The sequence below is a fragment of the Proteiniclasticum sp. genome, assembly GCF_032054185.1.
Lineage (GTDB): Bacteria > Bacillota > Clostridia > Clostridiales > Clostridiaceae > Proteiniclasticum.
In genome coordinates this window covers 1-57,671 of sequence record NZ_DAMBTF010000013.1, presented here as the reverse complement: position 1 = coordinate 57,671, position 57,671 = coordinate 1, and the positions used below count along the sequence as shown (strand labels likewise).

General features: G+C 43.7%; 49 protein-coding genes and 1 tRNA gene (1 of these 50 running past the window's edge). 15 read left to right on the top strand and 35 right to left on the bottom strand.

The genetic code is table 11. The features are described 5' to 3' along the window. The 4 genes in view from oraS to ord are tightly spaced (at most 29 nt apart) and all read right to left on the bottom strand, a layout consistent with a single transcriptional unit that may run on beyond the window. On the bottom strand, positions 1 to 273 hold the 5' portion of the coding sequence (gene oraS / locus RTX25_RS08890) for a D-ornithine 4,5-aminomutase subunit OraS (RefSeq protein ID WP_312652847.1). 99 nt of this gene lie to the left of the window's left edge; the window shows 273 of its 372 coding nt (coding positions 1-273); its start codon is at positions 271 to 273; its stop codon lies off the left edge, out of view. Between the two features lie 29 nt (positions 274 to 302). Further along, positions 303 to 1,727 carry a 2-amino-4-oxopentanoate thiolase subunit OrtB gene (ortB, locus tag RTX25_RS08885; RefSeq protein ID WP_312652845.1) on the bottom strand — a complete coding sequence of 475 codons (1,425 nt, stop codon included), beginning with the start codon at positions 1,725 to 1,727 and terminating at the stop codon, positions 303 to 305. Then, positions 1,720 to 2,028: a 2-amino-4-oxopentanoate thiolase subunit OrtA gene (ortA, locus tag RTX25_RS08880; RefSeq protein ID WP_312652843.1), complete on the bottom strand. Its 309-nt coding sequence runs from the start codon at positions 2,026 to 2,028 to the stop codon at positions 1,720 to 1,722. The genes ortB and ortA overlap by 8 nt, the downstream gene beginning before the upstream one ends. A gap of 12 nt (positions 2,029 to 2,040) precedes the next feature. Continuing rightward, positions 2,041 to 3,072 (bottom strand): 2,4-diaminopentanoate dehydrogenase, encoded by a 1,032-nt coding sequence (gene ord, locus RTX25_RS08875; RefSeq protein ID WP_312652841.1) that lies wholly within the window; start codon positions 3,070 to 3,072, stop codon positions 2,041 to 2,043. Positions 3,073 to 3,450: 378 nt separating this feature from the next. Here ord and RTX25_RS08870 point away from each other — a divergent pair, with 378 nt between their 5' ends. Together RTX25_RS08870 and RTX25_RS08865 are read left to right on the top strand one after the other, a co-directional pair. Then, a complete protein-coding gene (locus RTX25_RS08870) occupies positions 3,451 to 4,113 on the top strand; it encodes a VTT domain-containing protein (RefSeq protein ID WP_312652839.1) in 663 nt (220 codons plus the stop codon). Positions 4,114 to 4,207: 94 nt separating this feature from the next. Next, positions 4,208 to 4,510 (top strand): hypothetical protein, encoded by a 303-nt coding sequence (locus RTX25_RS08865; protein ID WP_312652838.1) that lies wholly within the window; start codon positions 4,208 to 4,210, stop codon positions 4,508 to 4,510. 122 nt (positions 4,511 to 4,632) lie between these two features. On the opposite strand, the gene RTX25_RS08860 is transcribed toward RTX25_RS08865, so the two are convergent. Continuing rightward, positions 4,633 to 5,298, bottom strand: a complete 666-nt coding sequence (locus RTX25_RS08860) for a hypothetical protein (RefSeq protein ID WP_312652836.1) — start codon at positions 5,296 to 5,298, stop codon at positions 4,633 to 4,635. A gap of 184 nt (positions 5,299 to 5,482) precedes the next feature. Between RTX25_RS08860 and lgt the strand changes: the two genes are divergently transcribed. The 3 genes from lgt (at position 5,483) to RTX25_RS08845 (ending at position 10,321) form a co-directional block, all read left to right on the top strand. Then, complete coding sequence (lgt, locus tag RTX25_RS08855; RefSeq protein WP_312652835.1) at positions 5,483 to 6,265, top strand: prolipoprotein diacylglyceryl transferase; 783 nt, start codon at positions 5,483 to 5,485, stop codon at positions 6,263 to 6,265. Between the two features lie 695 nt (positions 6,266 to 6,960). Beyond that, the gene (locus RTX25_RS08850) at positions 6,961 to 8,391 is read left to right on the top strand and encodes a bifunctional metallophosphatase/5'-nucleotidase (protein ID WP_312652833.1); all 1,431 of its coding nucleotides are present in this window, start codon (positions 6,961 to 6,963) and stop codon (positions 8,389 to 8,391) included. A 199-nt stretch (positions 8,392 to 8,590) separates the two neighbouring features. Next, positions 8,591 to 10,321, top strand: coding sequence for a DUF5050 domain-containing protein (locus RTX25_RS08845; protein WP_312652831.1), 1,731 nt, complete (start codon positions 8,591 to 8,593; stop codon positions 10,319 to 10,321). A 73-nt stretch (positions 10,322 to 10,394) separates the two neighbouring features. Here RTX25_RS08845 and RTX25_RS08840 read toward each other — a convergent pair whose 3' ends face one another. From RTX25_RS08840 to RTX25_RS08810, 7 genes are all read right to left on the bottom strand, one after another. Further along, the gene (locus RTX25_RS08840) at positions 10,395 to 11,015 is read right to left on the bottom strand and encodes a YesL family protein (RefSeq protein ID WP_312652829.1); all 621 of its coding nucleotides are present in this window, start codon (positions 11,013 to 11,015) and stop codon (positions 10,395 to 10,397) included. 42 nt (positions 11,016 to 11,057) lie between these two features. After that, the gene (locus RTX25_RS08835; RefSeq protein ID WP_312652827.1) at positions 11,058 to 14,159 is read right to left on the bottom strand and encodes a hypothetical protein; all 3,102 of its coding nucleotides are present in this window, start codon (positions 14,157 to 14,159) and stop codon (positions 11,058 to 11,060) included. 12 nt (positions 14,160 to 14,171) lie between these two features. Then, complete coding sequence (locus RTX25_RS08830; RefSeq protein WP_312652825.1) at positions 14,172 to 15,032, bottom strand: carbohydrate ABC transporter permease; 861 nt, start codon at positions 15,030 to 15,032, stop codon at positions 14,172 to 14,174. Next, positions 15,016 to 15,909: a sugar ABC transporter permease gene (locus RTX25_RS08825; RefSeq protein ID WP_312652823.1), complete on the bottom strand. Its 894-nt coding sequence runs from the start codon at positions 15,907 to 15,909 to the stop codon at positions 15,016 to 15,018. Before RTX25_RS08825 ends, RTX25_RS08830 begins: the two co-directional genes overlap by 17 nt. Before the next feature lie 87 nt (positions 15,910 to 15,996). Next, entirely contained in the window at positions 15,997 to 17,316 is a 1,320-nt protein-coding gene (locus RTX25_RS08820; RefSeq protein ID WP_312652821.1) for an extracellular solute-binding protein, read from the bottom strand. A gap of 175 nt (positions 17,317 to 17,491) precedes the next feature. Further along, positions 17,492 to 19,072, bottom strand: coding sequence for a response regulator (locus tag RTX25_RS08815; RefSeq protein WP_312652819.1), 1,581 nt, complete (start codon positions 19,070 to 19,072; stop codon positions 17,492 to 17,494). Continuing rightward, entirely contained in the window at positions 19,072 to 20,841 is a 1,770-nt protein-coding gene (locus tag RTX25_RS08810; RefSeq protein WP_312652817.1) for a histidine kinase, read from the bottom strand. Before RTX25_RS08810 ends, RTX25_RS08815 begins: the two co-directional genes overlap by 1 nt. Before the next feature lie 238 nt (positions 20,842 to 21,079). Here RTX25_RS08810 and RTX25_RS08805 point away from each other — a divergent pair, with 238 nt between their 5' ends. The 3 genes from RTX25_RS08805 to RTX25_RS08795 all read left to right on the top strand — a co-directional run bounded on the left by RTX25_RS08805 (position 21,080) and on the right by RTX25_RS08795 (position 24,382). After that, complete coding sequence (locus RTX25_RS08805) at positions 21,080 to 23,755, top strand: GH36-type glycosyl hydrolase domain-containing protein (RefSeq protein WP_312652815.1); 2,676 nt, start codon at positions 21,080 to 21,082, stop codon at positions 23,753 to 23,755. Positions 23,756 to 23,773: 18 nt separating this feature from the next. Beyond that, on the top strand, positions 23,774 to 24,187 hold the full coding sequence (locus tag RTX25_RS08800) for a hypothetical protein (RefSeq protein ID WP_312652813.1): 414 nt from the start codon (positions 23,774 to 23,776) through the stop codon (positions 24,185 to 24,187). A gap of 120 nt (positions 24,188 to 24,307) precedes the next feature. Continuing rightward, positions 24,308 to 24,382 (top strand) — tRNA-Arg (locus RTX25_RS08795). Positions 24,383 to 24,734: 352 nt separating this feature from the next. Here the strand turns inward: RTX25_RS08795 and RTX25_RS08790 are convergent. Then, a complete protein-coding gene (locus RTX25_RS08790; RefSeq protein ID WP_312652811.1) occupies positions 24,735 to 24,926 on the bottom strand; it encodes a DUF1450 domain-containing protein in 192 nt (63 codons plus the stop codon). Between the two features lie 497 nt (positions 24,927 to 25,423). Here RTX25_RS08790 and RTX25_RS08785 point away from each other — a divergent pair, with 497 nt between their 5' ends. Further along, on the top strand, positions 25,424 to 26,677 hold the full coding sequence (locus tag RTX25_RS08785; protein WP_312652809.1) for an MFS transporter: 1,254 nt from the start codon (positions 25,424 to 25,426) through the stop codon (positions 26,675 to 26,677). Between the two features lie 109 nt (positions 26,678 to 26,786). Here RTX25_RS08785 and RTX25_RS08780 read toward each other — a convergent pair whose 3' ends face one another. Beyond that, positions 26,787 to 27,863 carry an NAD(P)H-dependent flavin oxidoreductase gene (locus RTX25_RS08780; RefSeq protein WP_397428538.1) on the bottom strand — a complete coding sequence of 359 codons (1,077 nt, stop codon included), beginning with the start codon at positions 27,861 to 27,863 and terminating at the stop codon, positions 26,787 to 26,789. A 189-nt stretch (positions 27,864 to 28,052) separates the two neighbouring features. Further along, positions 28,053 to 28,601 carry a DUF6512 family protein gene (locus RTX25_RS08775; RefSeq protein WP_312652805.1) on the bottom strand — a complete coding sequence of 183 codons (549 nt, stop codon included), beginning with the start codon at positions 28,599 to 28,601 and terminating at the stop codon, positions 28,053 to 28,055. 286 nt (positions 28,602 to 28,887) lie between these two features. Here RTX25_RS08775 and RTX25_RS08770 point away from each other — a divergent pair, with 286 nt between their 5' ends. Both RTX25_RS08770 and RTX25_RS08765 read left to right on the top strand, forming a co-directional pair. Further along, a complete protein-coding gene (locus RTX25_RS08770) occupies positions 28,888 to 30,117 on the top strand; it encodes an AI-2E family transporter (RefSeq protein WP_312652803.1) in 1,230 nt (409 codons plus the stop codon). Positions 30,118 to 30,261: 144 nt separating this feature from the next. Beyond that, positions 30,262 to 31,515, top strand: a complete 1,254-nt coding sequence (locus RTX25_RS08765) for a serpin family protein (RefSeq protein WP_312652801.1) — start codon at positions 30,262 to 30,264, stop codon at positions 31,513 to 31,515. 302 nt (positions 31,516 to 31,817) lie between these two features. Here RTX25_RS08765 and RTX25_RS08760 read toward each other — a convergent pair whose 3' ends face one another. From RTX25_RS08760 to RTX25_RS08710, 11 genes are all read right to left on the bottom strand, one after another. After that, entirely contained in the window at positions 31,818 to 32,432 is a 615-nt protein-coding gene (locus RTX25_RS08760) for a general stress protein (protein WP_312652799.1), read from the bottom strand. Positions 32,433 to 32,688: 256 nt separating this feature from the next. Beyond that, complete coding sequence (locus RTX25_RS08755) at positions 32,689 to 33,519, bottom strand: Cof-type HAD-IIB family hydrolase (RefSeq protein ID WP_312652796.1); 831 nt, start codon at positions 33,517 to 33,519, stop codon at positions 32,689 to 32,691. 21 nt (positions 33,520 to 33,540) lie between these two features. Then, positions 33,541 to 34,287, bottom strand: coding sequence for an AraC family transcriptional regulator (locus RTX25_RS08750; RefSeq protein WP_312652793.1), 747 nt, complete (start codon positions 34,285 to 34,287; stop codon positions 33,541 to 33,543). Then, positions 34,284 to 36,005: a histidine kinase gene (locus tag RTX25_RS08745; RefSeq protein ID WP_312652791.1), complete on the bottom strand. Its 1,722-nt coding sequence runs from the start codon at positions 36,003 to 36,005 to the stop codon at positions 34,284 to 34,286. Before RTX25_RS08745 ends, RTX25_RS08750 begins: the two co-directional genes overlap by 4 nt. Before the next feature lie 100 nt (positions 36,006 to 36,105). Continuing rightward, positions 36,106 to 37,758, bottom strand: coding sequence for an iron ABC transporter permease (locus RTX25_RS08740; protein ID WP_312652790.1), 1,653 nt, complete (start codon positions 37,756 to 37,758; stop codon positions 36,106 to 36,108). Continuing rightward, positions 37,751 to 38,866, bottom strand: a complete 1,116-nt coding sequence (locus RTX25_RS08735; protein WP_312652789.1) for an ABC transporter ATP-binding protein — start codon at positions 38,864 to 38,866, stop codon at positions 37,751 to 37,753. Before RTX25_RS08735 ends, RTX25_RS08740 begins: the two co-directional genes overlap by 8 nt. 138 nt (positions 38,867 to 39,004) lie before the next feature. Continuing rightward, complete coding sequence (locus tag RTX25_RS08730; protein ID WP_312652787.1) at positions 39,005 to 40,066, bottom strand: ABC transporter substrate-binding protein; 1,062 nt, start codon at positions 40,064 to 40,066, stop codon at positions 39,005 to 39,007. Positions 40,067 to 40,287: 221 nt separating this feature from the next. After that, entirely contained in the window at positions 40,288 to 42,276 is a 1,989-nt protein-coding gene (locus tag RTX25_RS08725; protein ID WP_312652785.1) for a glucose PTS transporter subunit IIA, read from the bottom strand. A 138-nt stretch (positions 42,277 to 42,414) separates the two neighbouring features. Next, positions 42,415 to 43,254: a PRD domain-containing protein gene (locus tag RTX25_RS08720; RefSeq protein WP_312652783.1), complete on the bottom strand. Its 840-nt coding sequence runs from the start codon at positions 43,252 to 43,254 to the stop codon at positions 42,415 to 42,417. A gap of 245 nt (positions 43,255 to 43,499) precedes the next feature. Then, positions 43,500 to 44,702: an AI-2E family transporter gene (locus tag RTX25_RS08715; protein WP_312652781.1), complete on the bottom strand. Its 1,203-nt coding sequence runs from the start codon at positions 44,700 to 44,702 to the stop codon at positions 43,500 to 43,502. A 176-nt stretch (positions 44,703 to 44,878) separates the two neighbouring features. Next, positions 44,879 to 45,019 (bottom strand): hypothetical protein, encoded by a 141-nt coding sequence (locus RTX25_RS08710; protein WP_312652779.1) that lies wholly within the window; start codon positions 45,017 to 45,019, stop codon positions 44,879 to 44,881. Positions 45,020 to 45,323: 304 nt separating this feature from the next. Between RTX25_RS08710 and RTX25_RS08705 the strand changes: the two genes are divergently transcribed. After that, on the top strand, positions 45,324 to 46,223 hold the full coding sequence (locus tag RTX25_RS08705; protein ID WP_312652777.1) for a M15 family metallopeptidase: 900 nt from the start codon (positions 45,324 to 45,326) through the stop codon (positions 46,221 to 46,223). A 377-nt stretch (positions 46,224 to 46,600) separates the two neighbouring features. Here RTX25_RS08705 and RTX25_RS08700 read toward each other — a convergent pair whose 3' ends face one another. The 5 genes from RTX25_RS08700 to RTX25_RS08680 all read right to left on the bottom strand — a co-directional run bounded on the left by RTX25_RS08700 (position 46,601) and on the right by RTX25_RS08680 (position 52,407). Next, a complete protein-coding gene (locus tag RTX25_RS08700) occupies positions 46,601 to 47,956 on the bottom strand; it encodes an SH3 domain-containing protein (RefSeq protein ID WP_312652775.1) in 1,356 nt (451 codons plus the stop codon). A 257-nt stretch (positions 47,957 to 48,213) separates the two neighbouring features. Next, the gene (locus RTX25_RS08695; protein WP_312652773.1) at positions 48,214 to 49,176 is read right to left on the bottom strand and encodes a DUF697 domain-containing protein; all 963 of its coding nucleotides are present in this window, start codon (positions 49,174 to 49,176) and stop codon (positions 48,214 to 48,216) included. Positions 49,177 to 49,292: 116 nt separating this feature from the next. Further along, positions 49,293 to 50,414 (bottom strand): DHHW family protein, encoded by a 1,122-nt coding sequence (locus RTX25_RS08690; RefSeq protein WP_312652771.1) that lies wholly within the window; start codon positions 50,412 to 50,414, stop codon positions 49,293 to 49,295. A 13-nt stretch (positions 50,415 to 50,427) separates the two neighbouring features. After that, on the bottom strand, positions 50,428 to 51,828 hold the full coding sequence (locus RTX25_RS08685; RefSeq protein ID WP_312652770.1) for an MBOAT family O-acyltransferase: 1,401 nt from the start codon (positions 51,826 to 51,828) through the stop codon (positions 50,428 to 50,430). Positions 51,829 to 51,918: 90 nt separating this feature from the next. Then, positions 51,919 to 52,407, bottom strand: a complete 489-nt coding sequence (locus tag RTX25_RS08680) for a DUF4358 domain-containing protein (protein ID WP_312652768.1) — start codon at positions 52,405 to 52,407, stop codon at positions 51,919 to 51,921. Positions 52,408 to 52,604: 197 nt separating this feature from the next. Between RTX25_RS08680 and RTX25_RS08675 the strand changes: the two genes are divergently transcribed. Beyond that, positions 52,605 to 53,474, top strand: coding sequence for a 2-hydroxy-3-oxopropionate reductase (locus RTX25_RS08675; protein ID WP_312652767.1), 870 nt, complete (start codon positions 52,605 to 52,607; stop codon positions 53,472 to 53,474). 41 nt (positions 53,475 to 53,515) lie between these two features. Then, entirely contained in the window at positions 53,516 to 53,953 is a 438-nt protein-coding gene (locus RTX25_RS08670; RefSeq protein ID WP_312652765.1) for a DUF188 domain-containing protein, read from the top strand. 55 nt (positions 53,954 to 54,008) lie between these two features. Here the strand turns inward: RTX25_RS08670 and RTX25_RS08665 are convergent, their stop codons facing one another. Further along, the gene (locus tag RTX25_RS08665; RefSeq protein WP_312652764.1) at positions 54,009 to 54,377 is read right to left on the bottom strand and encodes a hypothetical protein; all 369 of its coding nucleotides are present in this window, start codon (positions 54,375 to 54,377) and stop codon (positions 54,009 to 54,011) included. A 174-nt stretch (positions 54,378 to 54,551) separates the two neighbouring features. Between RTX25_RS08665 and RTX25_RS08660 the strand changes: the two genes are divergently transcribed. Then, positions 54,552 to 55,550, top strand: coding sequence for a Gfo/Idh/MocA family oxidoreductase (locus tag RTX25_RS08660; RefSeq protein WP_312652762.1), 999 nt, complete (start codon positions 54,552 to 54,554; stop codon positions 55,548 to 55,550). Between the two features lie 200 nt (positions 55,551 to 55,750). On the opposite strand, the gene RTX25_RS08655 is transcribed toward RTX25_RS08660, so the two are convergent. The 3 genes from RTX25_RS08655 to RTX25_RS08645 all read right to left on the bottom strand — a co-directional run bounded on the left by RTX25_RS08655 (position 55,751) and on the right by RTX25_RS08645 (position 57,526). Beyond that, positions 55,751 to 56,491 (bottom strand): NlpC/P60 family protein, encoded by a 741-nt coding sequence (locus tag RTX25_RS08655; protein ID WP_312652760.1) that lies wholly within the window; start codon positions 56,489 to 56,491, stop codon positions 55,751 to 55,753. A 129-nt stretch (positions 56,492 to 56,620) separates the two neighbouring features. Further along, positions 56,621 to 56,845 carry a hypothetical protein gene (locus RTX25_RS08650; protein ID WP_312652758.1) on the bottom strand — a complete coding sequence of 75 codons (225 nt, stop codon included), beginning with the start codon at positions 56,843 to 56,845 and terminating at the stop codon, positions 56,621 to 56,623. 150 nt (positions 56,846 to 56,995) lie between these two features. Next, positions 56,996 to 57,526 carry an AAA family ATPase gene (locus RTX25_RS08645; RefSeq protein ID WP_312652757.1) on the bottom strand — a complete coding sequence of 177 codons (531 nt, stop codon included), beginning with the start codon at positions 57,524 to 57,526 and terminating at the stop codon, positions 56,996 to 56,998. Between the last annotated feature and the right edge of the window lie 145 nt (positions 57,527 to 57,671).

Here is a 57,671-nt window from a genome sequence, read left to right as displayed (position 1 = left end):
GGAAGTTTTCAGCACAATATTCCCTGCACCTTTGCCCATAAGACCGAGATCCAGAACGTGATTCACGATATCTCCTGCCTCAAGACTTGAAAAACCCATGCGAAGAAGCACCGATCTTTCCACTGAAGGTGTTGTGCTTTTTTTGGAGAGTGTGATGAGCGGCTGAACGATCTCATCTGCAAGAGAAAAGAATCTCTTTTTCAGCTCTTCTTCGCTGAGCTCCGCCAGGTGCCTTCGTCTTATCTCGTAGTCGTCATTTCTTTTATCTGCCATATCGTCTACCCCTACCTTAATTAAAGATTTTACAGTACGATTTTTGCGCCAAGGAGCTGAAGCTCAAGCTTCACAAATTCATAGGATTCTCTTGTCTCTTCCATCAGGAAGATGATATCAAGCTCTGTCACTCTTGTGATGTTCTTTGCAGCGACAACGTTCCTGATCATTGAACGCTTGAGATTTTCCATATCCACAGGCCTTAAGGCGATGTCCTCAGGGCTTTCCGGAAGGATGATGCTTTTCCCCGGAACTTCCTCTTCAGGGTTTCCGAACCGGATCTCGATTCCTCTTTCTCTTGCAAAGGAAAGCTGTGACTGAGGATGCTTGCCTGCTCCTGTGTACTCCGTTTCCTGAACAACGATGATCTCATTTTCATCCATCTGCCGGGCCATGGCAAAAGCGGCGGTAAGAGAAGTATTTCCCGCAGGACCTCTTTCCAGGCCTTCCAGCTGAGCGAGCGCTTCTGTCATATAGAAGACTTCACCCTGCTTGACGAGGTAATATTCATCCATATACCTTAAAGGTCTTGCCGCACTTCTTGGAACATCGGATCTATCCGGGAATGTGGCAAACGGAATGCCGAATCCTGTATGCCCCGTGGTGAAGGATTTCTTGTTGAAGTCTCTGTCTGACGCCATATGAAGCCCCTTAAGATCCACGCTGACCCCAATGACCTTCGTCTCCTTTGCACCGGCAAGTCTAAGGCCTCTGGCTGTTCCTGTGATGTTCCCTCCGCCGGCATGGGTCACCATGACCACTTCAGGAAACTTGCCGTATTTCTCCTTCACTTCTTCTGCGATCTCATATCCGAGGGTTTCCACGCCTCTTATGCCGAAGGAGGAGTATAGGGAAGCGTTGAAATATCTCGTTTCCTCCAGGATGCTGAGAAAGCTGTAGAAAAGCTCAGGTCCAACTGTAAGAGAGATGACTTCAGCACCCAGCGCCTCGCATTTTCTTCTCTTTTCAAGGATCTCCGGCTGACCGATACCTTCGCTGTCATAGCATTCCTGCACAACGATGCACTTAAGGCCAAGCTTTGCCGCCTGGGAAGCGACAGCTGCGCCGTAATTTCCGGATGTTGCCGTAACGACTCCTTTATAACCAAGAAGCTTCGCCTGATAGACAGAAAGAGAGGCTCTTCTGTCTTTGAAGCTTCCTGACGGATTTCCCGCTTCATCCTTGATGAATATTCTGGCACCTTTTCCCTTTCCGGAAAATTTTCTGGCAAGGGCGGTAAGATTTGTGAGCTCCACAAGAGGAGTATCTCCGACGGAAACCTCTCTTTGAATCTTACGGATCTCCGAAAGAGAATAGCCCGCGTCTTCCATCATGGTGTCATAGTCGAAGGCGATTTCTGAGAGCTCATATTCGTCATAGTCCACGCCCAGGGCTCTTTTCATGATCTCATTTTTCCTGCCCATGACCGCCTGATAGCTCATATCCTTACTCATGGTCCACCTCCAGAATCTTTCTCAGCTCCACTCCGATTTTGAGAAGCTCTGGAATGAACGTCTCTCCATAGCTGTGATCGTAGGTCGGATTCTCCTTGATGAGCTTTCCTGAAACGAGTCTTCCGGATACGGTCTTCACGGTCACTCTATCCATAAGCTCTGCATACTCGTCCTCCAGAAAGCCCTTCAGTCTCATTTCAAAGGGGACTCTTCTTGTCTCTTCAGGAATATTTCCTGTACGCTCTTCAGGTCTTAGTATGGTGTCATGGATTTCCACCCATGTTCCTTTTGTTATCATCATTTTTCCTTCTTTCTATTTCAGATGATTTCTGAAATCATCCATGATCGCATGGGTTACCGGGATGTCCGTCATGGTGATGAGGCCAGCCTCTGCGCTGAGCACATGGGGAATGACATTCACAGCAGCTGCAATGGTGCCGATCCCGCCTGGAACTTCAGGCTTGATCACCATGGAAAGATCCGGGTCACCATGGATTTCGATATAATCACCGGTCTCGATGTTTTCAAGGTCCGGTCTCACCTGCTGAGGGTGTTCCAGAGTAATGACGGGTCGTCCGCCCTTCATGGCAACAGCGGTATGGTTGCATCCGCATACCTTTCCGGCTTCCACCACGATATCGTCTGTCACGCGCTGAACATTTGTCATGATGGGCGCTCTTGTCTGAATGATCTCGTCATACTGAAGTCCAAGGCTCTTTGCGATCATCGGGATGGACTGCAGAAAGCCTACATGGCCATAGATTGTGCCTTCTTCCACGCCTTTTTCGAAGTCTTCCTTTGAAAGGCCCACACCCTGCTCCTCCATGACGGTAAGCCCGAAGGGGGAAAGATCGTTCACTCTTCTTGCATAGATATGGTCCACTCTTCTTACACCAAGGGAAAGCTGAATGATGAGCGTATCCAGAACAAACCCGGGATTAACGCCGGTACCCAGCACGGTGACGCCGTTTTTCAGCGCCATCTCATGGATTTCCTTTGAAAGCTCCGGTTCTGTCACATAGGGATAGGCCATCTCTTCCGCTATGGTGATGACATTTATTTTTCTGTCGGTCAGAAGCCTTAATTCTTCAACAACACCTTTGACAAAGGAGTTGATGGCAAGAATGCAGATATCCGGTCTCACTTCATCAATGAGTTTCACCGGATCGTTATATACAGGAATACCCATGGATTCTTTTCCAAGGAAGACGCCAAGGTCCGTGGCTTCAGTCACTCTTTTCTCTACTGCACCTGCCACTTCAATTCCTTCCTTTGAGAGAAGCATTTCTACCATACCTCTTCCCATATTCCCGAGACCCCATTGAATCACTCTGATTTTTTCCACTTGATTATTCCTCCCTCATGCAGATTCATCACTACATATCTGTCAAGAATGGGGAGCCATAACGAACCCCACTTCATCATCATTTATATTTATAGATAATCATGTATGAATATCTAGTGTTATTAACTGATATATCGTTTATGCAATGTAAACCTTTTTATTCACTCAATTATAGAATATCAAATAAACCCCCTTTTTGTAACCCCCTAGCCCTTCTCCCCTGAACCTTTATTCAATCTGAAAGAGAATCCACGCACCGGATATCCGGCAAACCGGATAAAAGTTTAATGAAAAGGACAGACAATTTTAATTAAAACGACATCACAGCCATACCATTTTTACGTACAATATAAATAAGAACATTTTTAGGAGATATTTATGGAGATTAGACAGATTATAGACTTTCTGATGAATCTGGATATACATATCGTGGATCTCATCGAATCATTCGGAATCGGTGCCTATCTGATCCTGTTTCTGATTATTTTTATGGAGACAGGCGCAGTCATTCTGGCCATTTTACCAGGCGACTCGCTTCTTGTAGGTGCTGGGGCATTTGCCGCCACGGGTGATCTGAATATCGTCGCCCTTCTTCTCGGATTCTTCTTATCGACTGTCCTTGGAGATATGCTGAATTACAAGATCGGCAAGATTCTCGGAAAGAAATATCACCGGAGCCGATACGAAAGCAGGTCGCTGTTCAAATTCATCAACAAGGAAAATTTCGACAAGGTGCATAACTTCTTTACCCACAAAGGTCGAAGGGCGTTTCTTGTATCAAGGTTCATTCCCATCGCAAGAACCCTAACCCCATTTACCGCAGGCTTCACCGATGTCAGCTTTGTGGACATCTCCTTCTTCATGTTTCTGGGTAACGCCTTCTGGACCTCCGTATATGTCATGATCGGCTATTTCATGGGCAATATGGACTTTATGAGAGGCAGATTCATCTACATCATGCTGATCATCTTCATCATTTCCATGCTTCCTGCGCTTTTCTTCTTCTTCCGCAACAGAATGGGAAACAGCGTAAAAAAATGAACTTTCCTGCTGCGGGTGTTTTTCCGCTCTCTCTGTATGAAGATCCTCTGAAATTCCATCGGAAAGAAAGGAGTCTACTGTTATTGAAAAGAAAATGATTCCTGTCAGGCTTATTCTGACTTTTTCAGCCTTTTCCCTTCTGGTTTTCGGAATCTTTGCATGGTTCACTGATTTTGAAATAAACGGGTCTTCTCTCCTACCGCTACTCCTTTCAACAGGCATCAGCAATCTGCTTTATCTCATCTACAGATCATCATACCGGAATGCAGATCCTGAATCTCAGAGCAGGCTCATCACCATCATGGGAAAAATAGGATTTGAAGGAAACATGGTGCTGTTTATCTGCCTTCTGCTCTACATGATCGGATATGGCCTGATTCTCTTCACTTCGAGTTAGAATGATCAGGAAGAGAAGTGAAGCCTGATGAGACAATATTTTTTATATAAGAAAAGATCACCTTCAGCTGTTTAAACTGAAGGTGATCTTTTTATGTCTTTAATCTGTATTCTGTTCTGCGGTTATCTCAGGATGACATCCTTAAGATTGGGGACGTGATCCAGTTCAATGCTCTCACCGTCTATTGTGAAAAGAACACCTTCAACCCATCTTCCGCCATATTCTCTCTGAAGGAATGTTTCTGTCAGCGCAGTCTCTGTAACCAGCCCGCCTGTTGATCCCTGGAAATAGTCATATATCCAGCTCTTTTCTCCTGCAGCTCCTGATCCTTCCTTAAGATCGACAACCAGGATTTCTTTCCCGTCGATGGTTCTGATTTCTTTCGCTTCCATTTCCAGTCCCTGGAAGAACTTTTCGCTGAGCTCATCAGCCATCATTTTCATCTTGTTGAGGAGCGGTTCGTCTGTCTTGACGACCACTGTAGATACCTGAACCATGTTTCCGTCTTCTTCTGAACCGAAGACAGGAAGTTCTTCCTCATCTTCTTCCACAGGTTCAGCCGGCACTTCCGGATTTCCGCTCTTCAGCGTTTCGATTTCCGCCTTAAGTGCTGTGTTTTCCTCGACAAGTTCTGCATTGTCTGCTTCAAGAGTTGCGATCTTTTCTTCAAGCTTTGCGATGTTCTCCTGTAGTGCACCCGAATCACTGGTATTTTTATTCCCGCATGCGACCAGTAAAGATAAGCTCATCATTACGGCAGCAATTTTCAGCATGTTCTTTTTCATCATAATTTCCCTCCTAAGTGATGCTTTATGTCTTTGTTCTTATATTATATCAAATTTCTAGCACCAGATATTACTTTCAGGCGATTTCACAACTTTAATTCTTCTTTGTACCCCATGGCTGCTGAGATTAAGGATTTTATAATTAATCCTATGTTATAATGAGAGAAAAAATTAGCGAGGTATTTATATGGATCCAGTTGCTTTTCGATTATTCGGCATTCCAATCATGTGGTATGGTGTCATCATCACCATAGGTGTACTGGTGGGATTTGTCGTTCTCTATTACAACAGTAAAAGAAGCAGAGGTGAAGTCAGTTTTGATGAAGTCACCGATGTGTTCCTATATGCTTTTCCCCTGGCTCTCATAGGTGCCCGAGCTTATTATGTCCTTTATGAACTCGATCAGTATGAATCCTTCGGAGAAATGCTTAATTTCAGAAGCGGAGGACTTGCCATTCACGGGGGTATCCTCGGTGCAGCCCTAGGAATATTCATCTACAAGAAAGTGAAGAAGAAATCGCTTAAGGATATTCTGGCTATGGTCGATGCAGCAGCACCCGCCATGATCCTTGCTCAGGCCATAGGCAGATGGGGAAATTTCATGAACCAGGAAGCACACGGCGGACCGGTATCAGAAGCGTTCATCACCAGGTTTCCCCAGTTCATCCAGACCGGAATGAACATCAACGGCACCTACTACCATCCCACATTTCTCTATGAATCCATCTGGAACGTCCTGTGCTTCATCGCACTGATGATCCTCTTCGGAAAGAAAAAGAAGAATGAAGACGGGATTGTACTTTATGCCTATTTTATCCTCTACTCCATCGGAAGATTCTTCATCGAAGGAATGAGAACGGACAGCCTGATGTTCCTCGGAATGAGACAGGCACAGCTGATTTCAGCAGCTATGATACTTCTGGGTGTCATCATGATCATCATCACAAAGAAAAGAGCAAAAAGACTGTAGAATATAGAGAATTATTAATGAGGATCCGGCTGAAAATGCCGGATCCGTTTATTTTTTTTGCTCTGTATGAAATCTATGTTGAAAATGGAATATTTCTCAAAATCGTAATATAATATAACTAACATCCAATAGTATAGTTTTTCATCTTAATCATATCAGTTATAGGAAGCATCAATATTGATTTAGAATATTACGATGACATTAATAGCGTAGTTTGAAACTACTAAATTTGAAAAGAGGTGTAGAATGAAGATTTATAATTGGAATTATTTCATCATGGGTATAATTCTTGTAGTCGGTGCGTTGATCAGATTATTTGATTTTAGTGGGCTGATGGACTTGTTCTTGATCGCTCTTCTAGTTTATCAGGCAAACCGAGCTTTTCGTATTTCACGAAAAAAGAAGGAGACTCTCCAAAATATGGACTGAAACGGTTCATATTATATATTATTGCAGTAAGGGGGGATTCTATCGAATCCCTTTTGTGATGTTTCAACTTCAACATTATCTCCAAGCACAACCTTTTTGTGATCTGTTTTCAGCATCTGATGGCCCGTAAAATACCCTGTACTGTGCAAGAATGAAGCCGAAAGGTATCATGATTCATTACACGTTATTCAAAGATCATCTCTTAATTGGAAATATCTTTCGAGTATAATCTGATGAACAGGAATAACCGGAAAGGGGCGAAACAGATGATTAATCTGACCATACTGCAGATGAACGATCTGCATGGATATCTTGATCTGCACAATGAAGTCTATTATGAAGACAAGGGAATCACTTTGTCTAAAGCTGGAGGACTGCCAAGATTAAGAACTGTAGTGGAAGAGATCCGAAAAGAAAAGGGAGAAATCCTCTTTCTGGACAATGGGGATACGATTCACGGAACCTATGAAGCGGTAAAAAGCGAAGGTGCTGCACTTGTCCCTCTACTAAATCTTTTGAGACCGGACGCCATGACCTTTCACTGGGATATTGCCTATGGACCGGATGTTCTCAAAAAACGCGAGAAGGAGCTTGATTACCCGATTCTTGCCTCCAATGTCTATTATAAGGACTCTGATGAGCTCTTTATGAAACCCTATCTCATCAAGGAAGTATCAGGCGTAAAAGTCGGCATCATCGGTGTAGCAAGCAACATAATCGGCAGAAATATGCCAGAAAGCTTCAGTGAAGGACTTTACTTCACAAATGGAGATAAGGAGCTTCCATCATATATCCGTGAAGTAAGGGAAAACGGTGCTGAAATTGTCGTCCTTCTCTCCCATCTCGGTTTTCCACAGGACATTGCTCTGGTTTCGCAGATTTCAGGCATTGATGTCTGCATAAGCGGACATACCCACAACAGAATAAGAGAAGCGGTGAAGATAAAGGATACCTTCATTATTCAGTCCGGATCTCACGGTTCCTTCCTGGGCAGACTGGATCTGTCCCTTTTCGAAGGAAAAATCACATCGGTACACCATGAGCTCATCGATATATCCGAAGGGATTCCAGAAGATCCTCAATTCGCCGAAATGGTCAAAGACATCATGGATCCGTATAGAGATCATCTCGATCAGACTGTCGGAAAGACCGATGTAGTTCTTCACCGGGGAACAAGTCTTGAATGTCCCATGGACAATCTTCTGCTTTCTGCACTGCTTCACAAAAGCGGTGCACAGATCGCATTTTCAAACGGATGGCGCTACGGGGTTCCAGTGGATATCGGACCTGTCACCATGAGAGATCTCCATCAGGTAATCCCTGTCAACCCTCCCGTTTCTGTAGTCGATCTGACAGGAAAAGAGATCATCGACATGCTGGAGGCAAATCTTGAACACACCTATTCAGCTAATCCATTCAATCAGATGGGCGGCTATGTCAAGAGAGCACTGGGGCTGAAAATCTATCTGAAAGTGGAAAACGGAGAAGGACAGAGAATACAGAAAATCAATGTGGGCGATGAAGAGCTTGATCTCAACAGAACCTATCGGGCGTGTTATGTCACCAGTCAGGGCGTTCCGAAAAAATTCGGAAGAAATCACGAGAATCTTCCTTATTCAGCAATTGACGCTCTTGTTGATTACCTGAAGACCGAGACATTCAAGCTTAAAGAAAGCGGCTCCTATGTGCTCATATGAAAAAAATCCATCGAGAAAGTTCTGCCGCTGCAGAGCTTTCTCTTCTTTTGGAGAACATATTCTCTCTGAACGTATTCCTTCACTTTATTATTCATTTGTTCAAAGTCTTAAGCCAGATATTTCATTTTGTGCTGATATAATCTTAGCAAAGAAGCTTATAGAAACTTCTCACCTGATCATGTGAAAGAAGGGGATAAACATGAAGAAGACTTCCGTCATCATGGTTTCTATACTGATACTGACTGTCTTTTTTTCCGGCTGCCGTGAAACCGGAGATAGAAGAAGTGATGAAGGCAATACAAGCGGCAACATCTCAAACGGCGGAATATCGGTAAGTTCGTCGGAGTGGATCTACTTCATGAATTATGCGGACAACAGCAGGCTCTACCGGATCAGAAAAAATGGAGATGCAGAAGAGAAGGTCAGTGATGATCAGGCATATTTTCTCAATCTCATGGGGAATGATCTGATCTACTGCAACGGAAGCGACGGAAACAGGCTATACAGGATGAATCTTGATGATCTGAGCTCATCGCCCATCTCTTCGGATGCCTGTGAAAATGTCCTTGTCTCGGGTGAGTGGATCTATTACATCAATAGATCTACAGAAGAAGATAAAGAGAATTATGGAAGCATCTTTAAAGTAAGACCGGACGGTTCAGGCAGAGAAAAAGTATCCGGCAATCAGGTTCAGTCTTTCACCGTATCAGAGGATCTCATCTTCTATCTGGAACCTGAAAAACAGTTCCTGCATCGGATGAAAACCGATGGCACCGGCCAGACGGCGCTTCTTGAGAGACCATCCGCCGGAATCCTCATCTATGAAGAGCTGATCTATTATCTCAATACCGAGAACGGAGAAAATACCATCTGGAAGATGGATCGTGACGGAAAAGAAAACCGCAAGCTTTCAGGCGACAAGGCGGCTTCGCTCAATGTATCAGGTGGCTATATCTACTACAGTGCAACCCTCTCGGATTCTTCGGATCTTGAGATGCGCAGAATGGACCTTGACGGAAAAAATGTCATGACCTTCAATGACGACAATGCCGTAACCATGAGTATCCATGAGGACTGGCTCGTCTATATCGATATCGACTTTACCACTTTCATGATTGTGCAGACCTTTGTCAGAACGGATGGGACAGGGAGAAAAGATCTTGCCGTAAGCGGCACAGACTCTCCTTCTGAGCTGAGAACCTATCCGATGAAGGTAAAGGTATCAACAGATGAGCTGACTGCCGAATGCCTCTCCGCATATGCCACGAATATTCTGAAACACCCTGAACCGGGATTCGAATCGGTACTGTTTGATGAAACAACGGATGGAGCTTATGTTTTCATTCATACCCTCATCATGAACCTTACGGATCATGATATCGATCTGTATCAGGAACTGGGTATCATGACAGATCTCGGAAATGAAGAACGCTTAGTCTACTGGCCACACTACGCCGACATCACAGATGAATCCGGAAAAAGCAAAATCGGATTCCATCTCAGAAGAGAAGAGTATCAGGAAAACCTCATCATCGGTGCCGGTGAAACAAGAGATATTCAGATCTACATCGACCTCTATGAAATCCGTTTTCCGGTCTACCTTGCACTTTTAAGCCATGAGCGTCTGGATCCTGAGTCAGCCATCCTCATTGAACCGGAAGAGACGAACTATGTCGTCAGCTGGGCTTCTTCCATGGAAATTATGGCGGAAAGGTTTCCTGAGCATGAAATCGGACAGCTTAGCGGAACGGTCCATAAGTTCCCGGATGAGGAAGAAGAACATTTCTACTACACTTTTGAAGTGAAGGAGAAAGGCGCTTCCAAAGGCTCCTATTATCTGGTCAGAAGAGAAAGTGGAGAAATCTATATCGGTGAGACAAAGAGGAACTCTCCTGATCAGCCAGCAGTACCCGTAAAACCCCTGCCCTGAAACGGACAGAAAATCAAAGATCCTCTGCAAAAACCATGAATAAGGTTTTGCGCAGAGGATCTTTATTCTCAGTTCATTCTCTTTTTTTAAGCACACGGTTCATAAAGAAGGAAGAAGCATATGCTATACAGGAAAATCCGATGAATCCCCATACCATAAAGATATTGGGCAGGAAGAGAAACAGATATCCGGTAAACAGAACCGGAACGACATTGACAGCAAGCACCCCCATCACTTCCGGTAAACTGTAGAACGGCAGTGTAAGAGCAGTCTTCAGAATTTCCATTTCTCCTTCCGTTGCCTCAGCTGCAAGAGGAATTGCGGTGAAAAAAGTGGTCAGGTAGAAAAGCAGCAGCCCTCCCTGAATAATGAGAAGCGGATACTTTATCCCGCTGTCCACAAGAAGAAGGAGTGCCGTTTCAGCGGCAAGGAGCATCCCCACAGCAGATAAGATGAGCCAAAGAACAGTAGGCTTTCTGAAATTACTCCTGAAAGACGAAAGGTATTCTCTTAGAGGATACACATCCTCTTCCCTTGAAAGTTTAAGCGTCACAGAATAGAGTGCTGCTGAGGATGCGCCGATTGTCACAACCGGGAGACTGGTAATGATAAACAGCACATTCAGAAGCATCATATCCGTTATTCTACCGAGCATTTCCATAAATCTGCTTTCAGGATGAAAAATTTCAAACATATTATCCTCTCCATTTCACCGTGGGTTTATTGCTTCTCTTGATCAGTTTTCGATATAGACATCAATTCTTCTGACTTTTCCTTCTCTGACCTGTTCTGCCTCTTCACCTTGAACAGCACCATTGTATGACTTTTTCTGCCCTTCATAATCGGTCAGAATGATTTCTCTGATGCTGTACTGACCAGGGATCAGTGATTTTCTGCTGCTGAGATGATAGCTCATCGGGGTCTTTCCAAGGAAAGTCGTATCGATGTTGAGCGTCTCAGTGATCAGGTAATCCGGTATGGACGGGGAGAAGCTTAGGGTAAGTTCTCCATCCGACTCCTTGAAAAATCTTTTTCCGAACATCATATGCTGCCAGATTTCCAGAAACTCTGCGGTCGATCCGCTGAGTCTTGCCACATATCCCTTTCCGTGGATCTTCTCATCCGGATTTGCACTGCTTGCGATAAATGACGAGTTCTCCAGAAGGCTTCTTCCATAGACCTTGAAGTCAAGAAACGGGATACACATGGTCTTAAAATCTTTCTGGAATTCTTCATGCAGATCATTCTTCAGCAGCTCCAAAAGATACTTATACTCCATATGGAGCCAGATGGATTCATTCTCAAGCCATCCAGGGGTAAAAGCTTTGGCTCTTCCGAGCTCAAAGGTGACCTCCTTTAGGGAAGCATTGACTTTATACATCTGCAGTTTCCTGTCATACAGGGGGCTCATTCTGACTTTCTCATAAGCTTCTCTCTTCTCTTTCCATCCGCTCATAAGCTTCAGATATTTCACCGGTCCCTCAAGGAATATGGGCAGATCGATTCTTCTGAATGATTTAGGAATAATCCTGCCTTCTTTCTTCTCATATTCTGCCACTTCTCTATAGTAGTAGGTGGGACAGATTCCGTTGTTCTCGTCTACCGCCTCTTCTATGCCTTCATTTAGATAGCTTATAAAGAGCTTCAGACTTTCTCCGAATTCCAGGCTCAGAATCGTCCTTTCTTCTCCATGAATACCCTGCCTGATCTTTTCTCTGTAGGTTTCCTTCAGACAGTTTAACTGATCCCATACCTGAAACTTTGTCCGCTTATCCTCCTGACGAGCTTTCAGAACATTGTCTATACCCATGAGGAGATCGTACGCTTCTCTGGGAAGCTTAATTTCCCTGTCATAGGCATTCATAGCTTCACCCATGAATTTCATCATTCTGAGGAGTTCACAGGCGTCTGCAACCGATGAGCCGAAAATCCCCGGAAGGCCGTTCAATGCGTCGTACCAGCCAGGCTTTCCCGCCTCCATCTCGATGCCTCTACCGTCCGGATCAAGGGTTGAGAACTTAGCTGCGAGAATCACAAGGAGCTTTTCCATAAGCGAAGAATGATAGATCTCACCTTTTCCGAAGTCGGTTCTAAGCCTCCTATCTTCAGCTTTGTCATGCTCCAGTTCCACTATGGAATGATACTGCCTGATGCCTTTTGCCGTTTCCACATAGCGCTCATGCCTAGGCAGAACATGGGCATTCTGAGAAAAATAGGTATAGGTTCTGTCTTTAAACAGAAGTTCTTCAGCTTTTTCGGGAAAAATGGAAAGATAGGCTTCAATCTGATCCAGGTTGTAGACAAAATGATCCGTCCAGTAGCCTTCGGAGAACTCCGCATTCTGTATCTCCTCAGCCTTCTCGATGATCTTTTCTAGAAAATCTCCTTCCGTTCCCTTAAGCTCTATCTGTTCCTTCTCAATGAATCTCAGAAGCTGTCCAGGTGAAAACTCTTTTTTCAGAAATTCTTCCAGCTTTTCCAGATGTCTGTCGGCTACCTGGTCCTTAACCCATTCAGTGCCCGACATTCTGTATGTAGTCGACTGAACAGAAAGAGGATTGCTTCCGTCCATCTGGATCAGGTTACAGAATCCCTTGATGTTGGTATCCTTCACGAAAGGATGGAATCGGACATCATTTCTTCTGTTCTGATTGACGTCTCTGAAGTTGCCGTTCCCCTGGGAATAGTATTCCGGTGACAGTCTGAAATAATTATAGTCTCTTTCGATATCACCATGTTTTCTGGAATAGAGGTGAATCACCTTATCCCCTATTTTCACCGGATGACCTCCCCTGATCAGATTATCAAGGTATGTCTGACGGGCATATTCATCAAAGAGTACATTCCCCGTACCCGATGAGATGACATCTGTAAGACCCCTTGCAAGACTTTCATTGTATGCTTTCTTACGGGTGAAATAATCCTTTTCCCGGACTTTGTCTGCAAACGCCTGAAGAAGTTCCTTGCTTTCCGCCATTCCGGAAACAGATATGATCTTGAGCTCCGAACCTTCAGAAAGTTCTCCATGATAGACTGAAAATCCTGATGGGACGGTGTTCTGCGTAGACTGTTTTTTCGTGAGAAGATTTTCCGGCGTGTCATTCAGAAAACCCACCGGGTTCCGATAGGAAGTGTCATGAGCGAAAATGATGCTGGGGTCTACGACCATATCAAGAAGCTCATGATGAGGTCCGAGAGATAAGTAGTAATTCCCTCGCTCGATGAGTGAAACCACTGCGGAGTCCTTTGTGCTGATTCTCACCCTGTAGTAGGGAAGCTTTTTCTCCGTATCTTCAACCTGCATCCAGGCTTTCATGGTCTGTCCTGTTTCTTTCAGCTCATTGAGGTCAATTCCGTAGGGAATGACTGCAGGCATCCCGTCTGCAAGTTCAAGTTTTCTGGCTTTTCCGGAAAGATCGAGAATCCGCATCTCCCTGACAAGACCGCCAAGCTTTTCCTCCGGTAGAGTATAGTAGCAGATCGAAACCTTCAGTCCCAGCTTCTCGTTTGTCTCCTCGATTTCCAGATCATTCATGCCGATGAGCATTCTTCTCTTAAGTGAATCATCTGAAAAAGGCTCGTAATATACTCCGTCGATTTTCAGAAAGCTTCTGAAGCCCATGGTACTGACAATCTGATAGGACTGATGGGCTGGATAGAACTCCATGATGGAGTGATCCTTGTTCTCCGTACCGAAGCTTGCCACCGCCTGTCCGCGATTGACATAATAGCACCAGATGGGAATGCCTTTCTTTCCGCTGATTCCTGGAAGAAAACTCGAAAACACCGAATCCATGTGATAATTTTCTATGACAAAGCGTCCATTTTCAAAGCTCATGATAAACTCCCCCTATCCTTTAACTGCTCCGGCAACGAGGCTGTCCTGAACCTGACTGCTGAGCAGGAAGTAGATGATGATTGTAGGTACAGTCGCGATGACCATCCCTGCACCGATTAGTCCCCAGTCCGTCGAATACTGTCCTGCAAAGGACATGATGCCCACAGGCAGTGTCCGGTATTTGTCGCTGTCGACAAAGGTGTTGGCAAGCATAAGCTCGTTCCAGGTCCCGAGAAAGGTGAATACCGAAGCTGTTGCAATGGCCGGTTTTATGATGGGCAGGATAATCAGTGCAAATGATCTGAATACACCGCAGCCGTCGATGTATGCAGCCTCTTCGATCTCCTTGGGTATCCCCTTGTAGAATCCTGTAAGAATCAGAATGCTCATGGGAATGGCACCTGCAATGTAGGGGATGAGAAGGCCCAGATATCCTCCCTTAAGACCGGTCCTGTCCAGCAGCTGAAAAAGCGGCAGAAGGGCAGCCTGTGCAGGGATCATAATGCCTATGGCAAATATTCCGAAGACCAGTCCGCTCCATTTCCACTTCATCCTGGCAATGGCATAGGCCGCCATGGCGGAGAGAATGCCAGATGCAATCACCGTTGTTGCGGAATAGAATACTGAGTTCAGAAAGTATCTGATGATGTTTGTCTGCGTAAATGCCTTATAGTAGTTCTCCCATCTCCAGGCCTGAGGAAGTCCGATGATATTGTCACCGAAAATCTCCGCATTGCCTTTAAGGGAAAAGGTCACCAGCCAGTAAAGCGGGAAAAGCTGAGTGACGGCAATGACGACTAGCAGGATAAATTTCAGGTTCTTGGCTATCTTCTTATTCTTCACTTTTCTTCTCCTCCTAGAATACCGAGGCATTCTCCTCTGCTTTTTTGAACAGTCTGGTCACGATATATGAGAATATCAGGCACTCCACCACAATGAAGAAAGCCTGTGCACTTCCGTATCCGTAGAGGCTGCGCCTGAACAGATTGTTGTACATGAGCGTTGCCGGAACATCACTTGCGTGATTTGGTCCTCCTCCTGTCATGACATAGATCAGGTCGAAAGCTCTCAAGGAGCCCGTTATGGCAAAAATGGAACAGGTCTTTATGACAGGCGCCAGAAGCGGTATGGTGATCTTGATATTGGTCTGCCATCGGTTTGCACCGTCGATCATGGCCGCTTCATAGTAGTCAGGGGAAATGGACTTGATCCCTGCATAGAAGATGAGCATATGATATCCGATATACTGCCAGACAGCAGGCACAACAGTGCTGAGAAATGCAGTATCGGGATTGGAAAGCCAGGAATATTCCGATGACTGGCCTGTAAAGGTCGAGATCAGCATGTTCAGCAGACCATACTCGCTGTGGAAAATCTTGATCCAGAGCTGTCCGATGACCATGCTCGAAATGACCACAGGCAGAAAGTATATGGTTCTGAAGTACTTTTCTCCCTTGACCCCTTTAGCCAGGAGCATGGCAAGTCCCAGTGAGATGGGCAGCTGTATGAGAAGTGATGCGCCCACAAGTATCATTGAATTGAGAACCGCCTGTGGGAAGTATCTGTCTCCGGTGAACATTCTGATATAGTTGTTGAATCCGATAAACTTCATCGTTCCGATACCATCATATTCAAACAGGCTGTAGATTCCTGACGTGATCAGCGGAATGATACTGAACGCAATAAAGAGAATCAGCGCAGGCAGTACAAAGACTGCTATATGTCTTTTTTTTCCTAACATCTTTTCCATTTAAATCCTCCTGTCATGAGATGAAAAAGGGTATCACCTAATTGCAGTGATACCCCTACTTCACCTGATCTAACAACCCGCAGTCAATTATTTGTTGATGGCTGCCTTATGTTCTTCAATGAATGCCGATACATCAGCATTTGGTGCAAACAGTGTCTGAACCATTTCGTTATGGATTGTTGCAGGCTCTGAGTCAAGGGAAGTATCCCAGGCCAGAACGCCTTCCTTGCTGTTGGCAAGGATTTCCTTGATCTGTACGAACAGAGGGTTCAGATTGCTTTCATCCGCTTCTGTAGTCCAGCCGCTGAATCCTGTACCGGTTTCATAAGCTGCAACACCCATTCTTTCATTGATGTATATTGCAAATTTAGCCGCTTCTTCCTTGTCTTTTGTATTCTTGTTGACCCAGAAGGACTCTACAAATCCGCCTGCATAATCGGATACATCACCCTTGCCTTCTACTACCGGCATGTTCAGTGCGACAACATTGCTAGGATCGATGGTAGCAGTTTCATCTGTGTAAAGACCGTTTGCAAGCCAGCTTCCCATGATACGCATAGCTGCTCTTTCATTTCCGAATGCAGCATTGGCATCATCGTTTCCGGATTCAAGAGGATTCTTTCCGAATGCGCCCATGTTGTAAAGCTCTACCAGCTTCTCTGCAGCTGCAGTATAGCCTTCATCGCCGAATTCCACTTTTCCTGTGAGCATATCGTTGATGTTTGATGCGCCTACTTCTCTAAGTGCTAGTGCCTGGTAGATGAATGCCGCATTCCAGCCATCCTTTGCGCCTGCTGCGATCGGTGTCACACCATCAAGTGCGGACAGCTTTTCCACTGCAGTCACAAGTTCTTCGTAGGTGGTTGGAAGCTCAGCTCCTGCCTTGTCAAACAGTTCCTTGTTTGCATACAGGGTCATGAACCATGAGAATGATGGTACTGAATACAGCTTTCCGTCGTACTCGAATGCTGTTGTTGCGCCTTCAAGCATTCTGGATTTCACATCATCTGTCAGATACTCATCCATTGGGAGAAGTTTATCAGCGTTAACAAGCTTTCTTGCAGTTCCAGCACCCCAGTAATAGAATACATCTATACCTTTTGCATCACCTGCGAATTCAGCTGAGATCTTCGTCTTATAGGCTTCAGTATCCAGTGTCTGAGTTTCAATCTTTACATGAGGATTTTCACTGATATAATCTGCTACTGCCTGATCATAAAGTTTCTTCAGTTCATTTGTATCATTAGACCACTGATGCCATACATTCAGGGTAACCTCTTCATCAGCAGCTGGAGCTCCTGGTGTCTCTTCAGCCACAGGTTCCGTTTTTCCGCATCCGGCGAGTCCGATGACCATGGTTGCCGCCAAAAGCGATGTTGCGATCTTACTTATGAGCTTCTTTTTCATTCTTTATTTCCTCCCAATTATTACACTTATCGTTGTAATCGGTACCAATTCACTTTACATGCATGTCTTAACGTTATATTCAGTATACTTGATGGTCTTCGGAAGGAAAATTTAATATTTTGTCCTAAAAGGTCATTATTTTTACTTCATCAAAACCTTTACATGGAAAAATTCTTCAGTTTTCAGGCTTCACTTTCCTGAATTCCTTTACCGTGACGCCCGTGATTTTCTTGAAGCAGATGCTGAAGTAGTGTGAATCGCGGAATCCGATTTTCTCAGCAACCTCATAGACTTTCATGTCTGTGGTGTTTAAAAGCCTTATACTCTCTTCGATTCTCTTCTTCAATATATACTCGATAAGGCTTATGCCCATCTCCTTCTTGAACACACGGCTTAAATAGCTCTCATTGGAATAGATTGTCGCGGCCACTGTCTTCAGGCTCAGTTCAGGGGAAAATATCTCCTGATTGACGTATTCCAGAGCGTCTTCCACGACTTTTCTTCCTCTCGTGTTTTTCTTTTTCCTATGGAAATCCATGATACGACCAAGGGTTTTCAGAAGATATGGTTCCATCTCGTCCACGGTGCTGATGGATCTGATCTCGCTGTAGAGCGTATCCTCTCCGGTGATTTCAGAAAGTCCGCTGCCGAACTTGTTGAGGGTCGCAGCTCCTTTTGAGAGAAGATCCATGGTCATGAGGCGATAGTACTCAATATCTGTAATTTTGGATGCTCTTATAAAAGTCACATACTGATTGACGTGATCTGCAACCTTTTCTGTCAGAGCGTTCTCAATGGAGAAGATGAAATCTTCCCAGTCGATATCTTTCTTGTGCTCATTCTTCTTGATGACGCTCTGATATTCCTTGTAGGTGATGCACCGGTTTCTGCCAAGAAGAACTGATGCGCTTATGGCCATTTCGGATTCCCTGTAGGCTTCTGGAATATCCCCTACGCCTTCATGCATATTGCTGATGCCTATGGTTGAACCGGTCTGAATCTCACTCTGGATCCGCTCATGGATGGTATCTGCAATCCGAGAGGCTTCATCAGCTGTGTCAGTTGCAAGAATGACGATGATGCTCTGCTGATAGTGGGTAAAGGCCATATGCTGGAAAGGCACTTCCTCTTCCACAATTCCAAGGACCGTCTTCACCTTCTTCATGGACCTGATTTCGCTCTTTTCCTTCAGCCTGATGTCATAGACCGAGAACTTCCTGTAGAGCTTCTCAAAGCCGAACATACTGAGCTTTCTCCTGGCTTCATCCTCAAGAACATCTCCTTCAATGAGCTTCTGAAAGAAGCTCTCCATGACGATATCCTGATCTGCCAGGGCACTTTCCTTAAGCTGTATGACTTCTTTAAGCTCCTCTTTCTCCTTATAGATCTTTTCCCTGATCTTTAATGCCACAGTGGTGAGATCCGTTATGGATACGGGCTTAAGGAGAAAGTCCTCCACACCGATTTTCACCGCTTTTCTGGCGTATTCAAATTCCCGGTACCCTGTGATGATGACGATGTGGCTTTGGGGAGAGATTTTAGTGATCTTCTCCGCCAGCTCCAGACCATTCATATTGACCATGCTGATATCCGTCAGCACAAGGTCCGGCTTTTCCTTTTCGACCATCATGAGCGCTTCTTCTCCGGAGCCTGCTTCTCCTATAATGGCAAATCCGTTCTCCGCCCAGTCAAATCCTTTTCTTATGAGCACTCTCTCAAGCTTTTCGTCATCCACGATTAAAACTCTGATTTCCATTATGATTCACCATCTTTCTGTCTTTTTACTCTGATCATGATTTCTGTTCCAGTTCCGATTTCGCTGCTGATCATAATCGGATTCTCTATGCCGTAGTAAAGCCTGATCCTCTGGATCTGGCTGTGGATTCCGAAGCCTGATTTGCCGGTGATGTTCTTTCCGGTCATGACTTCCTCGATCCTCTTCTCGGACATTCCTTTACCGTCATCGGAAACCACGAAGATGATCTCATCCTCGTCTCTGTAGGCTCTGATGGTGATATGTCCTTCACCTTCTCTGTTTTTTATCCCATGGTGGACTGCGTTTTCCACAGGGGGCTGAAGAATGAGCTTCAGAATTTTAACATCAAGAAGTTCCTCCTCCACGTCGTACTCCACTTTGATCTTGTTGTCGTACCTGATATTCAGAATCGTGATATAGCTTCTTATGCTTTCAAGCTCATCTCTTATGGAGATGAAATCCATACCGCTATTCAAGCTGTTTCGGTAGAAACTGCCCAGCGCCTGAGTCATTCTGAAGCAGTTCTCGTGATCTTCCATAAGGGCAAGGGCGGAAACCGCATCCAGAGTATTGTAGAGAAAATGGGGATTGATCTGGGCATTGATGATATCGAGTTTTCCCTTGGCAATGACCTGCTCCTCATCCTTAACCTGCTGGATGAGATTCTTGATGGAAAGGGTCATGTGATTGAAAACATTCTTTAGATTGTTGATCTCGTTTCTATGCTCGTCTATGGGCATTTCAATGAAGTTCCCGCGCTCTACGAGTTCCATATGCTTCTCCACTTTGTTCAGCGGCTTGAAGATGAGCCTTGTGAGAAACATGGAGCTGATGAAGATGAAGAGGATATTCATGGCGATGATGATGGCGATGGCAGTGGTATAATAAGGCGCCATAGCCCTCATACTGTCGATCTTGAACGCGCCCACAAGCTCCCATCCGCTGATGCCCATATCCTGCCGGACAAGAACTACGCTCTGCCCATCGATGGTCACTGATTCATAGCCGCTGACCGATGCTTCCCCGTCTGAAAGACGGTTCTTGAACTCCTCCTGATACTCATCTGGAGGGATCACGTAATTTCCCGACTCATCCACAATAAAGAATTTGTTGTCGTAGGATGCACTGACTTCATTGAAATAAGATTCGATGGTTCTTGCATCAATGGTCACAAGAAGCGTTGCCAGAGGCTCATAGGTGTTCATGTCTCCGATTTCTCTGATGTAAGAGATGTAGTTTCTATTATCTCTGAACTGGATGATCTCCTCGCTTCGATGAATGAAAAATCCGTTTCCACGAGCCTTCCGCACATCGCTGAACCATTCCGTGTTCCAGATCTCGTCATTATGAATGGCAGCCGGAGCCATCTTATATGAGCTGTAGGGATTATGATACTTGTCGAAGATGAATACCCCTGAGAGATAGTCACCGGACAGAATCATGTTCACAAGGCTCTTCGTGATGTTTTTATGGATAAAAGGGTCCATATACATGGAATGGATGTTTTTCAGCGAGGACTGAATGTCCTCATCGAAATAGATCAGATCGGAAAACTGGGTGACGTTTTCAAATATGATACTCAGATTTCCTTTCAATGCACTAACCGTCTGTATGCCGAGCTCCCCCACTTCTCTCTCCGTATATTCACGGTTGATGTAGGAAATGACGGAAAAGGATAGGACCAGCGAAAAGATCAGAACGGATATATAGATGAGTATGATTTTCGTCTTGATTTTTAACCCCTTATATAAATCGGTGAGTTTAGCCATGAAATCCTCCAATAATAAAACCTATGTGTCTGATGCAGGTAAATATTTTAACCTATTCTAAGAAAGTATACCATTTCATTTCATCTTAAAGGTAACTGGAAAGGTTTTCCCCGGCAAGGTTAAACAGAAAACAGGTAAAAATTTTTACCTATTTGGCAAAATTAATAAATTCTTCTGCTCATTTTCCTTTGCTATACTTGAGACAAATTTAAGTGTCTTAAGTTAGGAGCGATGTAATATGATCAGGTATAACAGCAAAGAGGATGAAACGTTCAGTCTTAATCATCCTGAGCTTACCAGCTATCTCTACTTTCCCCTTGCCAACGAAAATGGTGTCATGAGTTCAGTGACGCCAAATCTTTCCGGCGATTCCAAAATTTCACAGAACGCATTTCTTATGCCTCCCGTAAGCAGCGAAAATCTTCATAATGACAAATCCTCCAGAAACTTCTGGGTCAGAATAAACGGATCCTCCTTCTGGTCGGCAACGGGAAAATCCTCGAAAGCCCAGTCGGAGCTTTTTACCGATGAAAAGGAGGCTACTGCCCTTGAAGCAGGTTTCATGTACCATAAACTCACCAGAGTTTCAAAGCTTGGCTTGACTTCGGAAATCATGAGCTTCGTACCTTCTTCGGGTGAAATGGTGGAAATCACCGGAATCACCCTTAAAAACACCACCGAAAAACCCATGACCATTGAACTTGTGTCAGCCATTCCGGTCTTTGGACGCTCAGCAGACAACATAAGAGATCACAGGCATGTCACTTCTCTTCTTAACCGGATCGAAACCACTGAATATGGTGTGACGGTGAAACCCACCATGTCCTTTGATGAAAGAGGACATCACCAGAACACCCAGGTCTATGGCGTATTCGGCGGAAGAGAGGACGAAAAGCCAAGAGGCTTCATCCCAACAGTCGAGGAATTCATCGGGGAGGGTGGAAGTCTTGAAAATCCCGGGATTCTTGGTGATCAGTCAATGACTCTTCTGGGCGCCGGTGAAACTGCAGAAGGGTATGAAGCCCTTGGCGGTATTGTCTTTAATGTAAGAATTCTGAAGCCTGGCGAAAGCATCTTCTACACGTTCATCCTCGGATATGGAGAAAATAAGGAAGATCTTGAAAAAACTGCCGTCAGGTTCATGAACAGGAAAATGTTTGACCAGTCCCTTGAAGAGACCAGGAACTGCTGGAGAGAAAAGGTGAACATCACCTACGCTACAGGAGATGATGTTTTCAATCACTGGATGAAATGGGTGAGCTTCCAGCCGTTTTTAAGAAGAATCTACGGCTGCTCCTTCCTTCCCCACCATGACTATGGAAAAGGCGGAAGAGGATGGCGCGATCTCTGGCAGGACTGTCTGGCACTCCTCATCATGGATCCTAAAGATGTCAGAAAGATGCTTCTTGATAATTATGGAGGCGTAAGGATAGACGGAACCAATGCCACCATCATCGGATTTTCACCTGGCGAGTTCATCGCAGACCGAAACAACATCACAAGAGTCTGGATGGATCACGGTATGTGGCCATTCCTGACCACCAGTCTCTATATCCAGCAGACAGGAGATCTCGATATTCTCACTGAGGAAACCACCTACTTCCATGATATGCAGATTTCAAGAGGTGAGGAAAAAGACCTCAGATGGAATCCTATAAACAGAAACAGACTCATGGATCAGACAGGACAGCCTTACAGGGGCTCTGTCCTTGAACATATTCTCATCGAACACCTCACCGCCTTCTATGATGTGGGTGAACATGGACATATGAGACTAAGAGGGGCAGACTGGAATGATGCCCTGGACATGGCCAGAGAAAACGGAGAAAGCGTCGCCTTCACCTCCATGTATGCCTATAATATGGAAGAAATTGCAGAGCTTCTAAAGGCTCTGAAAAGTAAGGGAACAGATGAAGTTTTACTGCACAAGGGTCTTCTACTGCTGCTGAAAGATGGAGAACGGAACCCTTCCTTTAAGAAGAAGCTTCTTAAGGACTACTGCATGGCAGAATTCACGGGCGAAAAGATCAGCTTCGATATCGAGGAGATTATAAATAGCCTTGAATCTAAGGCAGCAGAGCTTAAGGAGAACATCAGGAAAAATGAATGGATCGAATGCGAATCCGGGTTATCCTGGTACAACGGCTATTATGACAACAGTGGGAATAAAGTGGAAGGTGACTTCCTGTCCGGAAAACGTATGATGCTCACAAGCCAGGTCTTCACGGTTATGTCTCATACTGCTGACGGGGAAGAGCTGACGAAGATCATAAAAGCTGCAGATGAGCTTCTCTATGATGCTTCCATCGGCGGATATAAACTCAACACGAACTTTAATGAAGTCAAAATGGATCTTGGCAGAATGTTCGGTTTTGCCTACGGTCATAAGGAAAATGGAGCAGTCTTTTCCCATATGGCGGTCATGTACGGCTATGCGCTCTACAAGAGAGGAAAATCCGAAGAAGCTTTCAAAGTCATCTCTTCACTATACAGTCACTGCAGTGATTTCGAAAAGAGCAGAATATATCCGGGGATACCGGAATATATTGACGCCAAAGGAAGAGGGCTGTACCATTATCTTACCGGCTCTGCCAGCTGGATGCTTCTCACTGTAATTACACAGATGTTTGGCGTCAGCGGTAAAATGGGGGATCTTTCTTTCAGACCACAGCTCCTTAGGGAGCAGTTCGGAAGAGATCATAAAATACATCTGGATTTCCCTTTCTATGACCGTAAGCTGAAACTTACCTATGTCAATGAAAGCATGCTTGAAGCGGGCAGCTATAAGATCACAAAGATCAGCATCGATGATGAGCCTTACATAAATGGCACCTCAGTTGATCTGATCAGAAAGGAAGATATACTAAGACTGGATCCTGACAAAGAACACCATATAGTGGTAGAACTTTCATAATATAAGGAGCTGAAAAACATGAGTGAAGAACATATTGTCAAAGCGGAATTCCCGGATTCCGGGTATATGCCCATCATTGATTTTGAATCCTGGAGAGTGGCAGTGCTCAAGTACTGTGACGATCTTAATCCTGAAGGTCTTGTCAACATGCAGAAGCATATGCTTACAGATGAGGTTTTTGTGCTCATAAACGGTACATGCAATCTTTACTCTGCTGGAACTGGTGATGTTCCAGGAATTATTGAGAAGGTGCCGATGGAGAAGCATAAGGGCTACAACGTCAAACAGGGTGTATGGCACACCCATACTCTAAGTGAAGATGCTGAGGTTCTGATTGTGGAAAACCGGAATACCGGCGATGATAATTCACCTGTATATCTGATTACAGATGAAATGAGGAAGATGATCATTGAACTGGAAGCCGAATTATAGAACTGGAAAACGGAAAAAACAGGAAGGATGGACCAGTTCCATCCTTCCTGTTTTTTCCGTTACCAGACTCCTGTTTCATTGACTTAAACCGCTTAATATATTACAATAACTAGTGTTCAAGCCTTCATAGTTAAATGGATATAACAAGCCCCTCCTAAGGGCTAGTTGTGGGTTCGATTCCCGCTGAGGGTACCATATAGCATTATCCATGATTCTCATGGATACAGAAAAACCTCTCAAAGTATTATATAATGATAATACTTTGAGAGGTTTTCATATGTTCTCATTTAGCAATCGACCGAATAGAACGACCGGCAGTTTCTTGTCGTGAATAGAATCATCAGATCATTCACATGGCCGAGCAGAACCTGCTTGTTATAGGCGACTTAGAAGCTGGTCCCTCTGCATATCAATCAGGATCAGTGACTTGAATTCATGCATAAAAGTAAAATAACTATTGCCGTCCATCCCTTGGCCCCAATTTCAGGAATTATTGTTTTAACAGATCAAGATAGATCAGATGTAGGAATTTTCTTACCCATGTATATTATTTTGTGACTTTTTTAATCCACTCTTCTGTGTTGTTCTCAACAACCAGTTCCTCATCAACATAACCATATGCTTCAGTTTCATATGCAGCACAGTTTTCTATGCAACCCACTTCAACATTATCTTCGCCAACAGCTTTCTTTAGTAGTTCAATATTTATGTTTGAACAATGTTCGCAAACTTTAATCATAATTTTCTCCTTTATAATTTTATTGACAGTTTAAATCTCTTAAGTCTATGTGCATTTAGCTGCAAAGATATTACACCAGCTATCATAAGATTTATCTTAGGTCATCTAAATAACATACTAGTCACTATTTGAATCCCAATAATATTACACGTGACTGACTATAAAAAATTTCGCTTAATATTTCTGACAGTCTTTAAAATGATTGAACAGCAGTTGCCACATCCATACAAATTACTCCTCATTATACAATATCCGCCTACTCCATTACAACATCAGCCAAACCTATAGCGTTTCCTCCATCAGCTTTTCTAACACTTTTGCATCTTTTATCCCATCACCTACATCAATTCAATTTTATATTCATGAAATGTTTTATTATAGACAATAACCCTATTATCGACTTTATATTTAGCGAAATGATTGTTCATCATTTATATACAATCTCATTCCTTGCATTAAGTATAATGAAACCAATAAATACAATTGAGGTAATTTATATGGTAAAAGAAACAGATCAAATAGCAGAGATAACAGAACCCTTTCCTCCACATTGGAAAAGAGACACTGTAATATTTCTTTCCAGTCAGGCCGTATCACTTTTTGGTTCGTCCCTGGTTCAGTATGCCATCATGTGGTATATTACCCTGACTACAAATTCAGGGATCATGCTGACCTTATCTACTCTGTTCGGATTTATGCCTCAGCTCATCATATCGGTCTTCGCCGGTGTGTGGGCAGACAGGTATGACCGAAAGAAACTGATTATACTGTCTGACCTTGGTATTGCGACTTCAACCTTCATACTGGCCATAATTTTCCTCACAGGGTACAGAGGAATTGAAGCGCTGTTTATTGTTTCATTTATCCGTTCCATCGGAGCAGGTATTCAGACCCCAGCAGTCTCAGCAATGCTTCCTCAGATTGTTCCAAAAGACAAGCTCATGAAGGTAAACGGCATAAACTCCAGTGTGCAGTCCATCATGATGCTTCTTTCTCCTGCCTTAAGTGCACTTCTTCTGACCTATTCAGACCTTCCCGCAATATTTTTCATCGATGTCGTTACGGCAGTTTCGGCAATTGTACTGCTTATGATTCTTAAAGTGCCTACTCATAAGCAAGCATTATCCAAGGATAAGGAAGATTATCTGTCGGATCTCAAAAACGGAATCAGATATGCCAGCGGAAACGGGTTTATCGCCTCACTCATCCTTGCTCAGCTAATCCTCAGTTTTCTGGTTGCACCAGTGGCCATGTTGACCCCTCTTCTTGTGGCAAGAAGTTATGGAGAGGAATACTGGAGACTCACGCTGAATGAAATCTCATTTTTCGGCGGCACCATTATCGGTGGTTTTCTCATCGTCATCTGGCAGGGATTTAAAAATAAAGTCCGGACCTTCTCTCTGACACTGACGGTTCTTGGTCTTCTTACACTTTTCATGGGACTCACGAACCAGTTCTTCCTCTATATTGCGGCTATGACTTTAATCGGACTGTGCATGCCCTATTTCAACACACCGATCGTCACCCTCCTTCAGGAGAATGTTCCTGAGGACAAACTGGGAAGAGTCTTCAGCCTGATCAGCGCATCAAACATGATGATGCCTCTTGGCATGCTTCTGTATGGTCCATTGGCAGAAGCGGTTTCAATAGAAAGCATTCTGGCGGTTACAGGTGCACTGATGATCATACAGTCTCTGTTCATCTACAGGAATAAGCGGCTTCTGAACTACCATGATCAGGATTTCGATTGACTATGGATGGAGTTTCATCTAGAGAATCAGCGCATATCGCTTACGTAAAAAAGATGAAGCACATCAGACCGCTTAAAGTCTGATGTGCTCCTTTATTCTTTATTCCTTATTAAACTCTCTGCTCATCAAGCTGCTCACGGGCCTCTTCAATAAGCTGATTCATGAGTTCTTTTACCGTAACGATTTCGCTGACTCTATAGGCATTTGCTCCTGCAAAAATCAGTCCTTCTTCCCCTTCTGCGGAATTCATCAGCGCATCGGAGATGCAGTAAGGCGTGGTTCTTGGATCACAGGGTATTAGGCAGTTATAGCATCTCTTCACCCTAATATTTCCGGCATCCATTTTTTCGGTGAAGGAATTGGATATGGCGCGTCCCGGCATGCCCACAGGACTGTTCACAAGTCTGATGTCCTCTTTCTTTGCACGAATATAGGCCATTTTAAACTTAAGGTCGGCACTACATTCTTCTGTACCTACAAAGCGGGTACCCATCTGCACCCCTGAAGCACCAAGACTCATAAAGTATGCGATATCTTTTCCGTCAAAGATTCCACCGGCTACAACCACCGGGATCTTCACCCCATACTTTTCCTCAAATGGTCTGATTTCTTCCAGAACTTCCTTCAGTATGTCTTCAAGGTCCATGTAGCTTTCTTTTTCCATGACATCTTTTTTGAATCCGAGATGTCCACCTGCCAATGGACCTTCAACGATAAACATATCTGCCGGAATGCCGAACTTCCTGTCATAGACTTTTGATATCAGTTTAGCAGCCTTTCCTGAAGATACTACAGGGGCTATTTTAGTCTCTGTCCCTCTGACCATCTCCGGAAGGTCCAGCGGAAGACCGGCTCCGGTCACGATGAGATCGATGCCCTCTTCAATGGCTGTCGTGATCAGTTCATTATATGTTGTCATTGCGGCCAGAAGATTGACGCCTATGATGCCTTCCGGAGCAATCTCTCTTGCCTTTCTGATTTCTTTTCTCATTGCTCTTTTATTCGCTTCAAGGTTATTTTTCAGGAAGTCTTCTTCCCTGTAACCGATCTGTACACCTGAGATGATTCCTATGCCGCCCTCTTTTGCTACTGCACCTGCCAGTGAGGAGAGGGATATCCCTATACCCATGCCTCCCTGAATGATCGGCCACTTAGAAACCAGATTTCCGATACGAAGATGATTCATTATATTCAATACTAATACCCTCCAATAATTCAATACCTCCATTATACATAGGTATACTTTGATACTCAAAATATTAAAGGATAATTAAGAATCAGAAACCGTTACATTCAGGGTGTTCTACTCATCTATCCCTGTAACATCAGGAACAGCAGATTGCTGTTCCTGATGTTGCTGTTTAAGTTCTTAAATTTACGGAGCAATAAATATCGGCAGATCAGGGGGATAGTAAGTGAAATAAGCTGTCATCACCGCAAGTGCGAGTACGATGAGGATACCTGAACCAAAATAGATCCATCTGGGCATTACCACCCTATAGACATGAACAGCCAGAAGCTGACCGATCACAACGCTTATCATTGAAGAGAAATTGACCCAGGTCGCTTCTATACCGATGGCTCCAGACCATAGATAATACCAAAGCACAATAATGAGCATACCGAAAACGATACTGATAGCCATTGCCTGGAACCATCTCATCATAGACAGTCTCTTCCTTTTTCCGTAAACCGCGTAGCCAATGATCCACCAGAGTAAAGTCGGCCAGTAGATCATCTTAAGGTGCTCCCAGATACTCTCGCTGACAGGAGACAACAGTCCGACGAAGTAGTTCTCTTTGGACCATTCATACGCAAAATGGAGCTGTCCGGCCATGATGAGGATAGCAAAAATTCCCACAAAGTGATAAGTTCGCACAAACCTTATAGACATATCAGAATCGTTCTCTCTATGCGCAGCCATTTCGTATTTTCCTCCTCATGCGTCCAATAATCACCATAAACTTACAATCTCATATCTTTTCTTTATTTTAACCCAACTTGAAATGATTAGACACCTGATAAAGTTATATAAGGATGGATGTTCAATTAACTTTCTGTAACCATATGAAGACCTGATATCTGATTCTCACTCTTTTTATGTTTTTCAATAATCAGGACATTCAATTGATACCAACTGTTAATAAATGCAGCCATACCCTTATGATACAATAATTAAAAGTCACTTTGACGATATGGAGAGTGAGGATATGAATGAAACACCAATGCAGACTATAGAATCCACTCGGAACCTCGGCGTCCTAGAGCAGCTTATCCTGATAGCGCTCTTTGTTCTCCTGTGTCTTACTGTATATTTTCTTTTCAACATCGGGAACAGACACGTATTGCAGGAAAAGAAACTTTCCTTTAAATCAAAGCACCTGAAACTGATTTTCTTTGTGCTTCTAGGTATACTTGCACTCTCATGGATGATCGGAAATTCCGGACTTCTTCTTTCCATACTGACCCCGTTCATCATCGCAGGAGTATTTGCCTATGCCTTCAATCCTGTAATCAAGTATCTCATAAAGCTTGGCGTATCAAGACTTCTTGCCGTCATCATCATATTTGTCGTGCTCATAGGCGCCATCGCAGGCTTCTCCATTATTTTCTTCCCCATGCTCGTGGAGGAAGTTGCAAGCCTTGTTTCCGCTCTTCCTGATATCAGCAAGAGCTGGTATGGGCGAGTATCGGAGTGGTACGAAGGTACCATCGGAGAGCAGCCTGCAGCACCTGACACCATCGAAGGTGTACTCGAATCGTTCAATATCGGTATGCAGTCGGTAACCGACTGGTTCACAAAATCAGCAAGCGGTATCCTTTCGGGAATCGGGTCCTTTGCCTCCAGCCTGGTTCATCTGGTGACCATACCTGTGCTGACCTTCTACTTCATGAAGGATGGAGATGAAATCACGGACTTTTCGAAAAAGCTCATTCTTCCAAAAAGCCGCCGATGGGTTTTCCCTCTGATGCATAAGATCGATAATGTCCTTGGGGGATTTATCAGAGGCCAGCTTCTGGTGGCACTCATCATCGGTGTCCTAAGTTCCATAGCACTTCTTATCCTGGGTGTTGATTACTGGATTGTTCTCGGACTTCTTGCTGGTATCGGTGATCTGGTTCCCTATATCGGACCGTTCCTAGGAGCCGTTCCCGCTGTATTCATCACTCTTGCAGTGGATCCGATGAAAGCGCTATGGGTTGTTGTGGCCTTCATCATCATCCAGCAGATCGAAGGTAATCTTATCTCACCGAAGATCGTCGGACACAGTGTAGGACTTCATCCTGCAGCCATCATCTTTGTACTTCTTGTAGGTGGAGCATTATGGGGACTGGTCGGACTTCTTGTTTCCGTTCCGCTGGCTGGTGTACTGAAAGTGATTATTGAAAGCATAATCGCCTGGTTCAGGCTGAATTATCCGCAATGGTTCAGGCCCTGACCGGCAATTTTGAAGACAGATTGCGATCTCTTCGGGGATTGTAATCTGTCTTTTTATCGTTACCATTTTATTCTCTGAAACCCTTACGATATCGATATACACGAAATATCGTAAGCAATCTTGAAGTTAAAAGAGGAGGGTATCATGAAACAGATGAGTCTAGTCCATAAACTGACCGCTCTATCTCTACTTGTTCTTCTTGCGGCGACCGGGTGCAGCCGAACCGCTGCGGCTGACGGAGAAGATCTCATGAAGGAAATCAGTCCCGAAAAGGTGGAGGTGCTCGACGCTTACAATGAGGAAAGCCTACTGTCTGCAGCGGATTTTTCGGTTGAGCTTTTTAAAGCCAATAGCGGAAACGAAAACACCCTGATCTCACCCCTATCTGTGCTTTCATCCCTGGGAATGACCGCAAACGGCGCAGAAGAGAACACCCTTATGCAGATGGAAGAAGTATTCGGTCTATCCAGAAACGAGCTCAATATGCTCCTGGAACTCTACATCAGGTCACTTCCAAGAAAGGATAACCTGAAAGTAAGCATGGCCAACTCCATCTGGTTCCGAGAAGGCGAACGGCTCAACGTCAGGCGTGAATTTCTTCAGACCAATGCCAATTATTATGATGCAGGAATCTATAGAGCGGCATTTGACGAAAAGACTCTGAAATCCATAAACACCTGGGTGGAAAAAGAAACAGACGGCATGATCAAAGATATTCTCGATAAAATTCCGGAAGAAGCCATGATGTATCTCATCAATGCGCTGTCTTTCGATGCAAAATGGGAAACCATCTATAAGGAGAATGAAATAAGTGAAGATCAGTTCACCGCTGAAGATGGAAGCATGCAGACTGTCGACATGATGTTTTCCACCGAATCTCTATACGTCAGAGACGATCAGGCAAAGGGTGTCATCAAGAACTACAGCGGAGGGAAGTATGCGTTCATGGCTCTTCTTCCCGATGAAAATATCAGTGTTCAGGAATACATCACTTCACTGACAGGTGAGAAACTCCATACTCTTATAAAGGAAGCTGAAAATACGCCGGTATTTACAATGATCCCAAAATTTGAAAGCAGTTATTCTGTAGAAATGTCGGAAATTCTAAAAGGAATGGGTATGACAGATGCGTTTGACGAAAAGAAAGCAGACTTCAACGGGCTTGGCACTTCACCAGAAGGCAATCTCTATATCAGCCGTGTCATCCATAAAACAAAAATCGCCGTTGATGAAAAAGGAACGAAGGCTGGAGCAGCTACTGTTGTTGAAGTCGTAACAGAATCTGCAGCACCCGTAGAGACGAAGGAAGTTCTTCTTAACCGTCCGTTTGTCTATATGATCATCGATAAGGAAACTAGCCTACCTCTTTTCATGGGCACACTGCGATCGGTGGAATAAGACATAAAGTACCCTCGTCACTTCATTCACATTAATTTAATCCCATTTTTATCTCACTGCCTTACAATAACTCCAAGAGGTGAAAATGAATGAAAAGAAGAACTAAAGGTGTACTAACCGGTTTCATCCCTTTCGTTGTGTATCTTATCGGATTTGCCAGACTCATACGCAAAGAACTGAAAAAACGCAGATAGAACCCCTATAATAAAGCCGATGCATAATTTATGCATCGGCTTTTCTATCTTAAGGGCAGAAGAGCTGAAATGTCCATCTGCCACCAGATGTCATTCCCTCGCTATGAACTAATCCAGAAATCTGTTTGGATTTGAGAGCGGATCAGAAGGATCGACTTCATCTTCATCAAGATTCAGTCCAGGATCCCCTCTTCTGTAACCATCTCTTGCATAACCTTCTCTGTTGTAGCTCTCATTTTCATAGAAGTTATTATAAACATGGTCTCTTCTTTCTGCATCTTCATCCACCAGGACCATGACATCTCCCTGATTGATTCTTTCTTCATAGACCTGAGCGTCTTCTTCATCAATACCATAATCAGTCAGTGCTCCTGCGATTCCCCCGATGGTTCCACCTGCTATGGCTCCTGTTATGGCACCGGCAATCGGTCCGGCAGCAACAATGGGTCCGACCCCAGGAATAGCCAGTGCGCCAAGTCCAAGAAGGAATCCTCCAATTCCGCCGATGGCTGTACCTGAAGCTGCTTTAGCTGCCGTGTTTTCAGCCGATACATCCACATCACTGACCATATCGTCTCCCACCACTCTGGAAAGGCGATCATAGCTTTCCTTATTGCTGGTGATGACAGAGATCTCCTCATCTCTATAACCGTCTTCTCTTAGTCTGTGTATTGCTTTAAGTGCTCTATCCTCTGTATTGAATATTCCTACGATACGTTTCATAATCTGCCTCCTCTAATCAATTTATTCTTAGATTCAGTTTAAACAGAAGTTTAAAACATGACATGAAAGAACTCTGAACGGATAGAGAATAAACTACTAACATAGATTTAACAGCTTAATATATCATTCATGAATGAATATCTTCCTATATTAAAGTGAAGAGTTTCAAGATACTACTGCCGCGCTTAGAAACATCCTTAGCAGCACTAAAGAAGAGAAAGGCGGTTTCCTTTTTCTGGAAGCCGCCTTTCTGCAATTATTTTACCATATCTGTTAAATCAAGTTCACCCGACAGTAGTGCCTCAATCACTTCGGCAACACCGTCCTCATCATTGGTTAAGGCGACCATATCCGCCACAGCCTTGATTTCATCCGGAGCATTTCCCATGGCGATCCCGAAATCCGCTTCTCTTAGCATCTCCAGGTCATTATAGAAGTCCCCAAGAGCAATCACGGTATGATCTCCTCCATGGATTTCCTTCATTTTGGAGATCATGGAAGCTTTTGAGACTCCTTCAGGCAGAATCTCAAGATAGATGTCCGCAGAATATACCCACCGCATATGCTGATCGCCTATCCGTTCAAGCTTCTCCTCGACTTTCTTGAGGTCATCATTATTCCCGGCCAGAAGAATTTTGATCCATGGCTCGCGCTTTGCGGTTTCCAGTGTATCAAAAACAGCAGGCTGATGCTCGCTCAGGATTTTCTCGTCTGCATCTTCCTCTCTGGAAACGATGAAGCAGGTATCCGGTGTATAGATGTGCGTCATGATGGCGGGATATTCTTTCTGAACAGCCCTTATGAAGTCAATCAGTTCGTCCTGTGGCAGTGTTTCCATCTTAAGGGTTCTGCCTGACTTGAAGTCATAGAGCATCGCACCGTTATAGAGCACTGAAGGCGCATTGATTTCAACATCCCTGATAAAATTCAGTACATTGACATGTCCTCTACCCGTAGCAATGCCGAAATGTCCTCCTGCTTCGATGAAGCGGCTGACTGCGTCCCTGTTTCTTGCTGAAACCGTTCCGTCGCTGGACAGAAGTGTTCCGTCCATATCGCTTAGCAGCGTTATTTTTCTGATATCCAATCTACTAACTCCCTTTCCTTATCACTTGATATAATCCGAAGGTGAAATCCCGGTGTATTTCTTGAAGACGCTGTAGAAGTGCTTATAGTCTGAAAAACCTGTCTTCTCGGCGATTTCTCCCACCCGATACTGACCTGACGCCAGAAGCTTCACGCTCTGGATAATCCTGTACTCGTTCAGTATATCAAGAAATGTGTTTCCTGTAACTTTCTTGAATCTTCTGCTGAGATAGCTTGAACTCACGCCAAGCTCCTCAGCAACAGCTTCTATATTCAGTTTCTGATCATAATGTTCCATGATTTTCTTAAGCGCCTTGACCACATAATACTCTTTTTCTTCCTTCTGTCTGATGATATCTCGAATTTCATCCGCCAGAGTATGGTTTTCTCTTGTCTTATCCACAAGATCCATTCTGATTTTAAGGATGGCTTCTGCGAGATCTTCTTCTGCCACAGGCTTCAGAAGATAGGAAGAAACACTGATCTCGATGGCCCGCTTGGCATAATCGAATTCCGCATAGCTCGTAAGCAGTATGGATTTAAAGTCTGTATCCTTCAGAGCTTCCCTGATCATTGAGATACCATCAAGGTAAGGCATTCTGATATCGGAAATCACAATATCGGGCTTAAGTGTACGGATGAGCTCAAGACCCTCTTGTCCATCAGCAGCTTCTCCCACGACGACACAGTCCATGCTTAGCCAGTCCATGGTATGGACGAGTCCTCTTCTGATGAAGTCCTCATCCTCGACGATTATGAGTCTGATCATTCTGCAGCTCCCTCCATTATATTCTGATTTTCCTCCATTAACGGAATCACGATCATAAGTTTCGTGCCCACACCTCTTGCGCTTTCGATGGAAACTCCGGATGCTTCTCCGTATTTAAGCCTGAGTCTTCTGTGGATATTGTACAGGCCGAAATGTCCGCTGTCATTGACTTCCTTTTCCAGCTGGCTGTTCACATTCGCGAGCATCTCTTCATCCATTCCTACTCCGTTGTCTTCACAGATCAGCTTCACATTTCCCCCATCTCTGAAAGCGGAAAGCCTGATATGCAGATTCATTCGCCCTTCCGAACCGTACTTCACCGCATTTTCAATCATGGGCTGTATGATCAGCTTCGGTAGGGCGATATTTTCCACGTCCGCCGGAATATCTATGGAATAGGTGAGCCTGTCCCCATAACGGAACTTCATTATTTTAAGGTAGTTTTCCGTAGACTCCATATCTTTAAGAAGAGGTACGGTTTCCGTCGCATTATCCAGACTGTACCTTAGAAGAGTGGACAGACTGAGAATCATCTTACCTGCATCCTCGGGATTGAACTTCACCATGAATCTGATGTTGTCCAGCGTATTATAGAGGAAATGAGGATTGAACTGAGATCTCAGGTGCCTGATCTGCGTCATGGAAAGCCGTTCGGTCATCTCCTGATTTCTTGAAATCTCTTTCTGCAGATTTTCAACCATCTCATTGAAGGAATCTCCGATGGTCTGGAACTCATCGTTGCTGAAGATACTGACTCTCGCACTTAGGTCTCCCGACTGAACTTCATCGAATGCTCTCATGATTTTATAGAAATCCTCTGTCTTCTTTATGGCGAGCTTTTTTGTGCTGTAAAGCACAAGAAGGATAATCAGCCCGAATACAAGAATCAGTATGATTCCGATGGAGATGAAGAACTGCATCTGATTGGAAATCAGTTTTATGGAATAGATATGGAGCCTGTTGTCCAGAATGCTGTTTGATGTCAGGTAATAACTGTCCGGACCCTTTTTTACCGTTCCTTCAAAATCCCTCTCCTCAAGAGAAACCCGGCTCAGATTGTCGAGAAAGGCGTAGTTGTTTGCGATGAACACTTTACCGCTTTTATCTGTAATGATTGATTGTGAGGAAAGCTCTGAAAGCTCGATCTGAAACTGCCTGCTGTCCATGGTGATCACGATATAACCAATAATCTCTCCTTCTTCCATGATCTTCTTTCCCATTATGAGATGCATATTTCCCTCATATTCCTCCAGGACACGGATGGAAACAGGATCCTGACTCACTTTCATGGTGTGGAAGATACCCCAGTTGCTGTAGCTCTGACCCGAAAGATAGTAGGGAATATTCTGCCTGCCCACCATTATGGGATTATGGCTGCCGTCAAAAATATACAGATCTGCAGATTTCCCTATACTGTTGGATATGGCATACAATCTGTTGAACACATCTGCACGTTCCCCGTTTGACAGTGCTCTGCGGTACAGTTCCGATTCATCGCTGAGGTCTTCGATAAATTCCGAGTAGGACTCAACGGATTCGAGAAGACTTGCCGAGAGTTTATCGTTTTCTCTGCTGCTGGTTCGGACCACATCAATTTTCCAGTAGCCCCAGAACATGAAAAGCAGAAGAAACGTGAGAATAAGGGCAGGAAAAAAAGCATAAAGAAGCAGCATTTTTCGGATGTCATCCTTGAAATAGCTGTATTTATTCTTCTTCATGCTCTATTCCTCCAGTTTTACCTGTAAATCACTTTTGTTTTCAGTTGCGGTTCAATACCTTTATCTATTCTAATCTACTTCCTGATAATTTTCCACTAAATTATAGACTGATTTCCTTCTTTCCTGATACCTTGAAGAAGATCAGCAGAGAAACGACTGTGGTCAAAGTAAGTATACTTGCAAGTGCTGCTGCTGTTCCATAGCTTGCACGGATGACTTCAGTATAGATGGCCACGGACATTGTACGGGTATCTCCTGTATAGAGGATAACGGACGCACTCAGTTCGTTGATGATGGTGATCCAGCTCAGAATCGCTCCTGAAAGTACACCTGGAAGCATCATGATGGCGGTCACTTTAAAGAAGGACTTGACCGGAGAATCACCAAGACTGACCGCAGCCTCTTCCATGCTTGGGCTGATCTGATAGAGAACCGCCGCACTGGAACGCAGGGTGTAAGGCATTCTACGCACTACAAAGGCAATAATGATGATGAAACTGGTTCCACTTAAAATCAGAGGTTGATCGTTGAATGAGATCAGAAGTGTGATACCCAGTACGGAACCTGGAATGATATAAGGGAACATGGTCAGTGTGTCGATGATGTCTGTAAGTGCACTCTTCCTTCTTGTCGTAAGGTAAGAAATGAACATGGACAGAAGGACAATGACGATGATGGCAATAATACCGAACTTATAGGTATTTGCTATTGGACCACCAAGGCTTGAGAAAATCTTTCTATAGCTGTCCAGAGAGAATCCTTTTGCAAAAATCGCTCCAGAAGTCGCTTTGAACGAGGTGTAGATTACTGTCACCTGTGGAATGATGGAGACAAGAACCAGTGAATAGATGGCAACATGTGCCAGTACATTTTTCCATCCCTTCATTTCCTTTGCCTGAATCGGTCTAAGTGAACTCATGGTGAAGGACTTCTTGTTCACGACATACTTCTGAAGAATGAACATCACTGAAGTGACCATAACAAGAATGACGGCGATAGCTGCCGCAAAGCTCGCAGATCCGCCCATTTCACTGATGAACTCATTATAGATGAGTACAGGCATGACCACATATCCTTCTCCGATGAGCATAGGTGTACCGAAATCTGCAAGAGCGTTCATGAATACGATCAGAGATCCTGCAAGAATGGTCGGTGTGATCAGCGGCATGATGACGGTGAACACTTTTTTGATTCCGGAACAGCCAAGACTTTCGCTGGCTTCAATCAGTGAAGCATCTACTTTCTTCAGTGTTCCTTTGGTGTACATATAGATGTAAGGATACAGTTTCAGTGTAAGAACCAGTAGGATTCCGCCGAATCCGTAGATGGAACCCATCTCAATGCCGAATGTGTTTCTCATGAATGTGGTGATGACACCGCTTCTTCCCGCAAGAAGCACCCATGAATATGCACCGATGAATGGTGGAGAAAGCATGGATATGATGATCAGAATCTCCAGCAGACCTTTTCCCTTTATTTTAAAGGCAGTGGTCATATAAGCCAGAGGTGCACCGATGATCACGGCAAGCAGTGTGGTCACCGTGGTTACCTTGAAACTGTTTCCCAGTGCCCTCATATAGAATTTCTTGGAGAAAAACTTCTGAAAGTTCTCCATGGTGAAGGCCTGTGTTTCAGGATCCTGAAAAGCGCTTATAAACAGCGAGAGAAGTGGATATACGATAAATAATGCAAAGATAAATACGATGACGATGGTCACTGCAGACCAGAAGTTGAAGCTTCTTTTCTTACCCATTCCATCTCACATCCTTTATCAGGCTCTTCTCCCCATTTTCTGTAAATATGTTGATCTTCTTTCTGTTCGGCATCAGAGTGATTTTTTCGCCGATATTAAAGAGCTTTTCTGCCTGTCCGAGATCCTGGGAGAATTCTATGGAAGCCTGTCCGTCGATGACCATCCCATTTTCGAACTCCAGTTCATAGACAATATATCGGCCGAGGAAGGTCCTGTTTCTGATGAGTGCCTTCATTCCAGTAGCTGAAAGAGAAAACTCTTCAGGTCTTATCCCTGCTGTAACAGATGTTCCTACAGCGCTCTCGCTGAGGTTGTCCATGTAGATTTTTGTTCCGTCCAGGAACTTCACATACATTCCGTTTTCATCTTTGTCCACATTTGCATGAAGAAGATTGGAATGACCGATGAAAGTTGAAACAAACACATTGAAGGGCCTTGAGTAGATGGCTTCCGGAGAATCCACCTGCTGAATGACTCCACCCTTCATGACCGCAATACGGTCAGAGATCGCAAGTGCCTCTTCCTGATCATGAGTGACATATACAGTTGTGATGCCGACCTGCTTCTGCACGTCTCTTATTGCGCTTCTCATTTCGATTCTCAGTTTTGCATCCAGATTGGAAAGCGGCTCATCCATGAGAAGAACATTCGGATGAATGACTATGGCTCTTGCAAGCGCAACTCTCTGCTGCTGACCACCGGACAGATTTTCAGGAAGTCTTTCCTGGTATTCGCTGATCTTCACCACATCAAGAATATCATCCACTCTTTTCTTCATGGTTTCCTTGTCCATTTTTCTGATTTTAAGTCCGTATTCCACGTTCTGTCTGACCGTCAGATGAGGAAAGATCGCGTAGTTCTGAAAAACCATTCCGATATTTCTTTTATGGGCAGGTATATTGTTGATGACTGTTTCATCAAAGGAAAACTCTCCTCCTTCGATGCTGTTGAAACCGGCGATCATTCTGAGAAGTGTTGTCTTACCGCATCCTGATGGACCAAGCAGTGTGAAAAATTCTCCATTTCTGATTTCAATAGAAAGATCCGGGATAACGGTGACATCACCAAAACGTTTTGTGGCATTTTTAACCCCTATGGAATTACTCATAATTTACTCCTTCACTTGTTTTCTTTCGTGCTCATTTTTTACAGAGAGAAAAGCTCACAACGAAGCTGTGAGCTTTGAAATTCTCCGTTTTCATTGGTTTTCTCATTTATCTTCTGTTATTACTGACTTTATCTTCTTTTAATAGTTGGTGAAAATGTCGTTGAACTTTTCCATCCATGCATTCTTGTTTTCTACAACCAGATCTTCGTCATCATAAATGATGTTCATATCTTCTTTCGCCATCATGTAACCTGGTGCTGCAACGTCAGTTCTTACCGATCTTCTGTTCAGCTGTTCTACGATGATTGTCTGTGCTTCCTTGGATGTGATGAAGTCGATGAATGCCTGGGCATTTACCATGTTCTTTGCATCCTTGATGATGTATACTCCGTCAGGCTTTGAAATAACGCCTTCTTCCATATAAATAAGCTCTGCAGGTGCACCGTCAGCTACATACTTAGCTCCGCCTTCTTCAAAGGTCAGACCTACAACATATTCTCCGTCAGCTACGCCCTTATAAACTGCTGATGATCCGCTGAGCAGTTTGCCGTCAAGATTCTGTATGAAACGATCCACATAGTCCCATCCCTTTTCAGGGTCTCCTTCGCCCATGGCATATAGCATGTTGATCAGGTGCTCATAGGATGATGAGGATTTTGAAGGATCCGCCATAGCGATTTTACCCTTCAGTTCAGGTTTCAGAAGATCTTCATATCCCTTGATCTCGATATCTCCGATCAGGTTGGTATTCACCATCAGTACACTTGGAATATCGGTGAATCTTGTCAGTGGTCCTTCTGTGTTCTTGAAGTCTTCCTGAATGAATTCTTCATTTTTGCTGGTGTAGTTCTCGAAAAGGTTCATGACCGGTTTTACTGTGGACAGGGAACCTCCCCAGAAGATATCGCCTAGTGGATTTGCCGCTTCAGATTCAACTCTCTTAAGAAGCTCTCCGGTACCTGCTGCGATGACCTCAACCTTGATTCCGCTCTGGGTTTCGAATTCGCTTACCAGAGGATTGATGAATTCCAGAGGATGTGGACAGTAGATGACAAGATTACCGGTAGCAGCAGGTGTTTCTGCTGGTGCCTCTGCAGGTGTTTCTGCTGGTGTTTCTGCTGGTGTCTCCGCTTTGCTGCCGCATGCTGCAAGAGACATGACCATAACAGCTGACAATACAATAGATGCAATTTTTTTCATGATTACTTAACCCCCAAAATATTTGATGTCTTTATTCTATCTTTTTGTAAACGTTATAAAAACCGATTTTTCTCCAGAAATATCTCAAATTCTGAACCATATTCAGGATATTCTTTTTTAGACCGGATGAATACTGAAGCTTAAAAGCAGGAGAAAAGCGAAAAAAACAGGCCTCAGTGCAGTAATGCGCTGGGCCTGATTCCTCTTAGGCGAGAACAGTTTTATCTGACAATCAGTACTTCATCAGAAGCTGTAACCGCTCCAGAGGCAATGATCTTCATATCCTTCACCTTATCCATATTGGTGACGACCACCTCTGTGATGCTGGACTTCGCTTCTTTTTTGACCAGTTCAAGATCAAACTTCATCAGCGGTGTGCCATGCTCAACCTTCTGTCCAACTTCAGACAGTCTTGTAAAGCCTCTTCCTTCCATTTTGACCGTGTCGATTCCGATATGAATCAGCACTTCAAGACCTGAGTCTGTGATGATGGCAAGGGCGTGATTGGTTTCGAAAATATGCGCGATTTCTCCCTTGACCGGTGATACCACATAGCCTTCAGCAGGCTCTACAGCAAATCCGTCTCCGATCATTTTTTCGGCAAAGAGAGCATCAGGTACTTCTGAAAGATCAAGAATCTTCCCCTTCATAGGTGAGGTCATGATCGTTTCTTCCCCGGTTCTTTCAATCTGTGTTTCTTTTACGGATGCTGATTCCACTATGGTGACTTCCTGAGGATTTTCCATAATGCTCTTGATTTCATCCTTCAGTCCTTCAGCAGCTGTTCCGAAAATAACCTGGATTCCTGTGGGTCCGACTTCCATGACTCCTGGTGAACCCAGATCCTTCAGTCTTTTCTTGTCGACTTTCTTTGTATCATATACTTCAAGTCTCAGTCTTGTTATGCAGGCATCAATCGCCTTGATGTTTTCGGTATTGCCAAGTGCTTTCAGCACTTCCATGGCTTTCTCGGTTACCGGTACGACTACCTTCTCAGTTTCTTCCTCATCTCTTCCCGGTGTCTTCAGGTTAAATCTCTTGATGAGCCAGTAGAACAGGAAGAAGTATCCAAGTCCGATGACTATTCCGACAGGCAGAAGTGCCCATGGGTTACCTGCGTTACCTGTCGAGATACTGACGATGTAGTCGATGAGTGATGATGTGAATGTCTCGGTCAGTCTGACCTGGAAGAGATTCATCAGCAGTCCGCCTACAAATGCCAGTGAGATGTGGGCAATATAAAGGATCGGTGCAACAAACATGAACGCGAATTCGATCGGCTCTGTAATACCTGTGATGATTGAGGTCAGTGCAGCAGTCAGCATGACACCACCGATGGCTTTCTTGTGCTTAGGCAGAGCTCTCATATAGATAGCAAGCGCTGCTGCTGGCAGTCCAAAAATCTTCAGCGGATATTCGGCAGCAGTAATTGCACCTGCGGTAGGGTCTCCAGCAAAGAATCTTGCGATTTCACCGACATAGACCTGACCGTCGGCAGCTGTATAGGTACCGAACTGTGTGGTAAATGGTGTTTTGAATACATGATGAAGTCCTGTAGGAATCAGGGCTCTGTTACCGAAAGCATAAATTGCTCCGCCAAGTCTGAATCCGAAGATTTCCGCATCAATAGCCATCTGACCTAATGTGTTGATTCCGTTCTGAATTGGTGGCCAGATAAATCCGAGAGCCACACCCAGAAGAATGGATACGACGACCATGATGATCGGAACCAGTCTCTTGCCTTCAAAGAATCCAAGAACCGGATGAAGTTTCGTCTTGTAGAATCTCATGTAGATTTTCGCAGCGATGATACCGATGATGATACCGCTGAAAACGCCCATGTTGATTGGATCAGTAAGATTCTGTGCAATGGACATGATATCCAGCACCTTAATGAGTACAACATATCCTACAACAGCGGCAAGTCCTGAAACGGCTTCTCCGGCTGTAAATCCGATGGCGACACCTACGGCAAAGATCAGCGGCAGATTCTCGAATACGATCAGACCGCCACTGAACAGCACATCGACGAAAACCTTAAGAACAGTGCTCTGTGCAAGTGCTTCAGCACCTACAAGCTGTTCGATGACTCTGGACAGTGCAACCATAAGACCTGCTGCAGGCAGAACAGATACTGGAAGCATAAGGGATTTTCCGACTTTCTGGAGAATTGCAAAGAATCCTCCGGATTTTTTTGATTTGTTAGACATAGATCATTCCTCCTGAATATTTTTTTGAAATCGGCCAATATAAAAGGCATGAATCCATACTCAAAGAAAAGACCGCCATTATTTCTAATGGACCTTGTCCTTAAGTATAAACTCATGCCTGATCGAATCAGTTACACGCTAATTAAGTTTTGTATGATTCAGTTTGTAAAGATGCAGGGCAATATACCCGATTTCACTTTCTGGAACTACTATACCAATGTTTTTATTCAAAATCAAGGCTATGTTTTCAGAAATTTTATATTCGAATGGAAAATCTTTCTTCATTCTATCCAGAAGCACATTCTCGATCGCCTCTTCTCTGGAGCACCTTTCAATGAGACCGCGTAGATGGGACACCAGTCTTACACTGTCAAAGGAGTTTTCTTCAAGGGTGAGGCCGAGCTTATCTTCAATGTATGGGATGACCTTGTTGATGGCCTTGACATACTGGAGTGATGAGCCTTTTCTTTCGCCCATTCTTCCCCCATGGATATGAAATGTGATGAACCCGATCTCACTTTCCGGAACTTCGATATTCATCTGTTCCTTCAGAATCTCGACCGCTTTTTCCGCAATGGCATATTCTCTTTTATACAGCATCCTTGTTTCAAGAAGAAACGGATTGACGATTTCAATGCCTTCTCTGATTCTGTTCAGGGAGAAATTGATGTGATCGATGAGGCCGAAATGGATATCTGTATGGAGCTTTTCTCCAAGTTCCTTCTCCGCCATGCTGATGATGTCTTCCACCACTTTGAAGATCTCTTCTTCCACATTTTCAAGAAGATGTTCATACTGCTTTTTGTTGCTCTCATCCACATGAATGAAAACATTCTCGATAAGGCTGGATTCAAAGATGATCGAACCTTTCTTTTTGTTGAAGCCGATCCCTTTTCCGATGAGGATATACTCCATCTGTTCAGATGTCACAAGTACAGCATTATTATTGAATGTTTTCTTTACCATATAGCTTTTCACCTGTAAAACCTCCTCTTCCATAGTCACAGCACATCTGATTCTATAATTATAATGAGGTTCTTGTCAATAAGGAAAAATACTGGCTCCCATGGTGATTATGTTCTCCTTTCCCACCTGAATCAGGAAGCGGTAATTGCATTAGGGCTAAAAGGGTTTCCTGAATCCGTACATAAAGCAGAAGACCACCTCATCATGCAATGAAGTGATCTCCTTAGTGACCGTTCTATGTCATATTTGAATATCTTCTACTCTTCCGCCTTATAAATCGGCTCGATGTATCCATCTGTTTCATAGGCATCTGTGGATTCGGGCATCCCTTTGTTTTTCAGCTTCATTTCCACATATTCCTTGATGATGGAATAGATGAGGACAAATAGAGGCACTCCGGCAATAAGACCGGCAAATCCAAGAACCTTACCCCCCACAAGAATCGCAAAAAGAATCCAGAAGGACGATATCCCGAGAGAATCGCCAAGAATCTTAGGTCCGATATAGTTGCCATCCAGCTGCTGCAGCAGGAATATAAACAGCAGGAACCATAACGCCTGTATAGGGGAAACAAAGAATATGATGATGAAAGAAGGGACGGCACCGATGAAAGGTCCGAAAAACGGAATGATGTTCGTCACTGCTATGATAAAACTGATCAGGATGACATAAGGCATCTTGAAGATGCTCAGTGCTACAAAGGCAATTATGCCGACAATGAGAGAATCCAGAACCTTTCCCACAAGGAACTTGCTGAATATACGCTGGGTGCGTCCCAGAAGCTCCAGCACTTTAGTTGCATGCGAAGGGGTAAGGAGTCCGTAAATGACCTTTTTACCGGTTGCTGCAAACTTTGTTTTATCGGCGAGCAGATAAAGAGATATGACAATGCCAAGAAAAATATTCCAGATGGACATGGCTGTATTTCTCAGAAAATCCAGGGTCATCGGAAGAAGATCTTTGGCAAGATTGTTCAGAGCATCACCAAGTTCGATCCATCTTTCATTGAGAAATTCCACGATTCTCTGATCAAATGTATAAGTCTCTGAAAGCTGACTGATGAAATCACTGATATTCTGAATGTACCTCGGCAGCTCTTTCACAAGTCCTGTGATGCTGGAGATGAGCTGAGGAAGAATGAATGCCAGAAAAAGGGCAATAAATGCCGCAGCAAAAAAATAAGCCAGAACAAGGGCCAGCACTTTTCTGAACTTTCTGTACCTCACTTCTCTCAAAGTCGTCTTATTCAGCCATTTCTCTGCAAAAACCATAAAGAAATTGAGAATATAGGCGATGACAAAGCCATAGAGAAAGGGATATAGAATCGAAATATAACTGCCGATGGCAAGGGTGAATTCACTAAGACCTGACAGGATAATAAAAAACAGTCCTGCAGATGCCAGCACTATAAAAGCGTATACGGCTATTGTCGTATACTTTCTGTTCCATTCGATTTTCATAAATTACAGCCTCCAAATATCATTAAGCTCATTATATTTCATATCCCTTATAGAAAGCTTTATAGAACCGTTAGTTCAGGTTATTTAAGAGACAGATCTATAAAAGGAATTTTCTTCATAAGAAAAATGGATCAGGTTTTCACCTGATCCATGAACAACTCTATCATATTGAGATATTATTTGTTTCTGTTTAAGAGTACCCAAAGGATGTAGTTGTTGAGTGATCTGAAATCCTTCTCTGCTTCCTTTGAAAGTTCTTCCTTCAGTTCAACAGGCATTGTGAAGAGTATCTTTGTCTTCTCGTCTTTGTTTTTCATCTTATAGTCTCCTTTTTTATATTCGCTATTTGTTATAGTCATTTTAGTGAAATCATTCTAACCAATTCAATTATACTATAGATATCATAAAATGTTAATACTACATCTCATAATGTTACAGTGTTTGTTAAATTCGCCGAACCCATATTATTCACAATTATAGATTATAACAAACATTATGATGATATAGCAATAGTTATTTTCAAAAAATAATATGTTGAAATTATAATCGTTTCTGATATAACATGGAACAAAGTAATGGTGCATATTGAACCGTTATACTACAGCTTGGGGGGATTAAGATTTGAAACGTAAACTGTTCTCGAATAAACGATATGAAATAATCACTTTGGTGATTTCACTTTTACTTCTTTTCGCCGTCTTTCTGGTATATAGAGCGACTGACGAAAAAAGAAATCTGAACACAGAAATTGCATCTCTCAGAGCTTCCATCGAAGAGCATGAAAAAAACAGCACTGCCCTTGCGGAGGAACTGGAGAGCATAAAGAAAGAGCTGACAGATTCAGAAACTCTGCTTAAGACCTTCGCGGAAAAAAATGAGCGTGCTGAAGAATCTCTTAAGATTCTTCAGCATGAGAAAAACCAGGCACAGGAATCACTTCTCGAGGAACAGAAGAAGAAGGAACTTTTCATCCATAAGAGCCTGGTCAGAGTAAAGGATATTGATGGTTCAGTGGTGGTCGATCTTAAATACGCCACAGAGGATAACTTTACACATACAAGAGTGTATCCTTCAGGTGCAAAAGCGCTCCTTCGACTGGAAACTGCGCTTAAACTGAAAAGAGCCAATGAAAGATTTGAAAAGGACGGTTATCGGATCAAGGTCTGGGATGCTTACAGACCCAGATCAGTTCAGGAAATCTTCTGGGCACTGGTTCCTGATCCGAAATATGTGGCAGACCCGGCCAAAGGTTCAGTTCACAACCGAGGGGCATCTGTAGATATCACCCTTGTGGATTCCTCAGGGAAAGAGCTTCTCATGCCGACTGCCTACGATGATTTTTCAGAAAAAGCATCCAGAAATTATGCCGGAAGTGACACTTCTGCAAGGGAAAATATGAAGTACATGGAAAAGATCATGAATGAATCGGGATTCACAGGACTCCCCAGTGAGTGGTGGCACTTTGATGACAGAAGCGGAAGCTACCCCCTTCTGGATGTGGATTTCAGTATTTTCAACTGACGACTAGGGAAAAATAAAGGTACCGGTAAAACCTGCTGACTCTCAGGTTTCTACCGGCACCTTTTTCCTATGCTTTAGTTCTTTCTGACTGATGAAAGTTCATGAAGGCATCTTTGAAACATTGATTCCCTTGCCGCCGATGTCGGTTCTTTTTTTAATCACTGCATTTACCGAATCAGGCTGGACAAAACAGTTACGGTCTTGTCAAAAAGCCGAGTAAGGGGTTACGATTATGACCATCCATCAGCACTTCCTTTTTTCTCTTTCTCTATTTAATCTATGGTGTCAGTTTAAGGTCTGCTTATAAGCTGTCCTTTCATCATCCCAAAAAATTCTCTGCCAGGCAGAGGATTAAGGTCAGAAATTCTATCATCGGCTCAGTTTACGATATCATTGACTGTGACAAACTGATATCCTGCATCTCTTAGGCGCTTCAGTATCGTCGGCAGACCGGAAACGGTCTTATTCGAATGCATGTGGAAAAGAATGATCCCGTTGTGAGAGGCGTTATTTACCGCAGTACTGATGACATAATCTGTTGTAATCGTCACACCGTTTCTCGTTGTGGCCCAGTCGCTGGTATCCACGGACCAGAGAACAAGATATCTGTACCCCTCCTGACCGGCTATGGTCTTCGTTCTGGAATCATAGGCACCATAAGGCGGTCTGAGCAGTACAGGGTATCGTCCCGTGGCATTATAGATGACATTTTTTGAAAGTTTCATCTGATTCCTGACTTCAGCATCACTTAAAGTCGTCAGGTCTTTGTGGGCATAGGTATGACTTTGTACAGAATGACCTCGGTTGGCCATTTCTTTAATCAGCGATGGGTTATTATTCACAAAATCACCGTTAGGAAAGAAAGTACCTTTTGCACCATAGTTTTCCAGAGAACTCATAATCGATCTGACCTGAGCAGCAGTTCCATAATCATCAAAAGTCAGTGCGATTCTTTTTACTGAAGAGCTCCTGTTTCCCTTATTGATGACAACCGCCGGCGAAACATTCGGGGAAGTGGACGGCAGCGACGTGGAGAGATAGCTCGGACTTGCATAGCCCTCTTTAGTCCCGTATCTTACTCTCGGCCATGCATTTTTTGTGTCGAGAATGGTCACCTGTGAACCCTTAGGCATGGAGACTATGATCGGATAGGCTGTTGATGGACCTGTCCTTAAGTTCAGATCTGCTGTCGTATATCGGATAGAACCCTCCTGCGAGGGAGCGGATGGAGAAGCAGTGAGATAGCTTGAACTTGCATAGCCCGTTTTCCCGCCGTAGCTTACCTTATACCATGAACCGCTTGTGTCAAGCACGCCGACCTCCGCTCCTTTAGGGATGACGAGAATCACAGGATAGGATGTCCCCGGTCCCGTTCTCATATTGAGGTTCCCTGTCGCATAACGTACGGCAGCTGCCGGGTTTTTAAGGTAGCTGACATGAGCATACCCGGTCTTTCCGCTGTAGCTGACTTTCGCCCAATCTCCCGAATACCCGCTGACACTGACCTGAGCTCCTTTAGGAATGACCATGATGACGCCATAACCGGTTCCTGGACCTGTTCTCATATTGAGGTTTGCGGTAGTGACCTTCGTTTCAGCAGCTCCAGCAATAACGGTCTCCTCTCTCGCGGAAAATAAATTTGAATCAGATCGATGTATACCGATGAATGTGCCCAAAATAACCAGACAGAACAATGAGACAACTACCCTGCGTAAGAAATCAGAAGCTTTCATGGCATATGCCTCCTTATTTGGTTATTATGTCATCACCTCTTAGTGTCTTATCATTCTAGCACTCTGCAAAGAAAAAATACCACAGACCGGTAACAAAAAATACTGTAATCTGCTGTAACCCAGGCATAATGGCCATTTATCCATTCGCAAGGATGATGTGAAATTTCAGCCTTCTAAACTGTATTTACCCTCTTCGGATTAACGGTTTTTCATTTACTCAAAAAAAAGTCTCCCATATATGATGAGAGACTGAGATTTCAGTTTTCCGGAGCATCGTTTTTTCTTCTGAAAATTTTTCTTGTCGCACCTTTGGCCGCATTGCCGAAAGCATGTATCACATAAGTGGTATTGTCCCTGACTATGCCCCCAAGGAGTCCAATGGCCTCCATGGATGCAGAACGTCTCATCACTGCCTTGTCGATATCCACAAGACTTCCGCTGTATCTTTTCGCCATGGCACCTACCCTAAGACAAAGCAGTGCATTGACACTTCCTTCAGTGATGGAATTGATGAGCAGATTGGTTACATAGACTGTTCCGGGAATAAGACTTCCAAGGCTTCCACCTAGGATAGATGCAATTACAGGCTCCAGCTGATCGTCCATCAGATCGAGGTCCTCTACGCTTCTTGCCATGAGTACGGTCGCAGATATGTTCCCATAAAGATACGCGATTTCCCTGAAACCCGGTCTCTGATTATAGATATGCGAAACGTCCCAGATCATACGCATAAGGCTTGAAATCACAAAAATGCTGTCCAGTGCTCCATTCTGGGATATGGCCGTTGTGAGAAACACCGAGGATGCACCCTTTTTTACGAGTTTCGTCGCTTCAGCATCCAGAAGTGCCAGAGCCCGCATGACTTCAATCTTGGGTTCTCCATGCTCATCAAAGACGAATCCCTGCCCCAGAAGATAGGGGTTTGTCTTAAGTCTTGATTTCAGTGTCTGCACATAAGCATCAAATTTCGGATCATCGACAGATTTTGGCATCTCAGGCCTTTTCCTCAAAGTGAGCAGTCCATAAAGCGGCACAACGAGGATCAGGGCGAAGGCGAAACCCACAAGGACAAGTGCAGCGTAACCAAGGTAGGGATGAACACCTCCTGCAAGTGTATAGATCTGCGCTGCCTGGTTCACTGCAAAAACAATAAACAGAATCATCAGCGTAAAAGCTGCATAAATCAGCACTTTCTTAAATGGGCGAAATATACTTTCCATTTCTCACTCTCCTCTGAAATAACATTTATGATCCTAAGATTTCTTTCCTCTATCATAACATGCAGAATGCAGAATGATCAGTGGAGCTTTATGAAAACCATGGGTTTCGTTTAATCTTAATAGGCAAGTTTTTTAAGACTTGTCTCTTCTCCGAAACTGTTCATCCCATAGATGAGAATCACTTCATCAAAGTGCTCTTTCTCGATATACTCTTTAAGACTCAGATTGTAATACCTGAGGTCCAGATAATGGACTTCGCTGAAACTCTCCGAAAGATAAGGAACCATGGCATTGGCGAAGGAGTCCTTAAGCACCAGGATCTTCCTGTCATTTTTCTGATTGGCGTTCCTGATTCTGATCAGAGGATAATTACCATCAAGATAAGCCTTGTATTTATCGTATAGATCGAGATTCTCTTTGAAGATGACCCGATTCTCAACCCTGTTTTCTCCAATATATTCTACCTCAAGATCCGCTGTTTCCGATTCATAGAGGACAAACTCCTCAGGCTCTGTAAAGCTGCCTCTGAATTTAGAATAATAAGTGCCGAGAAAACCGGAGGTTTTATGCACAGTGAAATCTGTATTGTCCACAGGTGTCATGGAAAAACTGTTCATAAGTTCTCTGTAGGCAAGATAGGCACCATACTGTGTCCAGTGATGGTCTGTCCGGAAATAGACGTTCTCCTTCTTGTGCATCATAAAAAGATAGTGAAGATCGGTTCTGTCTTCCATCTGGAGATGATTCTGAATGTACTGAAACTGGGTATTCTCTTTTTCCGTGTCCGCAAAAGCAGGCAGCTTGTCATCATTGATCAGGGATGACGGAGGAACCACAAGGACATTAAGCTTCCCCTCAAGCCTGGTATTCAGTTCATTTACCGCATCAATATTTTCCCTGAGAATTTTCTCGTCATATTTTTTCGCCTTTTCAAACAGATAGTCATCCTTGCCGAGATACACGCCGTTATTCTCCTCTTTTCCAAGAACGACCTGAACATCGGACTTGAGATTGATGAAGATCTCTCTTAAAGGGAACTGGTCCTGAACAAAGCGCTCCACTCTCTCTGCAAGAACTCCTGATTTCAGAAGATCCTTATCCCACAGAACTTTATCAGAAAGCATTCTGTTTTCCAGCGCGGAAAAAGTCTTCGGCTGAAAGAGAAGATTTCCTGACAGAGGAATAAATAGAAGGAGAAGCATGAAAATCATCAGCTTTCTGTCATGTTTCCAGTTCATTTTTTTCTCCTCCTTAAAACCTGAAATAAAGAAACGGATTATAAGCGCCATCGATGATGAAGGATACAGAAAGTATGAATACTAGGGTAAGTACAGCTCCTGAAAGAGCTTCACCCGTAATATTCTTCCTCGATGTATATGCCCTGAACATCTTGTATGGCCATGGTGTCGCACAGACCATAAGAATGATGAAGAGCACTCCATAACGGGAAAGGTAAGAAAGAAAAACCTCATCCATGATCATGCCCTGTCCCAGCATGACTTTGAGATAGGAGAAAAGCTGCGGGAGCTCTTCCATGGCAAAAACTGCAAAACTGATCAGAAGGACCGGAATGGTATAAAGCCTTCTGAAGAAACCGCTCATCTTATCAAGAATGTTTTTCAGAACATACTTTTCAAGAATAAGCACTACAGCAAAGTACGCACCCCAAAGGACATAGTTCCATGCTGCGCCGTGCCAGAAACCGGTAAGCAGCCACACCACCACGATATTCCTCAAAGAAATCAGTGTACCGTTTCTGTTCCCGCCTAGCGGAATATACAGGTAATCCCGGAACCAGCTGCCAAGACTCATATGCCATCTTCTCCAGAACTCCGTTATACTCTTTGAGATGAACGGATAGTCAAAGTTTTCAAGAAAGTCAAAACCGAAGATCTTTCCAAGACCGATGGCCATATCAGAATATCCGCTGAAGTCAAAGTAGATCTGAAGCGAAAAGGCCATAATACCTATCCATGCAGATGCCAGAGAGAGCTCTGCAGCCGGTATGAACCTTATTTCCTCCCAGAGTGCTCCGATGCTGTTTGCAAGAAGCACCTTCTTTCCTAGTCCCAGTACAAACCGCAATATGCCTTCCCTGATTTTCTCTATATTCATGACCCGATCAGACAGCTGTCTTTCCACGTCCTTGTAGATGACTATGGGACCGGCGATAAGCTGCGGAAACATGGAGACATAGGCACCGAATGTGATGATGTTTTTCTGGGCTTTCGTGTTTCCCCGATAAACATCTATACTGTAGGACATGGTCTGGAAAGTGAAAAACGAGATTCCTATGGGCAGCGCCACATTGAGCAGGGAAAACCTGCTTCCGGATATCTCATTCACATTCCTGATGAAGAAATCTCCATACTTGAAGAAAGCGAGCAGCCCAAGATTGGCGAAAACCGAAACCGTCAGAAACACTTTCGGAAGCATTTTCCTGTTTCTGTACTTTTCAATCAGCAGACCGTTGAAATAGTCGATCAGGATAGACAGAATCATGATCAGAATATAAACCGGCTCACCGAAACCGTAAAAAAACAGACTAAAAAGAAGCAGAACTCCATTTTTCGCCTTCATCGGAACAAGATAATAGATGAGGATGGTGATGGGCAGGAAGTAGAAAATAAAAGTGGCGCTGGAAAAAACCATAGCGTTCTCCTTATTGCAGGTGCTTAAAAATCTGATAAGTGATAAAAAGCTTATACCTCAATATAAGCTTTTCTCACTTTAATGGTCTGATTATTTGAAGTATCCCTGGAAGATCTCCTTCGCCTTCTCGACATCCGTATGGATGACAAATACGATATACTTTCCGTTTACTTCCACATAATAGTTCTTTGCGTTTTCATACTGATCCGGCAGGTACTGTTCAAAGGACTTCTGAACTGCAGCCGCACGTTTGTCGATGGCATTCTTCACTGTTTCGGCATCTTTTGCATCCTTCACTTTGAATACCGAATACTCCTGGGTGGTGACGTTCATCATAGGAATGTTGGCATCATATTCTTCCAATATGGATGCATCCAGTTCATAGAACTGCTTAAGAGTTTCATCGTCCAGTTCGATCATCGAGCCATATTCAAGCTCCTCAAGAATCTTGTCTCCGATTTCTTCAACCGGAACATTGACTTCCTCATTTGCAGGTCCTTCATCTGCTTTTTCACCGCAGGCCGCAAGACCAAGAATCATAATGCCTGATAACAGTACGCCTAGTAGTTTCTTTTTCATGATATCCTCCAAAATGTTTAATTAGTAACCTAGATTGAATTATAGATAAGTCCACTGCCCAGCGGGTTACAATATCATGACACATAAGTGACAAAAGAATATCTGAAGGAGCATGATCTGAGGATATGATTATTTGAATTTGGTCTGTGATATAATCTTTTATATAAGATCATAATAAATTACAGGATGTGATAAGCATGAAAGTCGGATTCATCGGTCTTGGTATCATGGGAAAACCCATGGCCATAAACCTCATGAAAAATGGTCATGAACTGAAGGTCTACAACCGTTCGAAGGGTTCTGTGGAGGAACTTGTCTCTATGGGCGCAACTGCCGCGAAAAGCATCGGTGATGCTTCTTTAGGTGTTGATGCACTGATCACCATGCTCCCTGATTCACCGGATGTAAGGAACGTCATGATCGGCGAGGATGGTGTTCTACACCACGCTGCTGAAGGACTTCTCTATATCGATATGAGCTCTATACTGCCTGAAGTCTCTATTGAAGTTGGCAAAAAACTGGCTGAAAAAGGCATCCATATGCTTGATGCTCCTGTATCCGGCGGAGATCTTGGTGCCATTGCGGGAACCCTGGCCATTATGGCTGGAGGAACACAGGAAGACTTTGATCGCGCAATCCCTCTATTCGAGGCAATGGGCAGCTCCCATGTTCTGGTAGGACCTTTAGGCAGCGGGAACACCTGCAAACTGGCAAACAATATGATCGTTGCCGGAAATCTTGCGATTCTATCTGAAGCGCTGATACTCTGCAGAAAATCCGGAACAGATCTCTCTAATGTCATCAATGCGATAAGAGGAGGTTCGGCGGGATCCGCAGTCCTTGAAACAAAAACTCCCAAGATCCTCAATGAGGACTACAGACCGGGCTTTAAGGTGGATCTTCATATCAAGGATCTCCGAAACGCCCTGAAAACAGGTCTTAAGCTGGACCTGGATATGCCTGTAACTGAGATGGTCATGGGTATGTATAAGGAGCTCAGCGAGGAAGGTATGGGCAATGATGACCACAGTTCCCTTTTCAGGTACTATGAAAACCACAGCCGCTAGGCGGTCAGATCAGTAAAAAAGATTCACTTAGGAGAAAAAACATGCGTATTTTTATCGATGCCGACGGATGCCCCGTGGTGAAACTCACCATAACTAAGGCCATGGAGCGGAAAATTCCAGTAACTGTAGTCAAAAATTATGCTCATGTCATAGAAGATGACTACGCGGATATCGTAACAGTAGATATCTCCAATGATGCGGCAGACTACTATATCGCAAACCATATCCGGAAAGATGATATCCTCATCACACAGGACTATGGCCTTGCCGCGATGGCACTATCAAGGGAAGCTCATATTCTCAATCAGAATGGCCTCATCATCCATAACGGGAATATCATGACCCTTCTTGATCGCAGACACATCAATCAGAAGATGCGCAAAGACAAGCGTATCTACTCAAAAATCAGGAAGAGGACACCTGAGGATGACGGTGCTTTTGTGGAGTCACTGAAAAAGCTCATTGAAATGGAAGTATAATGAACGATAAAAACTGCTGTGCCGATATAGGTCACAGCAGTTTTAACTCTCTCTATTAAATCATGCAGTTCAGATTGATTTCCACCCTCAGATCGTCACTGTTTGTGAGCTTCCTGAATCGTTCGAAAAATTCTCTTCTCAGCGGCTCGTCCATCGATCCCTTTACCTGATAAGAGGATTTGAATATCCCTTTGACCCGGTCGTTTCTCAGTTCCAGAACAAACTTGCCGTCAAAAGTAGGGTAGTCTTTACGTACATCGTCAATCAGATCCTTCACCGATTCTTTGAAGAGTTTTTCAATGATATGATTTTTGTAGCCGTCATTGATTCTGCCTGTGTCATCCAGAAAATCATCGTACTCTTTTTTCAGTGAATCATTGAATGGAATATCCAGTATATAGTTGATTTTCACTATGCTGTCCAAAATCATCATCCTCCTTCATTATTACAGTATAAGCTTAATCTCTGAACCCCCTATGACGCTACTGTGAAAAAACCGCAAATCTTTTGCATTATACAATCTCTTCTTCTCTCATGTATAATGGATTCAGAACAATAAAGATATTACTGATCAGAGGATAAAAGGAGTGTTGTTGATATGATCCGATTTGCAACAGTAGGTACAGGTTTCATAACGGATGCCTTCATTAAGGGTGCACTGAAAACAGGCTTGATGAGTCTAGCGGCAGTGCATTCAAGAAGTTCTGAAAAAGGAAATGCGCTTTCTTCAAAATACGGTGAGGATATTCCCTGCTTCACAGATATCGAAGAGCTCGCGGGCTCAGATCTCATCGATGCAGTTTATATTGCCAGCCCGAACGCTATGCATGCACCTCAGGCAAAGCTTTTTCTTGAACATGGAAAGCATGTGCTTGTCGAAAAATCAGCCGCATCAGATTCCAGAGAGCTTCGAGAGGTCATCGCCCTTGCCGAAGAAAAAGGTCTTGTCTTTATGGAAGCCATGAAGTCTCTCACCATGCCTGCGTATCTGACGCTCAAGGAGAATCTCGATAGAATCGGCAGAATCAGAAAATATGTGGGGATCTACTGTCAGTATTCCTCAAGATATGATCGTCATAAAAGCGGGGAGTACGTAAATACCTTTCAGAAGAAATTTTCCAACGGTTCACTGATGGATATCGGGATCTACTGCATCTATCCCCTCATTGATCTCTTCGGTGTACCCGAAAGCATTAAAGCTGTGGGCACAATACTTGAAGATGGTGGAGTAGACGGGTCAGGATCCGTACTTATGCAGTATAAGGATATGGAAGCTGTAGTCATCCATTCAAAAATCAGCGATTCTAAGCTCCCTTCAGAAATCCAGGGAGAAAAAGGCAGCATCCTCATCGACAGAATCGGAAGTCCCGGTGAAATCACTCTTATTCTGAGAGACGGGACAAAGGAAGTGCTAGCTCCATCTACCTTCAGAGAGGATATGTATTATGAAGCAGCTGAATTTGTAGAGACCATCAGGTCCGGTAAATCCTTTTCCAAAATCAATCATGAAAAGCTGGCGATTTCCGTTCATGAGGTTATGGATGAAATCCGAAAAAAGATCGGCCTTGTCTTCCCCAGCGACACAAGGGCAGAGTAAACACGAATTTGATATGATCGGATGCAAAAGCCGGGCAGAAAGGTATACGACCTTACTGCCCGGCTTCATCTGCGCGTTCATTCACATTAAACTAAAATCGATGCAAATACTGATCCCACAAGACCAAGAAGAATAATGGCTGCAACAACTTTTGTGATCATATCTCTCTTTTTATACAAACTCTCTCACACCTTTCTGAATTAATCTCTGAACTCTATGTTGGGTCTTCTATAATATACAAACTGAGTTGACGGCGCTGAAGGAGAAAACTTTCCTCCGCTCATGTCTTTGTTATTTCTTTTCAGCGTATTATTCAGCGAAATGACGATTCTGCCATCTTCCAGTCCATTCGCCTTATATTGTACACCTCCGGCATGGATAAATGCATCTTCTCCATCAATTTTTCCGATATATATACCGATGTGATTCACTTTGCTGCCCTCAGGAATCATGGAAAATCCGATGTCACCAACCTTAAGCTCGGACTCCATGACGGGTGATGAACTGTGCCATATCTTCGTCGATACAGGGCCCGCTTCGGTGCTTCTTTCGCTTAGGGCTTCACCGGTAAGATTGAGATAAACCCAGTCGACAAATCCTCCTGAACCCATGGGTCCAGATGGCTTGCCCTCAACAAGCTGCTCCTGTCCGAGCGTAAATGGATGATTGATGAGAATCTGAGATAGGGCAATCAGATCTTTCCTCGAAACGCTGCCGTCTTCTGATTTCACTTCCATATATTCGGTATTTCCGGTATAACTGACTTTCTTATTAAAAAACATATCAAATAACCCGTTCTGATCCATAACGGTCACAAAAACCACAATCACAACGGTAAGGATGAGTCCGGTCCATATTCTTCTTTTTCGGCGATTTCGCCTTCTGATTTCCTGTACTCTCTTCACTCTTTCATTTCCATGAAACTTCAAACGGTCTTCCACTCTATCACCTATTCGTTTCCATTCTTCATTAAACTCATCTGAATCAGGATATTCGCTTCCGTAATTACGGACATAAGAAAAAACCTGATCACTCAGGTCTCATTCTATATCAAGTTTATTAACTTTGCTTTAAAACTCTTCATTGGAACTCTTAAATTTTGGTCGAAATATAATGAGCCACAGGATACCCATGACCAGCATGGTGGCAGCCGCTGCATAAAAAGCCTGTCTGTAGACGTCACCTGTCGATTCAACCATTGATGATTTTGAAAGTTCTTCGCTGGCATATACCAGTGTACCAAAATTAAAAATTATTGCAGATAAAAATAAAATGGTTCTGTAGACTTTTCCCATAACGTCCACCTCCTTGCTTATCTCCATATTAGCAGAATTTTTCCGCTTTTTTGTTAACGAAGATTAAACATTAACGGAACTGAGAATAAATAATTAATGTCATTTCCATCTGAATACAGGAAACTATTTAACATATCATTAAATTGGCACTTATTTTATGACTTTAAGCGCATAATCTATCGAACGGATAAGCCTTCTTTTCGAATAACTATTATCGATGACAATATTCGCGAAAAAACGGTTAAAAGTCTCCTCATTCCGAATATAATTCTGGAATCTTTTTCGGATGGTTTCTCGGCTGTCTCCTCTTTCTTTCATCCGTTTTCTTAACGTGCCGGGGGATGCGTCAATATAGATTATTCTGACCTCTTCCTTATATATCCTTTTAAATGCCATAGCCCCGTTTATATCCGTGACCGCAAAAACATCTCCGTCAGAGGATTTTCTCGTGACCTCTTCACGAGACACGCCGTAACGGTTTCCTGCATATACACTTTCTTCTACTTTATCCACCTGCATGAATCTTTCCTCGTCGACAAAGTGATAAGCCTCTCCGTTCTTTTCTCCGGATCTTGGGGCTCTTGTCGTATGAGACACGAGTTCTTTCATACCGATGCTTTTAAGATGCTCTCCCACTTCTGTTTTACCCGATCCCGAAGGACCCATTATGATATAGATCATGTTCACACCACCTTCTTTCAAACATTTTACCAGAAAACAGACTCTTTATTCCTGAATATCGAAATCCGATTTTAACTTTCGTATAATATTTGCTATAATCCCGACTTTGACAGTTGGAAGAAGCTGAAACAGCTAGAAACGCCCT

Coding starts and splice junctions, on each gene's coding strand:
- RTX25_RS08835 (WP_312652827.1), bottom strand. CDS start 14,159: ATGAGCTTTGAAAATGGACGCTTTGTCATAGAAAATTATCACATGGAT.
- RTX25_RS08825 (WP_312652823.1), bottom strand. CDS start 15,909: ATGGAAAAGATGTTAGGAAAAAAAAGACATATAGCAGTCTTTGTACTG.
- RTX25_RS08845 (WP_312652831.1), top strand. CDS start 8,591: ATGAAGAAGACTTCCGTCATCATGGTTTCTATACTGATACTGACTGTC.
- RTX25_RS08670 (WP_312652765.1), top strand. CDS start 53,516: ATGCGTATTTTTATCGATGCCGACGGATGCCCCGTGGTGAAACTCACC.
- RTX25_RS08660 (WP_312652762.1), top strand. CDS start 54,552: ATGATCCGATTTGCAACAGTAGGTACAGGTTTCATAACGGATGCCTTC.
- RTX25_RS08725 (WP_312652785.1), bottom strand. CDS start 42,276: ATGTCTAACAAATCAAAAAAATCCGGAGGATTCTTTGCAATTCTCCAG.
- RTX25_RS08860 (WP_312652836.1), bottom strand. CDS start 5,298: ATGATGAAAAAGAACATGCTGAAAATTGCTGCCGTAATGATGAGCTTA.
- RTX25_RS08805 (WP_312652815.1), top strand. CDS start 21,080: ATGATCAGGTATAACAGCAAAGAGGATGAAACGTTCAGTCTTAATCAT.
- RTX25_RS08775 (WP_312652805.1), bottom strand. CDS start 28,601: ATGGCTGCGCATAGAGAGAACGATTCTGATATGTCTATAAGGTTTGTG.
- RTX25_RS08815 (WP_312652819.1), bottom strand. CDS start 19,072: ATGGAAATCAGAGTTTTAATCGTGGATGACGAAAAGCTTGAGAGAGTG.
- RTX25_RS08645 (WP_312652757.1), bottom strand. CDS start 57,526: ATGATCTATATCATAATGGGTCCTTCGGGATCGGGTAAAACAGAAGTG.
- RTX25_RS08810 (WP_312652817.1), bottom strand. CDS start 20,841: ATGGCTAAACTCACCGATTTATATAAGGGGTTAAAAATCAAGACGAAA.
- RTX25_RS08800 (WP_312652813.1), top strand. CDS start 23,774: ATGAGTGAAGAACATATTGTCAAAGCGGAATTCCCGGATTCCGGGTAT.
- RTX25_RS08735 (WP_312652789.1), bottom strand. CDS start 38,866: ATGAGTAATTCCATAGGGGTTAAAAATGCCACAAAACGTTTTGGTGAT.
- RTX25_RS08770 (WP_312652803.1), top strand. CDS start 28,888: ATGAATGAAACACCAATGCAGACTATAGAATCCACTCGGAACCTCGGC.
- RTX25_RS08785 (WP_312652809.1), top strand. CDS start 25,424: ATGGTAAAAGAAACAGATCAAATAGCAGAGATAACAGAACCCTTTCCT.
- RTX25_RS08765 (WP_312652801.1), top strand. CDS start 30,262: ATGAAACAGATGAGTCTAGTCCATAAACTGACCGCTCTATCTCTACTT.
- RTX25_RS08870 (WP_312652839.1), top strand. CDS start 3,451: ATGGAGATTAGACAGATTATAGACTTTCTGATGAATCTGGATATACAT.
- RTX25_RS08790 (WP_312652811.1), bottom strand. CDS start 24,926: ATGATTAAAGTTTGCGAACATTGTTCAAACATAAATATTGAACTACTA.
- ortA (WP_312652843.1), bottom strand. CDS start 2,028: ATGATGATAACAAAAGGAACATGGGTGGAAATCCATGACACCATACTA.
- lgt (WP_312652835.1), top strand. CDS start 5,483: ATGGATCCAGTTGCTTTTCGATTATTCGGCATTCCAATCATGTGGTAT.
- RTX25_RS08700 (WP_312652775.1), bottom strand. CDS start 47,956: ATGAAAGCTTCTGATTTCTTACGCAGGGTAGTTGTCTCATTGTTCTGT.
- RTX25_RS08850 (WP_312652833.1), top strand. CDS start 6,961: ATGATTAATCTGACCATACTGCAGATGAACGATCTGCATGGATATCTT.
- RTX25_RS08840 (WP_312652829.1), bottom strand. CDS start 11,015: ATGTTTGAAATTTTTCATCCTGAAAGCAGATTTATGGAAATGCTCGGT.
- RTX25_RS08865 (WP_312652838.1), top strand. CDS start 4,208: ATGATTCCTGTCAGGCTTATTCTGACTTTTTCAGCCTTTTCCCTTCTG.
- RTX25_RS08760 (WP_312652799.1), bottom strand. CDS start 32,432: ATGAAACGTATCGTAGGAATATTCAATACAGAGGATAGAGCACTTAAA.
- RTX25_RS08650 (WP_312652758.1), bottom strand. CDS start 56,845: ATGGGAAAAGTCTACAGAACCATTTTATTTTTATCTGCAATAATTTTT.
- RTX25_RS08690 (WP_312652771.1), bottom strand. CDS start 50,414: ATGAACTGGAAACATGACAGAAAGCTGATGATTTTCATGCTTCTCCTT.
- RTX25_RS08750 (WP_312652793.1), bottom strand. CDS start 34,287: ATGATCAGACTCATAATCGTCGAGGATGAGGACTTCATCAGAAGAGGA.
- RTX25_RS08740 (WP_312652790.1), bottom strand. CDS start 37,758: ATGGGTAAGAAAAGAAGCTTCAACTTCTGGTCTGCAGTGACCATCGTC.
- RTX25_RS08715 (WP_312652781.1), bottom strand. CDS start 44,702: ATGAAAATCGAATGGAACAGAAAGTATACGACAATAGCCGTATACGCT.
- RTX25_RS08745 (WP_312652791.1), bottom strand. CDS start 36,005: ATGAAGAAGAATAAATACAGCTATTTCAAGGATGACATCCGAAAAATG.
- RTX25_RS08675 (WP_312652767.1), top strand. CDS start 52,605: ATGAAAGTCGGATTCATCGGTCTTGGTATCATGGGAAAACCCATGGCC.
- RTX25_RS08820 (WP_312652821.1), bottom strand. CDS start 17,316: ATGAAAAAGAAGCTCATAAGTAAGATCGCAACATCGCTTTTGGCGGCA.
- RTX25_RS08780 (WP_397428538.1), bottom strand. CDS start 27,863: ATGAATCATCTTCGTATCGGAAATCTGGTTTCTAAGTGGCCGATCATT.
- RTX25_RS08730 (WP_312652787.1), bottom strand. CDS start 40,066: ATGAAAAAAATTGCATCTATTGTATTGTCAGCTGTTATGGTCATGTCT.
- RTX25_RS08680 (WP_312652768.1), bottom strand. CDS start 52,407: ATGAAAAAGAAACTACTAGGCGTACTGTTATCAGGCATTATGATTCTT.
- RTX25_RS08685 (WP_312652770.1), bottom strand. CDS start 51,828: ATGGTTTTTTCCAGCGCCACTTTTATTTTCTACTTCCTGCCCATCACC.
- ortB (WP_312652845.1), bottom strand. CDS start 1,727: ATGAGTAAGGATATGAGCTATCAGGCGGTCATGGGCAGGAAAAATGAG.
- RTX25_RS08830 (WP_312652825.1), bottom strand. CDS start 15,032: ATGCCTCGGTATTCTAGGAGGAGAAGAAAAGTGAAGAATAAGAAGATA.
- RTX25_RS08710 (WP_312652779.1), bottom strand. CDS start 45,019: ATGAAAAACAAAGACGAGAAGACAAAGATACTCTTCACAATGCCTGTT.
- RTX25_RS08695 (WP_312652773.1), bottom strand. CDS start 49,176: ATGGAAAGTATATTTCGCCCATTTAAGAAAGTGCTGATTTATGCAGCT.